54 protein-coding genes and 1 pseudogene (2 of these 55 cut by a window edge) are annotated in these 55,710 nt (G+C 67.9%); 26 read left to right on the top strand and 29 right to left on the bottom strand.

Going from position 1 to position 55,710, the window contains the following annotated elements:
* Positions 1 to 1,135: the 3' portion of a glycosyltransferase family 39 protein gene (locus GDI_RS14940; protein ID WP_012227516.1), read on the top strand. It extends 332 nt beyond the left edge of the window; the window shows 1,135 of its 1,467 coding nt (coding positions 333-1,467); the start codon falls outside the window, past its left edge; its stop codon occupies positions 1,133 to 1,135.
* Between the two features lie 6 nt (positions 1,136 to 1,141).
* Here GDI_RS14940 and GDI_RS14935 read toward each other — a convergent pair whose 3' ends face one another.
* From GDI_RS14935 to GDI_RS14920, 4 genes are all read right to left on the bottom strand, one after another.
* Positions 1,142 to 1,495, bottom strand: a complete 354-nt coding sequence (locus GDI_RS14935) for a response regulator (RefSeq protein WP_012227515.1) — start codon at positions 1,493 to 1,495, stop codon at positions 1,142 to 1,144.
* Entirely contained in the window at positions 1,492 to 1,998 is a 507-nt protein-coding gene (locus GDI_RS14930; protein WP_012227514.1) for an NUDIX hydrolase, read from the bottom strand. Before GDI_RS14930 ends, GDI_RS14935 begins: the two co-directional genes overlap by 4 nt.
* Before the next feature lie 64 nt (positions 1,999 to 2,062).
* On the bottom strand, positions 2,063 to 4,075 hold the full coding sequence (locus GDI_RS14925) for a CocE/NonD family hydrolase (RefSeq protein ID WP_012227513.1): 2,013 nt from the start codon (positions 4,073 to 4,075) through the stop codon (positions 2,063 to 2,065).
* Positions 4,076 to 4,200: 125 nt separating this feature from the next.
* Positions 4,201 to 4,662, bottom strand: coding sequence for a hypothetical protein (locus GDI_RS14920; protein ID WP_157871063.1), 462 nt, complete (start codon positions 4,660 to 4,662; stop codon positions 4,201 to 4,203).
* A gap of 178 nt (positions 4,663 to 4,840) precedes the next feature.
* Between GDI_RS14920 and guaA the strand changes: the two genes are divergently transcribed.
* Both guaA and GDI_RS14910 read left to right on the top strand, forming a co-directional pair.
* On the top strand, positions 4,841 to 6,463 hold the full coding sequence (gene guaA, locus GDI_RS14915; RefSeq protein WP_408735218.1) for a glutamine-hydrolyzing GMP synthase: 1,623 nt from the start codon (positions 4,841 to 4,843) through the stop codon (positions 6,461 to 6,463).
* Between the two features lie 220 nt (positions 6,464 to 6,683).
* Positions 6,684 to 7,139 (top strand): Arm DNA-binding domain-containing protein, encoded by a 456-nt coding sequence (locus GDI_RS14910; protein WP_012227508.1) that lies wholly within the window; start codon positions 6,684 to 6,686, stop codon positions 7,137 to 7,139.
* 80 nt (positions 7,140 to 7,219) lie between these two features.
* Here the strand turns inward: GDI_RS14910 and istB are convergent, their stop codons facing one another.
* The 5 genes from istB to GDI_RS14885 all read right to left on the bottom strand — a co-directional run bounded on the left by istB (position 7,220) and on the right by GDI_RS14885 (position 12,953).
* Entirely contained in the window at positions 7,220 to 7,999 is a 780-nt protein-coding gene (gene istB, locus GDI_RS14905) for an IS21-like element ISGdi17 family helper ATPase IstB (protein WP_012227506.1), read from the bottom strand.
* Positions 7,989 to 9,512 carry an IS21-like element ISGdi17 family transposase gene (gene istA / locus GDI_RS14900; RefSeq protein WP_012227504.1) on the bottom strand — a complete coding sequence of 508 codons (1,524 nt, stop codon included), beginning with the start codon at positions 9,510 to 9,512 and terminating at the stop codon, positions 7,989 to 7,991. Before istA ends, istB begins: the two co-directional genes overlap by 11 nt.
* Before the next feature lie 81 nt (positions 9,513 to 9,593).
* On the bottom strand, positions 9,594 to 10,229 hold the full coding sequence (locus GDI_RS14895) for a cupin domain-containing protein (RefSeq protein WP_012227502.1): 636 nt from the start codon (positions 10,227 to 10,229) through the stop codon (positions 9,594 to 9,596).
* Between the two features lie 47 nt (positions 10,230 to 10,276).
* Entirely contained in the window at positions 10,277 to 11,317 is a 1,041-nt protein-coding gene (locus tag GDI_RS14890; RefSeq protein WP_012227500.1) for an NAD(P)-dependent alcohol dehydrogenase, read from the bottom strand.
* A 181-nt stretch (positions 11,318 to 11,498) separates the two neighbouring features.
* Positions 11,499 to 12,953 (bottom strand): phosphomannomutase, encoded by a 1,455-nt coding sequence (locus tag GDI_RS14885; RefSeq protein WP_173363420.1) that lies wholly within the window; start codon positions 12,951 to 12,953, stop codon positions 11,499 to 11,501.
* A 218-nt stretch (positions 12,954 to 13,171) separates the two neighbouring features.
* On the opposite strand from GDI_RS14885, the gene GDI_RS14880 reads away from it, so the two are divergent.
* Together GDI_RS14880 and GDI_RS14875 are read left to right on the top strand one after the other, a co-directional pair.
* Entirely contained in the window at positions 13,172 to 13,843 is a 672-nt protein-coding gene (locus tag GDI_RS14880) for a dienelactone hydrolase family protein (protein ID WP_012227496.1), read from the top strand.
* A gap of 90 nt (positions 13,844 to 13,933) precedes the next feature.
* Positions 13,934 to 14,935: an isoaspartyl peptidase/L-asparaginase family protein gene (locus tag GDI_RS14875; protein WP_197535939.1), complete on the top strand. Its 1,002-nt coding sequence runs from the start codon at positions 13,934 to 13,936 to the stop codon at positions 14,933 to 14,935.
* Between the two features lie 102 nt (positions 14,936 to 15,037).
* On the opposite strand, the gene pgm is transcribed toward GDI_RS14875, so the two are convergent.
* Together pgm and GDI_RS14865 are read right to left on the bottom strand one after the other, a co-directional pair.
* Positions 15,038 to 16,699, bottom strand: a complete 1,662-nt coding sequence (pgm, locus tag GDI_RS14870) for a phosphoglucomutase (alpha-D-glucose-1,6-bisphosphate-dependent) (RefSeq protein ID WP_012227494.1) — start codon at positions 16,697 to 16,699, stop codon at positions 15,038 to 15,040.
* A 40-nt stretch (positions 16,700 to 16,739) separates the two neighbouring features.
* Positions 16,740 to 17,402, bottom strand: a complete 663-nt coding sequence (locus GDI_RS14865) for a hypothetical protein (RefSeq protein ID WP_012554840.1) — start codon at positions 17,400 to 17,402, stop codon at positions 16,740 to 16,742.
* Between the two features lie 141 nt (positions 17,403 to 17,543).
* On the opposite strand from GDI_RS14865, the gene GDI_RS14860 reads away from it, so the two are divergent.
* Positions 17,544 to 17,897, top strand: coding sequence for an ArsC family reductase (locus tag GDI_RS14860; protein WP_012554841.1), 354 nt, complete (start codon positions 17,544 to 17,546; stop codon positions 17,895 to 17,897).
* Positions 17,898 to 17,931: 34 nt separating this feature from the next.
* Here the strand turns inward: GDI_RS14860 and GDI_RS14855 are convergent, their stop codons facing one another.
* From GDI_RS14855 to hpnR, 3 genes are all read right to left on the bottom strand, one after another.
* A complete protein-coding gene (locus GDI_RS14855; RefSeq protein WP_012554842.1) occupies positions 17,932 to 18,144 on the bottom strand; it encodes a heavy-metal-associated domain-containing protein in 213 nt (70 codons plus the stop codon).
* 93 nt (positions 18,145 to 18,237) lie between these two features.
* A complete protein-coding gene (locus GDI_RS14850; protein ID WP_012554843.1) occupies positions 18,238 to 20,733 on the bottom strand; it encodes a heavy metal translocating P-type ATPase in 2,496 nt (831 codons plus the stop codon).
* Positions 20,734 to 20,838: 105 nt separating this feature from the next.
* On the bottom strand, positions 20,839 to 22,380 hold the full coding sequence (gene hpnR, locus GDI_RS14845) for a hopanoid C-3 methylase HpnR (RefSeq protein WP_041249858.1): 1,542 nt from the start codon (positions 22,378 to 22,380) through the stop codon (positions 20,839 to 20,841).
* 495 nt (positions 22,381 to 22,875) lie between these two features.
* Here hpnR and GDI_RS14840 point away from each other — a divergent pair, with 495 nt between their 5' ends.
* Positions 22,876 to 23,172: a hypothetical protein gene (locus tag GDI_RS14840; protein ID WP_012554845.1), complete on the top strand. Its 297-nt coding sequence runs from the start codon at positions 22,876 to 22,878 to the stop codon at positions 23,170 to 23,172.
* Positions 23,173 to 23,208: 36 nt separating this feature from the next.
* Here the strand turns inward: GDI_RS14840 and GDI_RS14835 are convergent, their stop codons facing one another.
* The gene (locus GDI_RS14835; protein ID WP_041249857.1) at positions 23,209 to 23,778 is read right to left on the bottom strand and encodes an HNH endonuclease; all 570 of its coding nucleotides are present in this window, start codon (positions 23,776 to 23,778) and stop codon (positions 23,209 to 23,211) included.
* Between the two features lie 118 nt (positions 23,779 to 23,896).
* Here GDI_RS14835 and gluQRS point away from each other — a divergent pair, with 118 nt between their 5' ends.
* The 3 genes from gluQRS to GDI_RS14820 all read left to right on the top strand — a co-directional run bounded on the left by gluQRS (position 23,897) and on the right by GDI_RS14820 (position 27,420).
* On the top strand, positions 23,897 to 24,847 hold the full coding sequence (gene gluQRS, locus GDI_RS14830) for a tRNA glutamyl-Q(34) synthetase GluQRS (protein WP_012227484.1): 951 nt from the start codon (positions 23,897 to 23,899) through the stop codon (positions 24,845 to 24,847).
* Between the two features lie 129 nt (positions 24,848 to 24,976).
* Complete coding sequence (locus tag GDI_RS14825; RefSeq protein WP_012227483.1) at positions 24,977 to 26,179, top strand: pyridoxal phosphate-dependent aminotransferase; 1,203 nt, start codon at positions 24,977 to 24,979, stop codon at positions 26,177 to 26,179.
* Positions 26,180 to 26,271: 92 nt separating this feature from the next.
* Complete coding sequence (locus GDI_RS14820; protein WP_157871098.1) at positions 26,272 to 27,420, top strand: pyridoxal phosphate-dependent aminotransferase; 1,149 nt, start codon at positions 26,272 to 26,274, stop codon at positions 27,418 to 27,420.
* A 17-nt stretch (positions 27,421 to 27,437) separates the two neighbouring features.
* Here the strand turns inward: GDI_RS14820 and GDI_RS14815 are convergent, their stop codons facing one another.
* The 6 genes from GDI_RS14815 to GDI_RS14790 all read right to left on the bottom strand — a co-directional run bounded on the left by GDI_RS14815 (position 27,438) and on the right by GDI_RS14790 (position 33,822).
* Entirely contained in the window at positions 27,438 to 28,835 is a 1,398-nt protein-coding gene (locus GDI_RS14815) for a hypothetical protein (RefSeq protein WP_041249517.1), read from the bottom strand.
* 13 nt (positions 28,836 to 28,848) lie between these two features.
* The gene (locus GDI_RS14810) at positions 28,849 to 29,748 is read right to left on the bottom strand and encodes an ABC transporter ATP-binding protein (RefSeq protein ID WP_012227480.1); all 900 of its coding nucleotides are present in this window, start codon (positions 29,746 to 29,748) and stop codon (positions 28,849 to 28,851) included.
* Positions 29,749 to 29,818: 70 nt separating this feature from the next.
* Positions 29,819 to 31,096 carry an S-methyl-5-thioribose kinase gene (mtnK, locus tag GDI_RS14805; RefSeq protein ID WP_041249516.1) on the bottom strand — a complete coding sequence of 426 codons (1,278 nt, stop codon included), beginning with the start codon at positions 31,094 to 31,096 and terminating at the stop codon, positions 29,819 to 29,821.
* A gap of 47 nt (positions 31,097 to 31,143) precedes the next feature.
* The gene (locus tag GDI_RS14800) at positions 31,144 to 32,637 is read right to left on the bottom strand and encodes an MFS transporter (protein WP_012554851.1); all 1,494 of its coding nucleotides are present in this window, start codon (positions 32,635 to 32,637) and stop codon (positions 31,144 to 31,146) included.
* Between the two features lie 82 nt (positions 32,638 to 32,719).
* Positions 32,720 to 33,172, bottom strand: coding sequence for a hypothetical protein (locus GDI_RS14795; RefSeq protein WP_012554852.1), 453 nt, complete (start codon positions 33,170 to 33,172; stop codon positions 32,720 to 32,722).
* Positions 33,151 to 33,822 (bottom strand): coiled-coil domain-containing protein, encoded by a 672-nt coding sequence (locus GDI_RS14790; RefSeq protein WP_012227475.1) that lies wholly within the window; start codon positions 33,820 to 33,822, stop codon positions 33,151 to 33,153. Before GDI_RS14790 ends, GDI_RS14795 begins: the two co-directional genes overlap by 22 nt.
* 887 nt (positions 33,823 to 34,709) lie before the next feature.
* Between GDI_RS14790 and GDI_RS14785 the strand changes: the two genes are divergently transcribed.
* Positions 34,710 to 35,318 (top strand): gluconokinase, encoded by a 609-nt coding sequence (locus GDI_RS14785; protein ID WP_231854135.1) that lies wholly within the window; start codon positions 34,710 to 34,712, stop codon positions 35,316 to 35,318.
* A gap of 12 nt (positions 35,319 to 35,330) precedes the next feature.
* Here GDI_RS14785 and GDI_RS14780 read toward each other — a convergent pair whose 3' ends face one another.
* The 3 genes from GDI_RS14780 to pip all read right to left on the bottom strand — a co-directional run bounded on the left by GDI_RS14780 (position 35,331) and on the right by pip (position 37,523).
* On the bottom strand, positions 35,331 to 35,915 hold the full coding sequence (locus tag GDI_RS14780; protein ID WP_012227471.1) for a cob(I)yrinic acid a,c-diamide adenosyltransferase: 585 nt from the start codon (positions 35,913 to 35,915) through the stop codon (positions 35,331 to 35,333).
* A gap of 29 nt (positions 35,916 to 35,944) precedes the next feature.
* Positions 35,945 to 36,502, bottom strand: a complete 558-nt coding sequence (locus GDI_RS14775) for a DUF4142 domain-containing protein (RefSeq protein WP_012227470.1) — start codon at positions 36,500 to 36,502, stop codon at positions 35,945 to 35,947.
* A gap of 73 nt (positions 36,503 to 36,575) precedes the next feature.
* Positions 36,576 to 37,523, bottom strand: a complete 948-nt coding sequence (gene pip, locus GDI_RS14770; RefSeq protein WP_012554854.1) for a prolyl aminopeptidase — start codon at positions 37,521 to 37,523, stop codon at positions 36,576 to 36,578.
* Between the two features lie 47 nt (positions 37,524 to 37,570).
* Here pip and GDI_RS14765 point away from each other — a divergent pair, with 47 nt between their 5' ends.
* Genes GDI_RS14765 through GDI_RS14755 form a run of 3 tightly spaced genes read left to right on the top strand, consistent with a single transcriptional unit; the run spans position 37,571 to position 40,019 of the window.
* Entirely contained in the window at positions 37,571 to 37,993 is a 423-nt protein-coding gene (locus GDI_RS14765) for a DUF423 domain-containing protein (RefSeq protein ID WP_012227468.1), read from the top strand.
* A 10-nt stretch (positions 37,994 to 38,003) separates the two neighbouring features.
* On the top strand, positions 38,004 to 39,011 hold the full coding sequence (locus tag GDI_RS14760; protein ID WP_012227467.1) for an SAM-dependent methyltransferase: 1,008 nt from the start codon (positions 38,004 to 38,006) through the stop codon (positions 39,009 to 39,011).
* Positions 39,012 to 39,026: 15 nt separating this feature from the next.
* Positions 39,027 to 40,019 (top strand): IS481-like element ISGdi9 family transposase, encoded by a 993-nt coding sequence (locus GDI_RS14755; RefSeq protein WP_012224956.1) that lies wholly within the window; start codon positions 39,027 to 39,029, stop codon positions 40,017 to 40,019.
* Positions 40,020 to 40,026: 7 nt separating this feature from the next.
* Here the strand turns inward: GDI_RS14755 and GDI_RS14750 are convergent, their stop codons facing one another.
* On the bottom strand, positions 40,027 to 40,323 hold the full coding sequence (locus GDI_RS14750; protein WP_012227466.1) for a hypothetical protein: 297 nt from the start codon (positions 40,321 to 40,323) through the stop codon (positions 40,027 to 40,029).
* 102 nt (positions 40,324 to 40,425) lie between these two features.
* Between GDI_RS14750 and GDI_RS14745 the strand changes: the two genes are divergently transcribed.
* Entirely contained in the window at positions 40,426 to 40,962 is a 537-nt protein-coding gene (locus GDI_RS14745; RefSeq protein ID WP_012227465.1) for a thioredoxin family protein, read from the top strand.
* Positions 40,963 to 40,998: 36 nt separating this feature from the next.
* Here the strand turns inward: GDI_RS14745 and GDI_RS14740 are convergent, their stop codons facing one another.
* Genes GDI_RS14740 through GDI_RS14725 form a run of 4 tightly spaced genes read right to left on the bottom strand, consistent with a single transcriptional unit; the run spans position 40,999 to position 46,321 of the window.
* Entirely contained in the window at positions 40,999 to 42,675 is a 1,677-nt protein-coding gene (locus GDI_RS14740) for a M3 family oligoendopeptidase (RefSeq protein WP_012227464.1), read from the bottom strand.
* 44 nt (positions 42,676 to 42,719) lie between these two features.
* On the bottom strand, positions 42,720 to 43,715 hold the full coding sequence (locus GDI_RS14735; RefSeq protein ID WP_012227463.1) for an LLM class flavin-dependent oxidoreductase: 996 nt from the start codon (positions 43,713 to 43,715) through the stop codon (positions 42,720 to 42,722).
* A 19-nt stretch (positions 43,716 to 43,734) separates the two neighbouring features.
* Entirely contained in the window at positions 43,735 to 45,714 is a 1,980-nt protein-coding gene (locus tag GDI_RS14730; protein ID WP_012227462.1) for an OPT family oligopeptide transporter, read from the bottom strand.
* Positions 45,715 to 45,730: 16 nt separating this feature from the next.
* Complete coding sequence (locus GDI_RS14725) at positions 45,731 to 46,321, bottom strand: hypothetical protein (RefSeq protein ID WP_231854134.1); 591 nt, start codon at positions 46,319 to 46,321, stop codon at positions 45,731 to 45,733.
* 242 nt (positions 46,322 to 46,563) lie between these two features.
* On the opposite strand from GDI_RS14725, the gene ispH reads away from it, so the two are divergent.
* From ispH to ffh, 11 genes and pseudogenes are all read left to right on the top strand, one after another.
* Positions 46,564 to 47,562, top strand: coding sequence for a 4-hydroxy-3-methylbut-2-enyl diphosphate reductase (gene ispH, locus GDI_RS14720; protein ID WP_012554858.1), 999 nt, complete (start codon positions 46,564 to 46,566; stop codon positions 47,560 to 47,562).
* Positions 47,563 to 47,577: 15 nt separating this feature from the next.
* A complete protein-coding gene (locus tag GDI_RS14715; protein ID WP_012227459.1) occupies positions 47,578 to 48,543 on the top strand; it encodes a homoserine kinase in 966 nt (321 codons plus the stop codon).
* On the top strand, positions 48,533 to 49,042 hold the full coding sequence (gene rnhA / locus GDI_RS14710; RefSeq protein ID WP_012227458.1) for a ribonuclease HI: 510 nt from the start codon (positions 48,533 to 48,535) through the stop codon (positions 49,040 to 49,042). Before GDI_RS14715 ends, rnhA begins: the two co-directional genes overlap by 11 nt.
* Before the next feature lie 7 nt (positions 49,043 to 49,049).
* Entirely contained in the window at positions 49,050 to 49,781 is a 732-nt protein-coding gene (locus GDI_RS14705) for an ABC transporter ATP-binding protein (RefSeq protein WP_012227457.1), read from the top strand.
* A gap of 7 nt (positions 49,782 to 49,788) precedes the next feature.
* Positions 49,789 to 50,552, top strand: a pseudogene (locus GDI_RS14700) (ABC transporter permease).
* A gap of 360 nt (positions 50,553 to 50,912) precedes the next feature.
* On the top strand, positions 50,913 to 51,914 hold the full coding sequence (gene pstC, locus GDI_RS14695) for a phosphate ABC transporter permease subunit PstC (protein WP_012227456.1): 1,002 nt from the start codon (positions 50,913 to 50,915) through the stop codon (positions 51,912 to 51,914).
* A 1-nt stretch (position 51,915) separates the two neighbouring features.
* Entirely contained in the window at positions 51,916 to 52,824 is a 909-nt protein-coding gene (pstA, locus tag GDI_RS14690) for a phosphate ABC transporter permease PstA (protein ID WP_012227455.1), read from the top strand.
* Positions 52,825 to 52,858: 34 nt separating this feature from the next.
* Positions 52,859 to 53,656, top strand: a complete 798-nt coding sequence (gene pstB, locus GDI_RS14685) for a phosphate ABC transporter ATP-binding protein PstB (RefSeq protein ID WP_012554499.1) — start codon at positions 52,859 to 52,861, stop codon at positions 53,654 to 53,656.
* Positions 53,657 to 53,681: 25 nt separating this feature from the next.
* Positions 53,682 to 54,383: a phosphate signaling complex protein PhoU gene (gene phoU, locus GDI_RS14680; protein WP_012227453.1), complete on the top strand. Its 702-nt coding sequence runs from the start codon at positions 53,682 to 53,684 to the stop codon at positions 54,381 to 54,383.
* Positions 54,384 to 54,508: 125 nt separating this feature from the next.
* Positions 54,509 to 55,036, top strand: coding sequence for a Spy/CpxP family protein refolding chaperone (locus GDI_RS14675; RefSeq protein WP_012227452.1), 528 nt, complete (start codon positions 54,509 to 54,511; stop codon positions 55,034 to 55,036).
* A gap of 149 nt (positions 55,037 to 55,185) precedes the next feature.
* Positions 55,186 to 55,710, top strand: partial view of a signal recognition particle protein gene (gene ffh, locus GDI_RS14670; RefSeq protein ID WP_012227450.1) — the beginning only. It continues 861 nt past the right edge of the window; 525 of the gene's 1,386 nt are visible here — the first part of the coding sequence; it begins with the start codon at positions 55,186 to 55,188; its stop codon lies beyond the right edge, outside the window.

Raw genomic sequence — 55,710 nt, 5'->3', positions numbered from 1 at the left:
TCGGGCCGGAATCCTGCTGAATGCCACGCTGGCGCTGGGCATCGGCGCGGTGACGATGACGCCGGACACGCCCCTGCTGTTCTTCATCACCACGGCGCTGTGGGCGCTGGGGCGGCTGCACGTCACCGGTCGGGGTGGCTGGTGGCTGGTGCTGGGGCTGGCGCTGGGCCTGGCGTGCGACAGCAAATACACGGCGGTGCTGCCGGGGGCGGGGCTGGCGTTCTGGCTGCTGGGCAGCCGGTCCGGGCGGGTGTGGCTGCGCACGCCCTGGCCCTGGTGTGCCGCCATGCTGGCCCTGCTGCTGTTCCTGCCCGTCATCGGGTGGAACGCGGCGCATCACTGGGCCAGCTTTGTCCGACAGGGTGGCCGGGCGGGCGACTGGCGGCCGGCGCGGGCGGTGCAGTTCCTGGGGGAACTGGCGGGGGGGCAGGTCGGCCTGGCAACGCCGCTGGTGGCCCTGTTCTTCGCGGGCGGGTTGTGGCAGGCCCTGCGCCGCGCGTGGCGGGACGATGCGGCGGCGCTGCTGGCCTGCTGGACCGTGCCCGCCATCGTGGTGTTCGTGCAGCATGCGCTGGGCGACCGGGTGCAGGCCAACTGGCCGGTGCTGCTCTATCCCGGTCTTGCGATCGCGGCGGCTTCCCTGACCTGGCGCTTCTGGGGGCCGGCATCGGCGCTGGGCTTCGTGCTGACGCTGCTGGTCTATGTGCAGTCCACGCTGTCGCCCGTCGCGCTGTCGCCGCATCTGGACATCACCCTGCGCCAGATGGCTGGCTGGCAGGACCTGGCCCGTGCGGCGGACGGCATGGCCCCTTCCGGCGGCTTCATCGCCGCCGATGAATACGGACTGGCATCGGAACTGGCCCTGGCGCTGCCGCGCCGGCCGGTGATCGGGATCGAGCCGCGCTGGGCCCTGTTCGACCTGCCGCGTGCGGCCGGCGGCCAGCAGGGGATCTTCCTGTGCAGCGAACGACGCCTGCGCACCGTCGATCCCACCCCGTTCAGCCGGATGACGCGGATCGGCACGCTGGCGCGCGGGCGGGGCGCCCAAGTGGCCGAACGCTATGCGGTCTTTCGCGTGACGCTGGCGCCCGAAGCGCCGGCCTGGACGGCGCGCCTGCCCTCCGGGGCTGTATAAGGCCTGTCACCGCGACGCGGGCAGGGTATCCTTGATCCGGTCCAGCAGGGCGCGAATCCGGAACGGTTTTTCCAGGCCCTGGCCATATGCGAATGTCGCCAGGCGTGCCGGGTCGCCGCTGATGGCGATGATCGGCACCCCTGCATCCGCCAGGCGCCTGGCCAGGGGATCGGGCGACCCGTCGGGCAGGGTCAGGTCCAGGATGGCCAGGTCGAACGCGCCCCGGTCCAGTTCCCGCAGGGCGGATTGCACGTCGGCGCATGGGGTGACGCGCAGGCCGGACGCCTCCAGCGCCGTGCGGACCAGGTCGGCGATGGCGGATTCGTCCTCGACCAGCAGGACGTGGCGGGGGGACGTCATGGCGTGGAGCCCTGTGCGGGGACGGGCGGACGCCGCCGCAGGGGGGCGGCGGTGGGAACGGGCCACGGGGCGATGCCCCGGTCCGACAGGGCCAGCGTGCCCAGTTCCAGCAGGCCGGGGCTCATGCGTTCGGGGGCGTCGCGCACCTGGTCCAGCGTGAACCAGTCGACATCCAGCGCATCGTCGGCCGCGCGCACCGTATCCTGTCCCGAATCGGCGCAGCGCACGACGACGATGACGTAATGGAACCGCAGGGCACCGTCCGGGGCGTGGTCCAGCACGTCGAATGCCGTCAGCACGCCCTGCGCCCGGGCGATGAAGCCGGTTTCCTCGCGCAGTTCGCGCTCGGCGGCCTGCATGACGGTCTCGCCATGCTCGATGCGGCCGCCGGGAAAACCCCACAGGCCCTGGTCCGGCGGGTTGGCCCGCCGGATCAGCAGCAGGCGCCTGTCGCGTACGACGACCGCGAGGATCGCGGCCGAAACGGGGGAGGGGGAGTTCATGCGGCCATCATAGACGCATGACTCCCCCTCCGGCCACTCCGTGACGCCGTTGTGCGCCGGGCGGTTACGGGACGACCGGCAGCCAGATCGCCGTGGACTGGTCGCCGCCGCGATGGACCGACTGCGTCGCGGCGACGAAGTCATGCGGCGTGGCGCGCAGCACGTTGGGCACGAAGGTCTGCGGGTTGCGGTCATAGAGTGGGAACAGCGAGGACTGGATCTGCACCATGATCCGGTGCCCCGGCTGGAACACGTGGTTGACCGCCGGCAGCGTGAAGCGATAGCGCGCCACCTGGTTCGGCACCGTGGCCACCGAATGATCGAAGCCCTCGCGATAGCGGCCGCGGAAGATGTCCATCGACACCGCCAGCTCGTATCCGCCCATCTCCGGCCGGTCGCCGTTGGTGGCCGGCTGCACGTCGATCAGCTTCACCACCCAGTCCGAATCGGTGCCGCTGGTCGCCGCGAACAGATCCGCCACCGGCACGCCGCTGACGCGGACCGACTGCGTCAGGACCGGGGTTTCATAGGTCAGGACGTCCGGGCGGCTTTCCGCCTGGCGCTGGTCCTGCACCAGCCACGTCTTCCAGCGTGCGCCGTCGGTCGCGAAATTGAACGGGCGCTGCAGGAAGGGCACCGGATGCGCGGGATCGGACACATAGGAATCCTGCCCGTCCGCCGCCGGATGATCGAACGACAGGCCGTATCCCGCCTGCAGGAACAGCGGCTTCATCGGATGGGCGCAGCCCTTGCCATCGCAGGCCAGGGGCCAGCGCGGGAAGCGGTCCCAGTGGTTCTCGCCGGAATTGTAGATGATGGCTTCCGGCAGGTTCGCCGCCGGCGCGCCGGGGCGCAGGTACTGGTTGAAGAACGGCAGCAGCACGTCGCGCCGGAACTGGTGCGCGGTGTCGCCGTCCCAATGCAGCGGGCCCAGTTCCGATCCGTCATAATTGACCTGGCTGTGCCGCCACGGGCCCATGACCAGGATGTTCGGCACGCTGGGGCTGGTCTTCTTCAGCGCCTGCCAGGAATGGATCGCGCCCCACATGTCTTCCTGGTCCCACAGGCCCTGTTCCCACAGGGTGGGCACCGTCAGCGGGTGGCGGGTGATCAGCTTGTCCAGGGCCTGGTTCTGCCAGAAGGCATCGTAGTCCGGGTGGGCCAGCATGCGCTGCCACCACGGGAACTGGTCCAGACCGGCGGCGGTGGCGAACTGCCCGGCCGATCCGGCCCGCAGGAAGTTCGTGTAATCGTCGCGGTCCACGCGGGGAATCGGGTTGCCCTCGCCACGGACGGTCATCTGCTCGGTGAAATAATCCAGCCCGCCCTGGCGGAAGGCGCCGTAATGGTACCAGTCATCGCCCATCCAGCCGTCGACCATCGGGCTTTCCGGGGCCGCGACCTTCAGCGCCGGATGCGGGTTCAGCAGCGCCATGACCACGGTGAACCCCTCATAGGACGAGCCCAGCATGCCCACGCGGCCGTTCGATTCCGGCAGGTTCTTGACCAGCCAGTCGATCGTGTCCCACGCGTCGGTGACCTCGTCGGTGCGGGTGGGGTTCAGCGGCCCGCGCACCGGGCGCGTCATCACGTAATCGCCTTCCGACCCGTACTTGCCCCGAATGTCCTGGAAGACGCGGATATAGCCCGATTCGACGAACACATCGTCGCCCTGCGGCAGCAGCGCGCGCATGGACGGCGAATCCTCGACCCGGTTCAGCCGCTGCGACGCGTGATAGGGCGTGCGCGTCAGCAGGATCGGCGCGTCATGCGCGTTGCGGGGCACCACGATGACGGTGTGCAGCTTCACCCCGTCGCGCATCGGGATCATGACGTCGCGCTTGACGTAGTCGCGCCCGTCGGTCGGAAAGGTGACATGGGCGGGGATGTCGCTCCCGGTCTGGACGGTCAGCACCGAGGCACCCTGCTGCGTGGACGCGGGGGTGGCGGTCCGGGACGGCTTGGGGGCGGCGTGGCCCGGGTTGCCCAGGCCGATGGCACCGATGCTGCTGGCCAGGGTCAGGGCGGTCAGGAAGGTGATCGTCCCGCCCGGGCGACGACGTGTAGAAAGTGTCAAACCATACGCTCCTGCTGATCTCCGCCACAGCGGAGGACAAGGTGTTTCGTTGGCATGACCATGTCGCAACCGAACGGATCAGGCAACCGGGCCTCGCCGGACATGTCCGTGGTTTTAAGGGTGGCTCAGTGGCCCAGGAAATGGGCCATCCCATTGCTCTTGGGACGTGTCAGGGTCACGTGGGCGCGGCAGCGCGGGGTGCCGTACGTGCCGCTGATGGCGCTGCCGTCGGGCTTGCCCTCGAACACCAGGGGATAGGGTTTGCGGTTCATGTCGCTCAGGACCAGTTGGGCATGGAAACGCCCGGGAGTCGCGTCGCGCGTGCCGTGCAGGACCAGCGCGCCGTCACCGGGCGTGAAGGCGATGCGCTTCGTGCCGACCTGCAGGGTCGAGGGTGCGTTGGTTTCCGGACAGACGCCGCGATCGGCGACCAGCGTACCCGTCCAGATCCCGATCGGGTCCCTGGCCGCGTCGTCGGCCGCCCGCGCCGGGGCCACGGCCAGCAGCCCGGCCCCCGGCAGCATGGCCAGCAGCATGGCGCGGGCGAGGGGGGAGTGCAGGGCCGGTCGGAAGAGGGTCACATTCATGCTCCGTAACGCGGGGAACGGCCCCCAATATGGGCCCGGGCGGCGCGGCGGGCCATAGGGTCCCGGCCGGCGCGGTCTTGCGCTATACTCGGCATCGACGCATATCCCGCGCTTGCATGGCCCGCCCGGCCCGTGCAGCACGCCCCGTGACCGTAATGCCGCGACCGAAAGAACGATGATGAGCGATAAAGTGAAGAGTGCCGGACCCGCCCAGACCGCCCCCCAGGACGTCGCCGCCCTGGAAGGTGCCCTGCATCAGGACCGGGTCCTGATCCTGGATTTCGGCAGCCAGGTCACGCAGCTGATCGCCCGTCGCGTGCGCGAAAGCGGCGTGTATTGCGAAATCTGGCCGTTTTCGACGGACGAGGCCAAAATTCGCGCCTTCGCCCCGCGCGGCATCATCCTGTCCGGCGGTCCGGCCAGCGTGCTGGACGAGAAGGCGCCGCGCATCCCCGACGTGGTGTTCGCGCTCGGCGTGCCGGTGCTGGGCATCTGCTACGGGCAGCAGGCGCTGTGTCATCAGTTGGGCGGCGCGGTGGAAACGCATGAACATCGCGAATTCGGGCGGGCGCATATCGACATCATCGAGGATTGCGCCCTGTTCCGCGGCACCTGGGCGCGTGGCGGGCGTGAACAGGTGTGGATGAGCCACGGCGACCGGGTCACGAAGCTGCCGCCCGGATTTCGCTCGGTCGCGGTCAGCGAGGGCGCGCCCTTCGCCATCATCGCGGACGAGGGGCGGCGCCTGTACGGCGTGCAGTTCCATCCCGAGGTGGTGCATACGCCCCATGGGGCGGCGCTGCTGCGCAACTTCACCCATGACGTGGTGGGCTGCCGGGGCATCTGGACCATGGCCGGCTTCCGCGACATGGAAATCGCCCGCATCCGCGAACAGGTCGGTTCGGGCCACGTGATCTGCGGCCTGTCGGGCGGTGTCGATTCCTCGGTCGCCGCAGTGCTGATTCACGAGGCGATCGGCGACCAGTTGACCTGCATCTTCGTCGATCCGGGCATCCTGCGTGCCGGAGAGGCCGAGGAGGTGGTCAAGACCTTCCGCGGCCGCTTCAACATCAAGCTGGTCCATCGCGATGCGTCGGACCTGTTCCTGTCGGCCCTGGAGGGCGTCACGGACCCGGAAATCAAGCGCAAGACGATCGGCCGCCTGTTCGTCGAGGTGTTCGAGGAACAGGCCGCGAAGCTGGGCGGCGCGGACTTCCTGGCCCAGGGCACGCTGTATCCGGACGTGATCGAAAGCGTCAGCTTCACCGGCGGCCCGTCGGTGACGATCAAGTCGCATCACAATGTCGGCGGCCTGCCCGATCGGATGAAGATGCAGTTGGTCGAGCCGCTGCGCGAACTGTTCAAGGACGAGGTCCGCGAACTGGGGCGTGAACTGGGCATCCCCGAGGCCATAGTCGGCCGCCACCCGTTCCCCGGCCCGGGCCTGGCCATCCGCATCCCGGGCGCGGTGGATCGCGACAAGCTGGCGCTGCTGCGCCGGGTGGACACGATCTTCCTGGAGGAAATCCGCGGTGCCGGCCTGTATGACGCGATCTGGCAGGCCTTCGCGGTGCTGCTGCCGGTCCGCACCGTCGGCGTGATGGGCGATGGCCGCACCTACGACTATGCCTGCGCGCTGCGCGCCGTCACCAGCACCGACGGCATGACGGCCGACGTCTTTCCCTTCGACATCGGCTTCCTGAACCGCGTCGCCAGCCGCATCGTCAACGAGGTCCAGGGCGTGAACCGCGTGACCTACGACATCACCTCGAAGCCGCCTGGCACGATCGAGTGGGAGTGAACTAGGGTGGTTTCAGACCATCCCGCGCCGTGTCTGACATCGCGCGAACTCTCTGACTGACAAGGATTATTTTTCCCACCCCGTATCACTGCATGTCACCTCAACCCGGTCACTTTGTTGGTACCGATGTTGGTATGGCGCATGATGGTCGAGAAACGGGCTTCCGGTACCACCAACCCTTCTGATGGTATCCGGCGCCCCCTTGATCGGATGCGGATTTATGGGCGATCTCACTGATAAAGAGCTGAAAAATCTGAAGCCGAGGGCCAAGCTCTACAAGATTACCGATCGCGATGGGATGTACGCGGCCGTCACGCCGACCGGCGTCGTATCGTTCCGGTATCAGTACCGAGTGAGCGGACGGCAGGAAGTGTTGACCATCGGCCGCTACAGCGCCGAGGCGGCACGCAGGTTGTCGCGGGCGCCCGACGCTTTGGAATACGGAATGGAGGTGTCGCTTGCGGAGGCCAGGGCATTGCTAGTGCGCGCCCGGCGTCAGGTCGAGCGAGGCGAGTCGCCGTCTAAAGCCAAGGTGGAGAAGCGCACGGCATTAGCCGAGGCGGTGACGTTCGGCGGGTGGGTGGAAGCTTACTTCAAGCACAAAGGCGATCCCAAGTCCGGGGCTGAAAGGCTCGCCGACAGCACCCTGGCGATGCGCCGATCCGTCTATTGTTAATTTCTGCTGAGATTTGACCCTGGGTTTTCATCGAGAACTGACCCGGCCTTTGGTTATCTCTGCTATGTTTTATGGGCTGGTCAAGCGGTTGCCTTTTCCTTCCGGTTCCTGGGGGCGGCGGAGCTTGCGCGGAACCGGTAGCTGTCATTTCCGGTTTCGAGGATATGACAGTGGTGGGTAAGGCGATCGAGCAGGGCTGTCGTCATTTTGGGATCACCGAAGACTTCGCCCCATTCGCTGAAGCTCAGATTGGTGGTGATGATGACGCTGGTGCGCTCGTAGAGACGGCTGAGGAGATGGAACAGCAGGGCACCGCCTGATGCGCTGAACGGCAAATAGCCAAGTTCGTCCAGGATCACGAGATCGAGGCGCAGGAGACGTTCCGCGATCTGTCCTGCGCGATTGGCGGTTTTTTCCTGTTCGAGGGCGTTGACGAGGTCGACCGTGGACCAGAACCGTATCTTCTTGCGGTGATGTTCGATCGCCTGCACGGCAAGTGCGGTGGCCAGATGGGTCTTGCCGGTTCCTGGTCCACCAATGAGGACGACGTTGTCGGCACGGTCGATGAAATCCCCGGCATGGAGTTGACGGACCATGGCCTCGTTGACCTCGGCGGCCGAGAAATCGAACCCTGCCAAATCTTTGTAGGCCGGGAACCTGGCAGTCTTGGTTTGATAGGCGATGGAGCGCACCTTTCGCTCGGCGAGTTCCGCCTTCAAAAGCTGGGAGAGGACGGGGATGGCGGCCTCGAATGCCGGCGCACCCTGTTCGGTCAGTTCGGCCGTGGCCTGGGCCATGCCATACATCCGCAGGCCGCGCAGCATGACGACGAGGGCACCGGCCGCGGGATCATGACGCATGACGGGCCTCCCCGCGCAGGGCGTCATACCGTCCGGTATCGGCCTGAGGCTCGCGTTCGAGCACCAATGCCTGCGGCGCGTCGAGCCTGGGTGCTCCTGTTTTCTTGGCGTCCGTCAGACGATGCAACGTATTGAGGACGTGTGTCTTGGTGGCTACTCCCTCCTCGAGCGCGAGTTCAACCGCGCAAAGCACGGCCTGCTCATCATGCTGCAGCACCAGGGCGAGGATCTCGACCATTTCCCGGTCGCCGCCCGTGCGCCGGAGGAGGTGCGTCTGCAGCGTCCGGAACGCCTCGGGCAATTCAGAGAAGGGTGCGCCATTGCGCAAGGCCCCGGGTTTGCGCTGGAGCACCGCCAAGTAATGCCGCCAGTCATAGATCGTGCGACCGGGCACGCCGTGGGACCGCTCGACGATCCGGGGATGTTCGCATAGGATCCGCCCCTCGGCCGCGATCACCAACCGGTCGGGATAGACGCGCAGGCTGACCGGCCGATTGGCAAAAGAGGCGGGCACACTGTAGCGGTTGCTTTCGAACTGCACGAGGCAAGTCGGCGAAACCCGTTTGGTATGTTCGACGAACCCGTCGAACGGGCGCCCTGGAACCATCAGGTGAGGCACTTCCGCCGCATGGGCCTCGGCGAGGCTGCCGGGCAATTCGACATGCCTCAAGATAGTCCAACGTTCCCGGCAACGCGCCTCGAGCCAGACGTTCAGGGAGGCCAGATCAGGAAAATGCGGCATCTCCTGCCAGATCTGCCGCCGGGCGTCCTGGACGGTCTTCTCGATTTGACCTTTCTCCCAACCCGCTGCCGGATTGCAGAACTCCGCCTCGAACAGATAATGGCTCACCAGGGCCGAAAAACGCAGATTGATCTGGCGGACCTTGCCGGGCCCAACCCGGTCCACGGCGGTTTCCATATTGTCAAAAATACCTCGACGCGCAACCCCGCCCAAAACGCGAAAGGCTTCCGTCAGCGCGTCGAACAGCATCTCGTGTGTCTGGAGCGGATACGCCCGCAGAATGAAGGCCCGGCTGTAGGACAGCTTGGTGTGGGCGACCTGCAGCTTGACGCGCCGCCCTCCGATCACCGCCCAGTCCTCTCCCCAGTCGAACTGGAAGGCCTCTCCGGGTTGAAAGCGCAGCGGAACGAACACGCCGCGTCCCGTCGTCTGCCGCGCCCTTTGCTGTTCCGCCTTCCAGTTCCGGATAAAGGCCGCAACCCGTCCATACGATCCGTCATAACCCAGCGCTACAAGGTCCGCATGCAGGCGCCGCCCCGTGCGGCGCTGCTTGCGCGACTTTGACGTCTCCAGAGCAAGCCAGGTCGCCAGTTTCTCCGCAAACGGGTCCAGCCGGCTCGGGCGCCCGGCAACCTTGAACTGCGGCTCAACCGTCTCCGCCCGGAGATACTTGCGGATCGTGTTGCGCGACAATCGCGTCCGACGCTCAATCTCGCGGATCGGTACATGATCCCGGTAATGCCACCGCCGGATCACACTCAACAATTCCATGCTGATCACTCCTTTAACCCCCGGACAGTTGCTCCGGGGAAGTGTCAGACACGGGTCAATTCTCAATGAAAATTTCCGCCCCTACAGGGTCAGTTCTCGCTGGAAATCAACAATATTCCTGATGATGGAATCTATTTTCTCCAGTTCCCTGTCATCCGGGGACAGGGTCAGGCCCGCGCTGCATAACGTCCGGTAAGAGCACTGGGCCAGGTCGAGCAACAGGCCGATGATGGCGGGAATGCGCGCGGCATCGTCCATCGTGCCGAGCCCGGCCAGGCGCGCGCCAAGGGCAGCGACCCCCGGGCCGAGGAATTCGACCCCACGTCCTGACGCCGCGAGAAGCCCGTGCAGAACGTCAAGTTCCGGACAAAGCGTCATCAGGCCCGTGAACCAGGACTTGTTGACCTGAAGAACGATATTGCGGTCCGGTACGCTTTCGCCGGGTGTTACGTCGCTGAACCAGCCGTGCGGCACGTTCGGCCCGATCAGCACGAGGTTTCCCGGCGCGAAAAAGCCGAAATAATCGCCAACCATATACTGGCCGCACCCCTTGGTGATCAGGTGCAGTTCATATTCGGGGTGATAGTTCCACCGCGCGCAGGGCGCCGGATAATCATGCGTATGCCAGACGAAGCTGTTGCGCGGTTCGGGACGCACGACTTCAAAGACGGGTGTCGCGGCGCGCGCCTTCCGGGCGGAATGAGTGCCGTGGACCATTCTTCCGTTCTTCTCCCTGGAGCGGGGGACGTGTTTCGTTGGCGGCCCTACGCCATGCGGATCTGCAACTTGACGTCCCCGGGCCGGGCGGACGCCGCCCGTTCGAATGCCTCGACCGCATCCGCGAAGTTGTAGGTTCCCGAGATCAGCGGCTTGAGATCGACCTTGCCGGAAGCAATCAGCGCGATCGCCCGGTCGTAGACATTGGCGTAGCGGAATACGGTCTCGATCGTAATTTCCTTGGCCTGGGCGGCAACGATATCGAACGACACCTTGTCGACCGGCATGCCCACCAGCACCAGCGTGCCGCCGGGCCGCACGACGGCCAGCGCATCGTCATAGACGCGCGGGCTGCCGCTGGCCTCGAACACCACGTCCGCGCCCCAGCCCTCGCCGCATTCCGCCCGCACGGCGTCGCGCAGCGAATCCCGCGCGACATCGACCGGGATGATGCCGGCATACCGGCCCGCGATGTCCAGCTTCGGCGCGGCGATGTCCGACACGATGACCTTGCCCGCGCCCGCGCCGAGGGCCGCCAGCGCCACCATGATTCCGATCGGCCCGCATCCGGTCACCACACAGGTATCGCCAGGCTTGATCTTCGCCTTCACGGCCGCCTGCACGCCGATCGCAAACGGTTCGACCATGGCGCCTTCGGCAAAGCTGACGGTGTCCGGCAGGCGATAGGTGAAGGCGGCGGGATGCACCACCAGAGGGGTGAGGCAGCCATGCACCGGCGGCGTCGCCCAGAACGAGACGGCGGGATCGACATTGTAGATGCCGAGCTTCGATGCGCGCGAGGTGGGATCGGGGATACCCGGTTCCATGCAGACCCGGTCGCCGACTTTCAGGTTCGTGACGGCCGTGCCGAGCTCGACCACGGTGCCCGATGCCTCGTGGCCCAGCACCATCGGTTTCTCGACCACGAAGTGGCCGATCCGGCCATGGGTATAATAATGCACGTCGCTGCCGCAGATGCCGACAGTGTCGATTTTCACTCTGACGTCGCGGGGACCCAGCGTCTGGGGAATGTCGATGTCGCGCAAGGACAGGACGTCCTTGCGTTCGAGGACGAGGGCAACGGGCATTTTTTCCTCCCGCGGCCTCTCGATGGATCTATCGGGGCCGCTTGTCGTTCGTTGCCCGGATTCTATGACGGGCCCCCGCGGGGGCGTCTAGGTCGTTTTCCTCTGGCCGCTGATACTCTTTTGCGCGCTCCTGAAGTCGTGATCCGGACCGGATATGCCGTCCGGATCGCTGGTGGGGGCTTCAGCCTTGCCGCCACGTGCTGACGGCGGCCAGTCCGGTCTTCAGCAGTTCATCGGCCCGTTCGGGGCTGTCGGCTTCGACGTAGACGCGCAGTTCCGGTGCATTGCCAGAAGGGCGGAGGTGGATGATCTCGCCATTGGCGAAAATCATCCGCAGGCCGTCGGTCTTGTCCACGTGATGGAGGGGGCCGCATGCTTCGGTGAAGCCCAGCGCCGCCGCGCCGCCTTCGGGGTCCTCGCCGAGTTTCGCTATCTGCGCCTGGCTCTGCGCCGTCGGCATTTCGACCAGGCGGTCGCTGAGGGTGAAGCGCGGGGGCAGGGTGGCGACCAGGGCATCGAGATCGCGGCCCTGCTCGCGGGCGGCGACCAGCGCGCAGATCATGGGCAGGACGGAATCGCGCGTCGGCAGGGCGGCAAGCGTACGGCCGTAGCGCGTCACGTCGCTGGCCAGCAGGAACCCGCCATTGGCTTCGTAGCCCACCGAGGGCACGAGCCCGGCCTCGGCGGCCTCGGTCATCGCGGCCACGACGAAGGGGGAACCGATACGGGTGCGGCGGACCTCTTTCGCGAAGCCGGACAGTTCCAGCGCCGTGTTGCTGCTGACGGGCGTGGTCACGGCGGCCGCGTTCAGGAAGCGTGCGGCCAGGATGCCCAGCACGTCGCCGCGCAGCCAGTTCCCGGCGCGGTCGGCCAGCAGCGGCCGGTCGGAATCGCCATCGGTGGTCAGGATGGCGTCCAGCGTGCCGGCGGCGGCCCAGTCGCGGGCCAGGGCGGCATCCTCGGGGCGCACGGCCTCGGTATCGACGGGGATGAAACTGTCCATCCGCCCCAGCGGCACGGCCTTGCCGCCCAGCGCCTCGACGATGTCCACCAGCACGTCGCGGCCGACGGCGGAATGCTGGTACACGCCCAGCGTCAGGCCCGACAGGGCGTCCGGGCCGAAGAAATCGCGGTAGCGGGCGACGAAGGGGGGAACCACGTCGGTGATCGCGGGCAGGTCGGCGGCAATCGCGAGCGCGCCGTCGGCATCGAACCAGCCTTCGGGCAGTTCGACATCCTGTTCCCGCATCGCGGCCTCGTCGGTCTTGAGGAATTCGCCATGCGCGCGGTTGAACTTGATGCCGTTGCGGTCGGCCGGGATATGGCTGCCCGTGACCATCAGCGAGGGAATGCCGCGCGCAAAGGCATGCACGCACAGCGCGGGCGTGGGAACGAAGCCGCAGAATACCGGCTCGCCCCGCATGGAGCGGATCGCGGCGACGCAGGCGCGGACGATGCGGGGCGTGCTGGGACGCAGGTCGCCCGCGACGGCGACCGGGGTGCCGGGGGAAAATTCGCCCAGGGTCGCCAGATGCTTCAGATAACCCACGGTGTAGGCGAAGCAGACCGCATCCGTCATGGCGGTGACGAGGCCGCGCGCGCCGCTGGTGCCGAACGCGACGCCCGACTGCGTCATCCACTGGGCTATTTTCATGAGGTCTTTCCCGCCGTTGCGACGCCGTTCGAACGGGCGTCCGTTCCGTTTTTCGTGCGCTAAATCAGCAGGACTTCCATCCCGGGCGCAAGCGTGAACTGACCGGCGACCGAGACTTTTCCACAGCCAGGACGGCAGGAGAACCAAGGTGGGGTTGGGTCGTTTAGGGGGATCCGCACAGGGGATGGGGCAGGTGGGTCATGAATGCCAGCCGAAACGCCGCCGGACCGTTCGAGGCGGTCGATGCCGTCACGGTGGAAGCGGGCTATGCGACCGGGCTGCTTGGCATCCCGCCGGAGGCGCATGGCCTGGTCCTGTTCGCCCATGGCAGCGGCAGCGGGCGGTTCAGCCCGCGCAACACCATGGTGGCCCAGGCCCTGCAGCGCGTGGGCCTGGCGACGCTGCTGCTGGACCTTTTGCGGGACGGCGAGGCACGGGACCGTAGGAACGTCTTCGACATCACCCTGCTGGCCAAGCGGCTGCGCGGGGCGACGCACTGGGTCCAGCGGGCGCCCCATCTGGCGGCGTTGCCGGTCTGCTATTTCGGGGCCATTACCGGGGCCGGGGCCGCGTTGCTGGCGGCATCGGCCGACGATGCGCGCATTACCGCCATCGTCTCGCGCGGTGGCCGGCCCGACCTGGCGGGGGCCACGGCGCTGGCGCGGGTCCGTGCCCCGACATTGCTGGTCGTCGGCAGCCGGGATACGGCCGTCATCGCCCTGAACCGGGCGGCGATGCGGGCGATGACCTGCGAATGCGACATGGTGATCGTCCCGGGCGCGACCCATCTGTTCGAGGAGGAGGTAACGCTGGAGCAGGTCGCGAACCATGCGGTGGGGTGGTTCCTGTCCCATCTGCGCGCGCCCCTCTAGCCAGTGGCCTGTCCCGCCGTCCCGCACATAATCCCCCCTTGTTCGTTTCGATTCCGATGTTACCGTCACGGCGCAACGGGAGGGGCGGGAATGCGCGGATCGAGGGTTCTGTCGGGCGGGATAGCGGCGGCCATGGTGATGACGGCGGCGTCGGTGGTCATGCGGCCGGTGACGGCGCGCGCCGATACCGTGCCCGTGATGGTCATTCACGGGGGCGCGGGCGTCATCAAGGCCGACATGTCGCCCGAGCGGCGGAAGATCGTCCTGGCGGCGCTGGCCCACGCCCTGGACGCGGGATATGCCGCCCTGAAGGCGGGCAAGCCGGCCCCGGATGCGGTGGTGGCGGCCATTCACGTGCTGGAGGACGATCCGAACTTCAATGCCGGCAAGGGGGCGGTCTTCACCCATGACGGCCATAACGAAATGGATGCGGCCATCATGGACGGCGCGACCCTGCGGGCCGGCGCGATCGCGGGCGTACAGCACGTGCGCAACCCGATTTCCCTGGCGCGGGCGGTCATGGACCATTCGCCGCACGTCCTGCTGATCGGCGCGGGGGCCGAGGCGTTTGCCAGGACGCAGGGGATCGCATTGGTGGATACGTCCTATTTCTGGACCCAGCGCCGCTGGGACCAGCTTCAGCGCGCGTTGAAGGAGGATGCGGCCCATGCCCAGCACGCGGACGAAACCACGGACCGTCATTTCGGCACGGTGGGCGCCGTTGCGCTGGACAAGGCGGGGCATCTGGCCGCCGGGACGTCGACGGGCGGCATGACCGACAAATTATGGGGCCGGGTCGGGGATTCGCCGCTGATCGGCGCGGGCACATACGCGAATGCGGGCTGTGCCATGTCCGGGACCGGGTGGGGAGAATTCTATATCCGCACCGTGGCGGCGCACGAGATCTGCATGCGCGTGACGGCGATGCATGATTCGCTGGCCCATGCGGCCGACGACGTCATCAACCACGAAATTCCGGCGCTGGGTGGAAACGGCGGCGCCATCCTGGTCGATTCGGCCGGCGATACCGACGGGATGTATCGCGCCTGGGTCGGTCGCGACGGCGTGCCGCACGCCGCGATCTTCCAGTAGGGCAGACTTCCAGTAGGGCAGATCGTGATCGGATGGCGTCACGCAACCGCAAGGCGCTCCAGGCCCGAAGGGTCCACGACCCCTCGGGCCTTCCTCGTGCTGTCAGCCTGAACCTTCCTGGGTCGCGAACAGGGACGAGATGGCGTCCGCCGCCTCGTGCTGGATGCGGTGCAGATGGTCCTCGCTGACGAAGCTCTCGGCATAGATCTTGTAGACGTCCTCGGTGCCCGAGGGGCGGGCGGCGAACCAGCCATTGTCCGTGACGATCTTCAGGCCGCCGATGTCCGCGTCATTGCCGGGGGCGCGGGTCAGCGTCGCCCGGATGGGCTCGCCCGCCAGGTCCTGCAGGCCGACCTGTTCCGCCGACAGCGACTTCAGCAGCGATTTCTGCTCGGCTGTGGCGGGCGCGTCGATCCGGGCATAATAGGGCGTGCCCAGTTCGGCCGTCAGGTCGCGATAGGCCACGCCGGGATTGTGCCCGGTGCGCGCCGTCATTTCGGCGGCCAGCAGTCCCAGGATGATGCCGTCCTTGTCCGTCGTCCAGGCGGTGCCGTCCGTGCGCAGGAACGAGGCGCCGGCGCTTTCCTCGCCCGCGAAGCCGAACGAGCCGTCGATCAGCCCGTCGACGAACCATTTGAAGCCGACCGGCACCTCGACCAGACGGCGCCCGAGCTTGCCCGCCACCCGGTCGATCATGCTGCTGCTGACCACCGTCTTGCCCACCGCCGCCTGGGGGCTCCAGCCCGGCCGGTTGGCGAACAGGTAGGCGATGGCGGTGGCGAGGTAATGGTTCGGGTTCATCAGCCCGTCGCTGCCCGCGACGATGCCGTGCCGGTCGGCATCGGTATCGTTGGCGAAAGCCACGTCGAACGTCCGTCCGGCCTCGATCAGCCGGCCCATCGCGTAGGGCGAGGAACAGTCCATGCGGATCTGCCCGTCCCAGTCGGCCGTCATGAACGAGAAGGTCGGGTCCACGACGTCGCTGACCACGGTGGCGTCGATGCCGTACCGTTCGATGATCGGCTGCCAGTAGGCGACGGCGGCCCCCCCCAGCGGATCGATGCCGATCTTGACCCCCGAGGCGCGGATCGCCGCCATGTCGAGGACCGAACCGAGGTCCGCGACGTAGGGCGTGATGTAATCGTGCCGATGCACGCAGGCGGCGCGCAGTGCCTGTTCGTACGGAATGCGCCGCACCCCCGCCAGGCCGGAGGCGAGGAAGTCGTTGGCCGCGCGTTCGATGGTGCGGGTGATGCCCGTGTCCGCCGGTCCGCCATGGGGCGGGTTGTATTTATAGCCGCCATCTTCCGGCGGGTTGTGCGAGGGCGTCAGGACGACGCCATCCGCCAGGCCGCTGGTGCGTCCCTTGTTGTAGGTCAGGATGGCGTGCGAAATCACCGGCGTGGGGGTGTAGCCGTCCTGGGCGTCGATGAAGACGTCCACCCCGTTGGCCGCGAACACTTCCAGCGCCGAGGCCAGGGCCGGCTTCGAGACCGCATGGGTGTCGATGCCGATATAGAGCGGCCCGTCGATGCCCGCCGCCGCGCGGTAATCGCAGACCGCCTGGCTGATCGCCAGGATATGGGCCTCGTTGAAGCCGGTCTGGAGCGGCGAGCCACGATGGCCCGACGTTCCGAAGGTAACCCGCTGGGCCGTGATCCGGGGATCGGGCTTCAGGTCGTAATAGGCGGTAGTCAGCTTCGCGACGTCGATCAGGCGTGACGGCGCAACGGGCTTGCCCGCCAGTGGGCTGATGGTGGCCATCCTGTGTTCCTTCCCGGTAGTAGCGGTTCGCGGTGCCAGTTCAGGGGTGGGCGGGCGGCGCCGTGCCGGCGGTCTGACCCGCCCCTTCGGTCACGGTGGTGGACGGCGTGACCACGCGGTTCATGACCTCGAATGATACGGCGTCCGCGGTGGTCACGTCGACAGAATCACCCACCTTCAACGTCGCCAGCAGCGCCTGGATCGGCTTTTCCTTTACGGTGACGGTCCGGGTGATCCCGCCCGGATCGACGAAGGTCACGACATTGTGCGGCGCATCGACGGCCAGTACGCGCACGCGCTCCCGCTGGTAGGAAACCATCATGCCGTGGGGGTGGCGGTTCGCCAGCCCGTGGGCGGACGTCACGGTCGATTGCGGGGGCGGGCTGCCGGGGGCCGCGATGTCGGCGGCGATGGTCTGGAAGAAGCGGATATGGATCTGGTCCCCCGGCTGCACGTGGGGCAGGTTATGCACGTCCTTGGGCACGCGCACCGTGATGAAGCCGCCGGTGCGATCGCGCAGCAGCACCTCGCCCGAACCGGAATCGATCGTCTCGACGGTGGCGGTGGTGACCTGGCTGCCGGTGATGGCGGATGCCTGCGCATGGGCATGCCGGGGCAGGGCGGCACCGGTCGCGGCCAGCGACAGCGCCAGCATCATCTGGGGCATGCGGCCTGAAATGGGATGCGTTTTTCTGGATGCCATCGTGTTCCCTGCCATGTTTCGTCCAGTTTCCTGGGATCTTCATCCGATTGCTACGGCTTCGGAATTGATATTAAAGCATGTTTATCGTCATGGCGAATAGTCGCGCCGCCGCGCGTCTGGGCAGGGGTGGAAAACGGAAATATGGCGCGTTCGGTTACGATCTACGGCATCAAGGCCTGCGACACGATGAAGAAGGCCCGCGCCTGGCTGGAGACGCACGGCGTGGCCTGCGTCTTTCACGACTACAAGAGCCAGGGCATCACGCGTGAGGTGCTGGAGGGGTGGGTGCGACAGGTGGGATGGGAAATCCTGCTGAACCGGTCGGGCACCACCTTCCGCAATCTGCCCGACGCGGACAAGGCCGACCTGGATGCCGCGCGGGCCATCGACCTGATGCTGGCGCAACCGTCGATGATCAAGCGGCCGGTGCTGGACGTGGACGGCGCGCTGACGGTCGGGTTCAAGCCCGAGCTTTACGCCGTGCGACTGAACTGAACCGCGTTTAAATCAGCCCCTGAAAAAATGATTTCTAGACCGTGACGTCGTAGCCTGCGTCCTGCACCGCCGTGCACAGGGTCGCGGGCGTCGCGAGGTTCGGATCATAGGTAACTGCGGCGCGCGGGGCGGGGGTCATGGACACGCTGGCCGTGCTCACGCCGTTGGTGCGTTCCAGCGCTTTCTGGACCGCCGAGGCGCATCCGTCGCACGTCATGCCCCCGATTTTCAGCGTAATCGCGTCCATTGCCCCATCCTTCCGGTGCCGCAGGCCATTCCGGATGGCGCGGGCGCGGCTGTTCATGTTCCCGGCAGACCTTGTCAATATTCGGGACAATATTCAAGTATTCGATGTTCGGGGCCGGCTCCGCAAGGCATCGGACCCCGGCTTCCACCGATTGAGCCGCAGCGCGTTCGAGACGACCGAGACCGAACTCATGGCCATCGCGCCGCCGGCAAGGGCGGGATTCAGCCATCCCGCCGCCGCCAGCGGAATGCCCAGCACGTTATAGATGAATGCGAAGAACAGGTTCTGCCTTACCTTGGCCAGGGTGGCGCGCGACAGGTCCATCGCATCCACCAGCCCGCGCAGTTCGCTGCGCATCAACACGACGTCGGCAGTATCCAGCGCAATGTCCGACCCGCTGCCCATGGCGATGCCGATATCGGCCGCCGCCAGGGCCGGGGCGTCGTTGATGCCGTCGCCCACCATGCCGACGATCCGGCCCGCACCTCGGCGGCGTTCGACCTCGTGCGCCTTGTCCTCGGGCAGTACGCCGGCGATGGTCTCGTCCAGTCCCAGGCGGGATGCGACGGCGGCGGCGGTGCGGGGGTTGTCGCCGGTCAGCATCACAAGCCTGATCCCGCGCGCGCGCAGCGCGGCCAGGCCGGCGGCGGCGTCGGGGCGGATCTGGTCGGCCAGCGCGATATGGCCCAGCAGGGTGCTGCCGCGCGCCACCCCGATCACCGTCCTGCCGTCCTGTTCCAGGCGCTGGACCGTGGGCTCGTCCCCGCCGCAGCCGGATTCGGCCAGGAAGCGGGGCGAGCCCAGGCGCAGCGTGGCGCCCGAATCATCCGCGTCCTGGGCCTGGACGCCGCGCCCCGGTATGGCCCGGACATCGCGGACCGGGGCGGCCTCGATGTCGCGCGATACCGCATGATCGACGATGGCGCGGGCCAGCGGATGTTCGGAATTGCGCTCCAGCGCCAGGGCGGCCGACAGCAGCGTGTCGGCCGCGACGCCCGGGGCGGGCACGATGTCGGTTACGCCCGGCCGGCCCAGGGTCAGCGTGCCGGTCTTGTCCATGATCAGGGTGGTGACGGTATGCAGGCGCTCCAGCGCCTCGGCGTTGCGGAACAGCAGGCCGGCCCGTGCCCCCAGGCCGGTACCCACCATGATCGCGGTCGGCGTGGCCAGCCCCAGCGCGCAGGGGCAGGCGATCACCAGCACCGCGATCGTGCCGCCCAGCGCCCCCGCCGGATGCCCGCTGACGGCCCAGCCGATGGCGAACGTCACGGCGGCGACGGCCAGGACCGCCGGCACGAAGACGGCCGAGACCCGGTCCACCAGATGCTGCACCGGGTCCTTGGTGCCTTGGGCCTGCTGCACCATGCGGACGATCCGCGACAGCGTGGTGTCGGCGCCCACGCGCCGGGCACGGACGCGCAGCACGCCGTCGCGGTTGATCGTGGCGCCGGAAACCGGATCGCCCGGTCCCTTGCCGACGGGAACGGATTCGCCGGTCAGCATGGATTCGTCGATGTCGGACCGCCCGTCCAGGATCGTGCCGTCCACCGGGATGCTCTCGCCCGGGCGGATGGCGAAGATGTCGCCGACCCGCAGGCTGGTCACCGGCCGGTCCTGGATCGCGCCGTCGATCTCGACATGCGCGACCTGCGGTTGCAGGCGGATCAGGCTTTCCACGCCTTCACGCGTGCGGTTGCGGGCCCGGGCCTCCATCAGGCGGCCCAGCAGCACCAGGGTGATGACCGTGGCGCCGGATTCGAAATAGAGAGGCCCGGGCAGGCCCAGCGCGACCGTGGCCGTGCTGGCCAGCCACGCGACGCTGGTGCCCATGACCACCAGCACGTCCATGTTCGCGCCGCCGCCACGCACGGCGTTCCAGGCATGGCGATAGAAGGACCGGCCGCAGACGAACTGCACCAGCGTCGCCAGCACCCATTGCAGCCCGACCGGCAGCATGTCGTGCAGGCCGGCCAGCATCGCCACCATGCCGGCCAGCAGCGGCAGGGTCAGCACCACCGACAGCGCGAACAGCCGCACCTGCCGCTGCCAGGCCGCCCGATGGCGCGCGGCGTCGTCCGCCGCCTCGCTCCCCGTCGCGCCGGAAGCGACGTCATGGGGCAGGGCGGCGCCATAGCCCGCCTTTTCGACCTGCCGCACCAGGGCATCGGGGTCCGACAGGCCCGGCACGTAGTCGATATCGGCGCGGCCGCTGGCAAAATTCACATGCGCGTCCACCCCCGGCAGACGGTTCAGCACCGTTTCGATCCGGGTGGCGCAGGCGACGCAGGTCATGCCGTCGATCGCCAGGACGACATGGCGGGCCGGCACGTCGAACCCCGCCTTGCGGATGGCCCCCACGATCTCGCCCAGCCCGGGGGCGTCCGGCGGGGGGGCGCCCTGCCGTTCCACCGTCGCGGTCGCGGTGGCGAAATTGACCGAAGCCGTCACCCCCGGCAGGCGGCCCAGCACCTTCTCGATCCGGGCGGCGCAGGCGGCGCAGCTCATGCCCTCGATGGGCACGGTGATGGGGGCCAGGGCGCCCGGGGGCGATGTGCTGGGGGGCAGGGTGATGGTTTGACCGGATGTCATGTTCCGACGCCGCCTTCCGTTCCGCGATCCCGCTGGCACGCAGGACCCCGTGCGGAAGGTGGGGTCGGGGCAGGCTGCCGTCAACCGAGCGGCGGCGGCTGCCTTCTATTCGGCCGCCGTCATGCGCGTTTCCTCGACGAACTTCTCGGTCGCGTCGTCGATCGTGCGGCTGCGCCGGCCGGCGGGGTTATGGACGTACAGCGTCCGGCGATCGACCTTCTCCGCCGCCTCGGGCTGGGGCGGCATTTCATAGCGCGGCGTGCGGCGATGGTCCGCCAGCTGCAGCTTGGGATTGAAGACCGAATTGAATTTCCAGATCATCCGCAGGAAATTGGTCTGTCCATGCAGGGCCAGGCGCAGGGCGATGCCCATCGTGTCCTTGATCGCGCTCCAGCCCAGATGCTTCTGGTTCAGCACCTGCTGGGTCTTGACCAGTTCCTCGTAGAATTCCTCCAGCGGCAGGGTGGTCGGCAGCACCGCATGCTGGATGTCGAACAGGCGGTAATCGCGCGTCGTCAGGCGTCGGGCCTCGCTCTGCCAGATCTCGGTGCCCGGATAGGGGGTCATGACCGAGATGTTCACGATATCGGGGATTTCCAGGCACCATTGCCGGATGACCTCGAAGCGCTTCCGGTCCCAGGCCGGATCGGCGATGATGTTGATCGCGACGATCAGGCCCAGCGAACGCGCGAATTCCAGCGCCTCGAAATTCCGGTCCAGCGACACGCGCTTGCGGAACTGCTTCAGCCCTTCCTCGTCCACCGCCTCCATGCCGATGAAGATGTAGCTGAGCCCGAGTTCCTTCCAGAAGCGGAAGACCTCCTTGTTGCGCAGCAGCACGTCGGCGCGGGTTTCCAGGTAATATTCCTTGCGGATGCCGCGCCGCTTGATTTCCTCGCCGATCGCCATCCCATGCTCGGCATGGACGAAGGCCACGTCGTCGACGATGAAGATGCCGGGTTCGCGGATCGCTTCCAGTTCGTCCGCGATGACGGTCGGGCTGGCAGTGCGGTAGGACCGTCCGTAGAAGGTCCAGGCGCTGCAGAACGTGCAGTCCCACGGACAGCCGCGCGCGAATTCGATCGAGGCCGCCGGGTCCAGCGTGCCGATGAAGTATTTCCCCCGGTGGCGCAGCAGGTCCCGCGCCGGGCGGATCATGTCCAGCGATTTCACGAAGGTCGGCGGCGGCCCCTCGGCCGTCAGGGTCACGACGCCGGGCACCGTGGTGATGTCCCCGCCCGCCTGGCGCGTGTCGAGCAACTGACCCACCGTGGCGTCGCCTTCACCCCGCAGGACGCAGTCGATCGCGCCATCGGCCAGGGCCAGCACGTCGCGGGCGATGAACGACACCGAATGGCCGCCGACGAACAGGAAGACCCCCGGCATCCGGGCCCGGGTCTCGCGGCACAGATCGACGATTTCCGGGATGTTGGCCAGGTAACTGCCGGAAAAACAGACGGCGTGGGGGCGGAATTCCTGGATCATCCGCCAGTAATCCTGATGGGTTTCCACCTGCAGGTCGATAATCTGCACCGTGTGTCCGGCATCGCGCGCGGCGCCCGCGATCAGTTCCAGCCCCAGTGGTTCCAGGCGAAGGAAGATCTTCGTATACATCAGGGCGCTGGGATGGACGGCAAGTACTCTCAATGCTGTCACCTTGATCTTTCTGGCCGCAATGCGGCGGAGCGATATGGGGCGGTCATGCATTCGGTGGACGAAACGCCACCGTTGGTCGTGAATGCAGGATCAGTCTGCATAATTGTTTCAGACGGGCGGGGTGGGTGTCATCCGGACCTGACGTAATGCCACCTATGCATGCCCGGGCACCGCCGTCATCGGCGCGCGCGCCATCGGATTCCGGGGTGATAACCGACCGGTCAGGATGACGAGATGCCCAGATACTGTCACGCAACCCCCGAATTGCCATCGATCTTCAGCAAAAAGTGACCGTGCCGCCATGCGTGGCGGCTGCCGCCGTCATGCGCGGGGCGGGACGGCGCCCCCGGTCGGGGCGCCCTATCGCGGATGGCCGATCCATGGCAGGTTGGCGCGAACGATATGCGCGGGCACGTCCGGTTCGGGCGGCACCGCGCGGGATCATGTGATGGACGGCCCCTCGGCGGGCCGCCGGCGGCGGTCGAGATGAAGCGGAAGAACTGGACGGGTCTGGGGTGGGTTGCGTGCGGCGCGATCCTGTTGGCGGGATGCTCGTCGGAAATCGGGCGTCGCCCGCTGGATACCGACGTGTCCTGCCTGCGTGCCCAGATGGGGGCGGAACTGAAGCTGAGCTTTCCCCTGGCGGCCAATACCTGCCAGCGCATGACCGACGGCAACTTCGCCATCGGGACAAAGAACCCGCAGCCGATTCCGCTGAACCTGCGCGGCGCGCCGGACCTGCAGCGGCTGGCGGATGAATACGGCTACAGCTACCACCGATAGGCACTGCCGCCGGCGAAGCAACCGCTGACCTGCCGGTCAGGTATCCAGTTCGCTGTCCCAGTACAGATAGTCCCGCCAGCTTTCATGCAGATAGTTGGGAGGGAACGAGCGGCCGTTTTCCTGCAATTCCCAGGTGGAAGGCTGCGAGGGCGTGCGGCGGGGATACATCTTCAACTCGTGCGGCATGCGCGAGCCCTTCATCAGGTTGCAGGGGCTGCACGCGGTGACGACATTTTCCCAGGTCGTCCGGCCCCCCTTGCAGCGTGGGATGACGTGATCGAACGTCAGGTCGTGGGTCGGCAGGCGGTCCAGGCAATATTGGCAGGAAAAATTGTCGCGGAGGAAAACGTTGAACCGGGTAAAGGCGGGGCGGCGGGCGGTCGGGATATAATCCTTCAGGGCGATGACGCTGGGTAATCGGAGAGACCGGCTGGGGGACCGTACTTCCTCGTCATATTCGCTCAGGACCGAAACGCGGTCCAGGAACACCGCCTTGATCGCGTCCTGCCAGGACCACAGCGACAGTGGAAAGTAGGAAAGCGGCCTGAAATCGGCATTCAGAACCAGGGCCGGATAATGTGGACTGCCAGCAAGCAAGGGGCGCATCCTTTCGCGATGCCGCCACACCATCATCAGGCGTTGTACTCAATAACCGAACGCCGAATGATATGCGCCGTTGAGAACCTGCCATCTATATCGCAAACATTCCCCGATATCGCAAGGGATGCCCGCGTCCGGCACAGCGGGCCCGGGCGGGGAGGGCATTCATGACGGCATCATCCTGTTTTCGTGGGGAAAGACCGTCACGACACGCTTCGCCCCCAGCCCCACCGGGTACCTGCATTTGGGTCACGCGGCGTCGGCGCTGACGGCCTGGCGCCATGCGCGCGAATCGGATGGCCGTTTCCTGCTGCGGATCGAGGATATCGACCCCGGCCGCTGCCGCCCGGACTACACGGATGCGATCGTCGAGGACCTGGCCTGGCTGGGCATCCTCCCGGACGGCGCCATCCGGCTTCAGTCCGACCATATGGCCGATTATCGTCGCGTGCTGGACGCGCTGGGGCAGCGCGGGCTGCTCTATCCGTGTTTCTGCACCCGCGCCGACATCCGGCGCGAGGCCGCCGAGGCCGCGCACGCGCCCCATCGCGCCCCGGACGGCACGCTGGCCTATGGCGGGACCTGCCGGGCGCTGTTGGCGGCGGAGCGGGCCGACCGGATCGCGGCAGGGCAGGCGCATGTGCTGCGCCTGGACATGGCCCGGGCGGTGCACCAGGCGGGCAGCGGGATCATGACGTGGCACGAGCGGGGGCACGCGCGCGGGCAGGGCGTGCTGTCCGCGCCCGTCGCGCCGTTCGGCGACGTCGTCCTGGCACGCAAGGACTGCCCGGCCTCCTATCATCTGTGCGTCACGCATGACGACGCGCTGCAGGGCGTCAGCCTGGTGACCCGGGGCGAGGATCTGCGCCCCGCGACGGCCGTGCATCGCCTGCTGCAGATCCTTATGGGCTGGCCCGCGCCGGAATACGCCCATCATCCGCTGCTGCTGGACGCCGACGGCCGCCGCCTGGCCAAGCGCGACCGGGCGCAGACCCTGCGTGCGCTGCGCGAGGCCGGACAGAGCGCCGCCGCCGTGCGCGCTGCGGCCATGGGGGGCGCCCCCCTTCCCATCTGAGAACGGCATCGGTGGCGTGCGCGCGGCGCGGATCAGCGGTTTACCTCGCGCTGCGCTTCGCATTACGGTGGCTTCCGCGTCGGGCCCGACAGGGGCGCGCGTTTCCCGTTCCTCTGGATCTTCGGTGTCATGGATCTTATCGCCGCCCGTCTAAACAAGGTCAGCCCCAGCCAGACCATCGCCATCTCCACCAAGGCGCGCGCCTTGAAGGAAGCCGGACAGGACGTCATCAGCCTGTCGGCCGGCGAGCCCGATTTCGACACCCCCCGGAACATCAAGGACGCGGCGATCCGCGCCATCGAAGCGGGCCAGACGAAATATACCGACGTCGCCGGCACGCTGCCGCTGCGCCGGGCCGTGGCCGAGCGGTTCCGCATCGATTCCGGCCTGGATTACACACCGGACGAGATCATCGTTTCCACCGGCGGCAAGCAGGTGATCTACAACGCCATGGTCGCGACGCTGAATGCGGGGGACGAGGCGATCATCCCCGCGCCGTGCTGGGTGTCCTATCCCGATATCGTGGCGCTGGCCGATGGCGTGCCCGTCATCGTCCCGTGCGCGGCGGAGACCGGGTTCAAGCTGCGGGCGGCCGACCTGGAGGCCGCCATCACGCCCCGGACCAAGTGGTTCTTCCTGAACTCGCCCTGCAACCCGACCGGCGCCGCCTATTCGGCCGAGGACCTGCGGCCGATCTGCGACGTGCTGCTGCGGCACCCGGATGTCTGGATCTTCACCGACGATATCTATGACAAGCTGGTCTATGATGGGTTCACGCCCGCCACCATCGTGCAGGTCGAACCCCGGCTGCGCGACCGGACGGTGACGATGAACGGTGTGTCCAAGGCCTATGCCATGACCGGCTGGCGCATCGGCTTTTCCGGCGCGCCGGCCGTGCTGACGCGCGCGATGAACAAGCTGCAGAGCCAGTCGACCTCGGGCACCTGCTCGATCAGCCAGGCGGCGGCGCTGGAGGCCCTGTCCGGCCCGCAGGACTTCATCGGCGACATGGTGCGCGCCTACCAGGACCGCCGCGACCTGGTGGTGGGCATGATGAACCAGGCGCGCGGCCTGACCTGTTCCCGGCCCGAGGGCGCGTTCTACGTCTTCCCGTCGATCGAGGGATGCCTGGGCAAGGTCAGCGCCGGCGGGACGGCCATCGTCGATGACGAGGCCTTCGTCACCGCCCTGCTGGAGGAAGAGGGCGTGGCGGCGGTGCATGGCGCGGCCTTCATGTTCGCCGGCCATTTCCGCATTTCCTACGCGACCGATACCGAAAGCCTGCGCGAAGCCTGCACCCGCATCCAGCGCTTCTGCGCCGGGTTGCGCTGAACGTGACGGGCACGGGTCCGGCGGGCGTCGGGGTGGCCGAACCGGGCTTTGCCGCGCGCACCGCGCGCCTGGACTCGCCCGCCACCATCGCCATGGCGGTCCGGGCCCGCGCCCTGCGGGCCGAAGGGCACCAGGTCCTGTCCCTGGCGCTGGGCGAGCCCGATTTCGCGACGCCGCACGCGGTGATCGAGGCCGCCCATCGCGCCGCGCTGGACGGGCAGACGAAATACCCGCCCGTCGACGGCACGCCGGCGCTGAAGGCGGCGATCGCACGGAAGTTCGAGCGCGAGAATGGCCTGGCCTACACGCCTGCGGAACTGATGGTGTCCAACGGCGGCAAGCAGGTGATCTTCAACGCCTTCATGGCGACGATCGATGCGGGGGACGAAATCGTCATTCCCTCGCCCTACTGGGTCAGCTACCCGCTGGCGGCGCGGCTGTTCGGCGGCGTGCCGGTCTTCGCCGCATGCCGCGAGGAAGACGGATTCCGCCTGACCGCCCCGGCGCTGGAGGCCGCGCTGTCGCCGCGCACGCGCTGGGTGGTGCTGAATTTTCCCAACAACCCGACCGGCGCGGTGGTCACGCTCGCGGACCTGGAAGCGATCTCCGAGGTACTGCGCCGCTATCCGCAGGCCTGGATCCTGTCCGACGAAATCTACGAACATCTGGTCTTCGACGGGGCGCGGCACCATTCCCTCGCCGCCGTGGCGCCCGACCTGAAATCCCGCATCCTGACGCTGAACGGCGTGTCGAAATCCTATGCCATGACCGGCTGGCGCATCGGCTATGGCGGCGGCCCGGCGCGGCTGATCCGCATGATGACGCGGGTGCAGGGGAATGCGACCTCCGGCGTGTGTTCCATCGCCCAGGCCGCCGCCGCGGCCGCCCTGGACGGACCGGCCGGGCTGGTGGCCGAAATGCGCGACACCTATGCCCGGCGCCGCGCCATGGTGGTCGAGTCCCTGCGCGCCATCCCCGGGGTGACATGCGCCATGCCGCAGGGCGCGTTCTATGCCTATCCGGGGATTGCCGGATGCCTGGGCAAGACCAGCCAGGGCGGCCGCATGCTGCGAACGGACGAGGATTTCGCCATCGCCCTGCTGGATGAACAGCACGTGGCCTGCGTCCAAGGCAGCGCCTTCGGCAAGGGACCCTATCTGCGCCTGTCCTGCGCCACGGATGACGAGACGCTGCGCGAAGCCTGCGCGCGCATCGCGACGTTCGTCGCCGGCCTGGGCTGAGGAACCGCACGCCGGCTCTATTCCCCGTCGAACGGCCAGTCCATGCGGGTCAGTTGCCGGGGGGCCACTTGCGAGACTGCCATCCCGGCCACGAAGATCGCCAGCGACGCGGCGATGGCCAGGTCGGCATGGTGGGCGCGGTACAGGACGACCGGATTGGCCAGGATCATCGCCATGTATGCGGCCATGCCGGCCGCGATCGTGACGCCCTTGCCCCCCAGTTCCCGCCAGATCAGGGGGACCGAGGACCCGTAGCATGCGCCCGTGAACATCAGGACCAGCAGCACGCCCAGCCACCCGGCGGCGGCGCCCGGGACGCTGCCCAGCAGGACCAGCACCAGCATCACCGGCACGATGACCCCGACGCCCCACAGGAGGACGTTGAGCCGGTAGGCCCGGAACATCGTCCGGGCGAAGGCCACGCGGCTGCCATATCGCCCGGCCATGAAGAAGAACGGCCAGTCCTTGCGATTCAGCAGCCAGTTGCTCAGCACCATGAGCGTCACGCCCGGCAGCGTGACCAGGCCCCCCCGCGCGGTATCGCGGAAGATCGGGGCGAACGCGCCTTCATGCATCAGGACCATGATGGACGCGGTCATGGCGCTGATGGCCAGCATGCCCGTAACCGATGCCAGTGCCATCAGCAGGATTCCCGCCGGCCCCAGGGGGCGTGCCAGGGTGGGCGGCAGCGGCGCCTGCCGCAGCATGGGCGGCTGCCAGAGCATCAGGTGTCCGAGCGTCCGGCCCACGACGCCCGGCTGCATGACGGACGTCCGCCGGCTGTCGGCCCGGTTTTCGGCCTGCTCCTGCTCCGCCTGGGTGCGTCCGGCATGATAGGTCATGCCCAGGACCACCAGCGTGCCGCACACGGCCACGATGCCGGCCGCCAGCGGCCACGGCAGGAACAGCAGCCAGATCTGCCATTGCGGAATGAACGAAAAGAGCGCGCCGCCTGTCATGATTCCGACGCGCAGCCATTTCAGCGAGCGCTTTTCGCCCCGCACTGGTCGGCCGCCCGCCGCGAAGGTAAAGCTGAAGGCGACGAACGCGGCCGCACCCGCGACCGGCAGGCCGCACCACAGAAGCGGGATCGTCAGCGCCACGAACAGCAGGGCCACGACCGTAAGTCCCGCCCGCAATTCCGCCGCCAGAAACCCCGGAATGGTCGTGGCGAGCGATTCACCGACCTGGCGCCAGTAATAGGTGCTGATGCTGGTCATGCCCATGAACGCGGTCATGGACAACGGATTGGCGCCGGCATGGTCCATCGCGGCGGTTGTGCCGTGCCGCAATCCGGGCCCTACCTTCGCGACCCAGGAAGGCGTGATCGCCAGGAACAGGAGGGCGGAATAAAGGGTTGGATTCCCGACGACGAACGCGCGCGAGGCATAGTTGCGCAGGGCCGCGCGTAGCACGTCCAGGCACGGGTCATCGGGTGATTTCCAGGAACGCGGCCTCGAGGTCGGGCGTGCGGATCTCCGCCACCTCCGCCACATGCCCGCGCATGCTGTCGCACCAGCCATCCACCAGGACGGCACCCGTCGCCTCGTTTCCTCCAAGCATTTTCAGGGCCGGACAACCCCGCAGCAGGTCCGCCGGCAGGGCCGGGGCGCCCTCGGCCGGCACGATCCAGCGGATCGAATCGCGGAAGCGGGCCATCGGCGTGTCATGGACGATCCTGCCCCGCGCGACGAACAGGGCGCGGGTGGCGACCTTTTCCAGGTCCGACAGGATGTGCGACGAAATCAGCACGCTGCGTTGCGACGCGGCACAGTAATCGGCCAGCAGCGTCATGAAATCGCGCCGGGCCTGCGGGTCCAGGCTGGCCACCGGTTCGTCCAGCACCAGGAAATCCGGCCGATGGCGAAAGGCCAGCACGATGGACAGCCGCTGCTTCTGCCCGCCCGACAGCCCCTTGACCCGGGCTGTCATATCCAGGTTCGCCCAGGCCAGCAGCGCCGGGTCGGGCGGCGGGGGCGGCACGGCGTAGAACGTGCCCAGATAGTCGATCAACTGCCCCACGCGGAACGAGGAAAAGGCGTTCATGCTCTGGGGCACGTACCCCGTGCGGGCGCGAATGTCCGGCGGCAACTCGCCGGCCTCGTGCCCGAAGATCCGGACGCTGCCCGAACTGGGCAGGAGAAAGCCGAGCAGGCAGCCGATCAGGGTGGATTTCCCCGCCCCGTTCGGCCCCAGCAGCGCCACGATCTCGCCGGGGGCGACGGAAGCCGAAATGCCGTCCAGCGCACGACGATTGCCGAATGTCTTGACCAGATCGGCCATTTCGACGACCGATGGCGCGGTCGCGGCAGATGTTGCGTGCGTCATCGGGCTCCTTGCCTGCAATGTTATGTCACATTATGGGCACATTGCGCGGAACTCAACCAGAGCGTGAACGTTACGCGCGATCGCACGCGCGGGCATGTGCCAGGTCGATCAGTGCCGCGATGGACGGGGCGGACTTCGGATCGGCCAGCAGGTCGCACGCCAGCGACAGGGCTGCGCCCTGGCGGCCGGCGCGCGTGGCGATGTCCGGGATCGTGTCGAAATCGGGCACGTGCGCATATCCGACGATGCGCCGAATGACCTCCATCGCGGCGAAGGCGATCGTGTCGGCCTCGACCTCGCGCATCATATCGTCCTGCGCCTGAAGCAGGCCGGTCGCGTCGTCGCGAAACAGGCTGGCGGCATAGGCGTCCCCGGTGCCGCCCCGCAGGGTGGCGACGCGCCACAGGTCCACGAATTCGTCCCGGAAAGCCGTCCAGAACCGCCCGATATCGCGCAGCGCGCGGTCGCGGCCGGCCGCGTTGCCCATGGCGAACAGGTGCAGCAGCAGATTGCCCACGAACAGCCCGCAATCGAATCCGATCGGCCCGGGTGTTGCGAATTCCCCGTCGATGATGCGCGTGTCGGTGCCCGACACCATGACCGACCCGGTATGAAGGTCGCCATGCAGCAGCGCCTGGCGGCAGGTCAGGAAGCGCGCCTGCATCCGGCCGATGCTGCGGCGCACGCCGGGATCGGTGCGAATGCGCGCCGCGATGCCGTCCAGTGCGGGACTGAGCCAGTGATTGCGCGGATGAACGCGATACGGGTCGGTCAGGACCAGGTCGACGGTGATGCGCGTCAACGTATGGTTGCGCGAAAACGGCTCCAGCAGGCGGGACACGTCCTCGAACGGCAGGGCCAGCGTCGTGGTGGGGAACGTGGCGCGTGCCACGAAGGTGCCGACGGCGCGCGCGGCATCCGGCCAGTCGCCGCCCCGCATCAGCCCGTGGCGCAGTACGACATGCCGGTCCAGGCTTTCCACCACCAGCACATACAGATCCGGGTCGAAATGCAGGATGTCGGGGGTCAGGTCCCCGACATGGGGCCGGACCGCGTGCAGGTACGCGGCCTCGAACCCCGTGCGGTCCAGCGGCATCTTCCAGTTCGGATCGACCCGGACATGGGGCAGGGACTGCTTGAAGCAGACACCGCCCCCGGTGCCATCGACCTGGGCGCCATCGACCAGGAAGACGTTATTGAGGTTGCCGTCGCTGACCTCGCGAATCCGCCATGTCCCCGGTGTGCCGCCCAGCCGCGCGGCCAGGGCGGGCCGGCTCGCCAGGAACGCGCGGATGCCGGCTTCATCCAGCGTGCGATATCCGGCCGGGGATTCGGGCGTGTCGGTCATGACCGAATCCTTACCGCCGGACCGCCCCCGCGTCACGTGGCGCGGGGTTACAGCATGCTGGACAGGGGCGGGGCGATCCGTTCCAGCGACTGGCATTCCGCATCGACCCCCCAGCGCATGGCGACGCCGGCCGCGATGATCATCAGGATCGCCGCCGCGGCATATCCCGCCGCGAGCGCCAGCAGGCTGCCCTGGCCGATCAGCCATCCGAACAGGAACGGCGACGCCACGCCGCCGAACAGCGTGCCCAGGGCATAGAACAGCGCGATGGTCAGCGAACGGATTTCCAGCGGGAAGATCTCGCTGGCCGTCAGGTAGGCCGCGCTGGCGGCGGCCGAGGCGAAGAAGAAGATCGCGACCCACGCCGCCGTCTGCAGCCACGCATCCAGCATGCCCTTGGCGAACAGCACCGCCACGCCGGCCATCATCAGCCCGGAGATAAGGTAGGTCAGGCCGATCATGCGCCGTCGCCCCACCGTGTCGAACCAGCGCCCCAGGACCAGCGGGCCCAGCAGGTTGCCGATCGCCAGCGGCAGGATATACATCCCCACCGTGCTGTCGGGCACATGGTCGTACTGGGTCAGGACCAGCCCGTAGGTGAAGAAGACGGCATTGTACAGGAAGGCCTGCGCCACCATCAGCACCAGCACGTAGGCGGCCCGCCCGCGATAGGGCCCGATGATGACCTGCAAAGCCTGCGGCAGGCCGAACGTGCCGGCGGGATAGATCTGGATGGTGTCCAGCACTTCCGAACCCCGCTGCACGCCGCAATGCCGGGTTTCGATCATGGTGACGATGCGGGTCGCTTCGTCGATCCGGCGGTGGGTCATCAGCCAGCGCGGGCTTTCCGGAATCCAGCGGCGCAGGGCGATGACCGTCAGGCCCAGCAGGGCGCCGATGGCGAAGACGGCCCGCCACCCTATGGTGACCGGCATGATGCTGCCGCGCAGCAGCAGCATCGACGCCCCGGCGCCCAGCGCGGCCCCGGCCCAGAACGTGCCGTTGACGATCAGGTCCACCCGGCCGCGCAGCCGGGCGGGCATCAGTTCGTCGATGGCGGAATTGATGGCGGAATACTCGCCGCCGATGCCCATGCCGGTCACGAAGCGGAACAGCGCGAAGCTGGTCAGGTTCCACGACAGCGCGGTCATGCCCACGCCCAGGATGTACAGGCCCAGCGTGACGGTGAAGATCTGCCGCCGGCCCAGCCGGTCGCTCGCCCAGCCGAACAGCAGCGCGCCGATGACGGCGCCCGCGACATAGGCCGAGGCCGCGCCGCCGATACCTGCGGGCGAGAGGCCCAGCGTGTCCCCCCGCTGCAGGACCGGGGCCACCGAGCCGACGACCGTGACCTCCAGCCCGTCCAGAACCCAGGTGATGCCCAGCGCCACGACCACCAGCATGTGGAAGCGCGACCAGGGCAGCCGGTCCAGACGCGCGGGGATATCGGTGACGATGGGCGCGGCATGGGGGGAAAAGCGGGAGGAGGGATGGGGAGCCGCCCGGTCTGGTACCGGCCGGCGGGACGTCATTCCTGCCATGGGGGAATCCTGTCGAGGTGACGGTTGCTTTTTGCTTATTTCGTCATCCAGACCATTACCGGGTCGATGTCCGACCCTGCCATCATGTTCGCGTGATCGGGCGCAGCAGGCACAGGCATTCGACCGACAGGCCGGGCAGCAGGACCAGATAGATCGCAGGGCCGCCCAGCCATCCGGCCAGGATCGCGGCCAGGGCCGCACCGCCCAGCATCATCCGTGCCCCGCCCCCCCGGGCCAGCAGGAACAGCCCGGTGCTGAGGGCGCACAGCAGGGCGGCCGCCAGCGCGCGGACGGGGTGATTCAGCAGGTCCGACCCCATGCCGCCCACGACCTGGCCGAGGGGCGCGGCGTGTTCCGTGCGCCCCGCCATTCCGAACAGGAAGGAAAAGGGCAGGATCAGCGCCCCGAACACGTCGCGCAGCAGCAGGAACAATCCACTGATCAGCGGCGCCATCATCAGGATGGCGACCGCGCCGCCCATGCTGGCGACGACGGTGACGATCGCGACGCGTCCTATTTTTTCTTGATCCACCATTTGACGGGCTCGGGCTCGTCTTCCACCACCGGCGGGGCGGCGGTCCGGCGCGGACGACGCGGCGCCGTGGCGCGGACGGGCGCGGGCGGCCGGGGCGCCGAGGCCTCGCGCATGCTGCGGGCCAGGTCCTGTTCCAGGCGGGCGATATCGGCCCGGGCGGCTGCCAGGCTGGATCTCAGCGCCAGGATCTCCTCGTCGCGGCTTGCGAGCCCGGCCTGGGCCTCGGCCAGTTCGATATCGGCATGCCCGATCCGGGTTTCCATCGAACGCAGGCTGGACTGGGCGTCGTGACAGGCGCGCTCGGCGTCTTCGCGCAGCTTCTGCTCGTGCCGCATCTGGTGGCGCAGGCGCTCGACCTCGCCCCCGTCATCCTGCGGGGCATGCAGCGTGCGGGCAGAGGCCGGGCGGGCGAGGGCATGATGTTCGACCCGGACGTCGCCGTCCTGGACGAACTTGCGCCGCCGCTGCGCGGGGTCGAAGGCACGGGCATTGCGCGGTGCGGACGGGCTCGGCGCCGATGACCCGGCGGGTTTCGACCCCAGGCGGGCAAGGGCCTGACGCAGCGCGTCCTCGCTGACTTCATCACGATTTTCAATATCGGCGTGTTCCGTTTCGCCGGAAAACGGAAACGATTCATTATATGCGGACACAGCAGGGACTCTCGAAATGAAAAGAAAAGATGGACGATCCAAAGTCGATTTTTTGTGAATTATTTTGTTTTGTGTCGTTTGTTTCGATCAGGCTTTTCATGGGGACATAAAGTAGAAATTTTGATGCCGAAGCCGGTCTGGTAACCTGGTTGCTTCGCGACCGCCGGCCTGGAGATGGTGGTTTTGACGAGCGTTCCGACACTTGCAGGATCTGCGACGATCTGCGGCGCGAAAGCAATTTGCTCTAATGAGGGTTACTTAACACGTTTCGCCAAGAAAATTCAAGGGTCTCGTGTCTGGAGTTCTTGGGATGCCATTTCTTCCAGCGAAGGTAGATGTGCAAACTGTCATCTGGCATTAATTTATTTCATGGCACGACATGATGTGCTGGCTTTTCATTGCCGTCGGGTCCGTCAACCGGCCCGTCAAATCTGCATCGCTGTTGGGATTCTATATTCAATACGATAAACGGATCGAACATCTGCGGATTTTAGATGAAATGGAAAAAATATGGGAATCGATCAGGGGTGATCTTCGTCGTTCTGTCTCTCTATTTACCTTAAAAGTCAGGACGATGTCATGTTTTGATTTTAATGGTAACGATGTTTTTTGTCGATTAACGCGCTGGTCAGCGTTTTATACTGCCCCACGGTGGCGATGGTTTCGACCGTGTTCACTTTTATGTGACTTCCGAATCTAAACGCTTGCCCTGACCGATGGGTAGAGACACCACTATGCGGGTTGGTTCGGTGTCGGCTGGCAACGTAGCCGCGGACAATGGTGGCTTCCCGGGTTGACTGGCCCCTGGCGTGAAGGGTTCGGGTGGGGCAGCCGCAAAGCAAGAATACCAAAAAGGGAATAACGTTCATATGTCACAGCATGCTCCCATGACCATGTCCGCGGCCGGTCCGCTTGCGGCGCCGCCTGTTCCCCTGGCCCGCGCCTCGGCGCGCCTGAAGCAGGCCGGGGCGCCGCGTGTCCTGGTGGTGATGGGGGTGTCGGGGTCCGGCAAGTCCACCCTGGCGCAGTTGCTGGCCCGGCGCATGGGATGGCCGATCGTCGAAGGCGACGAACTGCATCCCGAGGCGAACATCGCCAAGATGAGCGCCGGCATTCCCCTGACGGACGAGGATCGCGCCCCCTGGCTGGAAAAGATCGCCGAGGTCGCACGGAACTGGCTGTCGTCCGGCGGATGCGGAATCGTCACCTGTTCGTCGCTGAAGCGTCGCTATCGCGATGTCATCACCGGCGGCAATCCGCAGGTCTGTTTCGTCTACCTGAAGGGACGCCCGGAAGATATCGCGCCGCGCCTGGGGCAGCGGACGGGCCATTTCATGCCGTCCACGATGCTGACCAGCCAGTTCGACGCGCTGGAGGAACCGGACGATTCCGAGGTCCTGCTGGAACTGGACGTCACGGCCAGCCGCTCCCGCCTGGTCGAGGCCGCCTATGAAACGCTGTCCGACCTGGCAGTGCCCGGTCAGCCGCTGAAGTAGACCACAAGCAGGTCACGGGCCCTTGTTCGGCTGCCACAGCACGTCGCCGCGCCCGTCATCGTTCAGATGGCGGGCGAGCACGAACAGATAGTCCGACAGCCGGCTCAGGCAGCGCAGGAGCGACGGGCTGACCGTATCCTCCTGCCGCAGGGCGACGACCCGCCGTTCCGCCCGGCGCACCACCGTGCGGGCCAGGTGGGCGTGGGCGGCGCCGGCGCTGCCGGCGGGCAGCACGAAACTGCGCAGCGGCTCCTGCCGCACGCGCAGCCGTTCGGTCGCCTCCTCGATGAACGCGACGGCTTCGTCACCCCCCTGGAAGCCGTCGATCAGTGCCTCGGTGTCCGGCGTGCCGTTTTCCGGCACGCACAGCATGCCGCCGATATCGAACAGCAGCGACTGCATCCGCGCCAGGCACGCCTCGTCCGGCGATGTGGGGGAAAGATGCAGGCGCAGCACGCCGATCGTCGCATTGGCTTCATCGACCGCGCCCAGGGCCTCGATCCGCGCGCTGGACTTGTCCACCCGCGTGCCGTCCCCCAGCGATGTCTGCCCCCCGTCGCCGCCGCGAGTGACGATTCGATCGATCCTGATGCTCATGCAGTCGTCTCTATCTTCAGGCCGCCGGTTCAGTGGTGATGGCGGCGGCGATGATGATCGTGTTGCTCCAGGGTCTGCGCCATGTCCAGATGCGACTGGACCGTGGGCACCGTCTCGGCGGCATACGCTTTCAGCGCGGGGTCCGACCCGCCCTGTGCCTCGGCCTGGAACAGGGCCAGCGCGTCGCGGTGCCCGGCGACCTGCAATTGTGCGTAATCATGGTCGAAGGCGCGGCCTTTCTCGGCCTTCAGGGTATCGAGCACATGCTCTTCGTCCGTGTTCAGGTCCGTGGACAGGGTCTGCCCATGCTGGGACGCGATGCCGCTCAGCTTGTCCTGGTTGGATGTATGGTCGGACACCATCTGCGCGGCGAAGGATTTGATCTTCGGATTATGCGACTGGGCGGTGGCGAGGTTCGCGGTCGCGATCTCGAACGCATTCGTCTGCGCCGCCTTTTCGATGAACGTCATGTCGGCGTCCGTGAAGGCCGGCGGTGACGGGGGCGCCGGCGGGGGCTTCGGATGCTCCGCACAGGCGGCCAGCGGCAGCAGCGCGGCGGCGAATGCCCAGCGTACATATGTCTTCATGGATGCGATCCGTTCCTGAAAGAGGTAAACGGATACCGAACGCATCCGGTCGCGGCGGGTTTGGTACGGGCTGTCATGCGTCGCGCATCTCCTCGACGCACGCGACCAGCCGGCGGCGGATGCCCGGTTCCAGGGCCGAGTGCCCGGCATCCGGCACCATGACCAGGGTGGCGCGCGGCCAGTGCCGGGACAGGTCCCAGGCGGACTCGCTGGGGCAGATCATGTCATACCGGCCCTGGACGATGGTGCAGGGAATATGCGCGATCCGCTCCATCGCGCCCAGCAGGCCCTCGGGCGGCAGGAACAGGCCGTGCCGGAAATAATGGGCCTCGATCCGCGCCAGGCCGATGACGGCGCGGTCCTGCGCGAAGCCGGCGACGGCGGCGGGGGCGGGAATCAGCGTCGAGCACGTTCCCTCGTAGGCCGACCAGGCCCGCGCCGCCGGCAGGTGGATCGCGGGGTCGGGATCGAACAGCAGCCGGCCATAGGCGCCCAGCGGATCATCCCGTTCCGCTTCGGGCAGGTGCGACAGGAAGGCCGCGTGCGCGTCGGGGAAGACATGGGCCAGGCCGTGGAAGAACCAGTCCAGTTCGCGCGGCCGGCCCAGGAAGATCCCGCGCAGGATCATCGCGCGCACCCGTTCGGGGTGCGCCTGGGCGTAGGCCAGCGCCAGCGTCGATCCCCACGACCCGCCGAACAGCAGCCAGTCCCCGATGCCCAGCGCCTGGCGCAGCGTTTCGATATCGCGCACCAGGTGCGGTGTCGTGTTGGCCGCGATCGACGCATGCGGCCGCGACCGCCCGGCCCCCCGCTGGTCGAACAGGACGACGCGCCAATGTTCCGGGTCGAAGAAGCGGCGATGGACCGCGCCCGCGCCCGCGCCCGGACCGCCATGCAGGAACAGCACCGTCCGCCCTGCGGGGTTGCCCGCCTGTTCCCAATAGAGTTCGTGCCCGTCGCCGACAGGCAGGTAGCCGCTGTCGTAGGGCGCGATGTCCGGGAACAGGTCGTGGCGTGGCATGGGGCGACTATACGTCAAGCGGGCGGCGCGGCTAGACTGATGCCATCATGACCGTCTTGCCTGTTTCGTCTTCCGTTCCTCCCGCTGCCCCGTCCCCGGCGGACGGGCGGCCGTTCCTGGCCGCCGGGGGCCTGATCGGCATGCTCTCGGTCATCGGCGGCGCGCTGGCGGCGCACCTGCCCGATGCGATGTTCGCCCCCGCCGGCCGCTCCCTCGCGCACCAGGCCGTGGAGATGGGCATATGGCACGCGCCGGTCCTGCTGGCGGTTGGCATCCTGCTGGCCGTGCGCGGCCGGCGTATCCTGCTGCTGCTGGCGGGGGCGGGATTCGTGCTGGGAACGGTCCTGTTCTGCGGCGCCGTCGCCTGGACGGGCGTCACCGGCCTGCATCCCGGCCCGGTGGCGCCGACAGGGGGCAGCCTGCTGATCCTGGCGTGGCTGCTGCTGGCCGTGGATGGAATGCGGCGTTGAGGGCGGACGAATGACTGAAGACGTGGCCGGCGTGCCGGTGGAGCTGCCGCATGCCGTGGGCGCGGCCTATCTGGCCGCCGAGGGGTTCGAGGACGCCCTGTCCGAGGAACTGCGGCGCAAGGGCGTGGGCATCATGGCCTGGCACGGGCGGCTGGCGCTGTCCGCCGAACCGCCGGTCGCGGCGGCCTGGTCGCTGGACACCTGGCTCGAGCCCGAACGCCATCCCGTGGCCTCGATCGGTGCCGCGGCGGCGTTGCTGCGCGCGCGGCAGCGCAACTGGGCGTGCCATGCCGTGCGGCATCACCGCCGGGCGACGCTGATCACCGACCGGCTGCCTCCGGTCGCCGCCCGACCGCTGACCTTCCCGGCCGCCGCGCCGGGCGGGCATCTGGGGGCATGGACGCTGCTGGCGGCGGACAGCATGCTGCTGTCCACGCGCAAATCCTCGCCCTTCGTGAACGGCATCGTCCAGTTCGTCGAGGACCGGGTCGGGCCGCCGTCGCGGGCCTACCTGAAATTATGGGAGGCCTGTGCCCGCCTGGGCGTCTGGCCAGTACCGGGCGAGCGCTGCGTCGACCTGGGGGCATCGCCGGGCGGATGGACGTGGGCGATCGCGCAATGCGGGGCGGACGTGGTGGCCGTGGACCGCGCCGACCTGGACCCGGCCGTGGCCGCGATGCCAGGAGTGACGCTGCGCCGGGAGAGCGCGTTTGGGATCGACCCCGCCGATATCGGCCCGGTGGATTGGCTGTTTTCGGACATCATCGCCTATCCGCCGCGCCTGCTGGCGCTGGCCCGGCGATGGATCGCGGAGGGCGCCGCGCGCCGGATCGTGATGACCATCAAGTTCCAGGGCGAAACCGATCACGAGACCGCCGAGGCCTTCGCCGCCATCCCGGGCGGCCGCGTGCTGCACCTGTGGCACAACAAGCATGAACTGACCTTCTTCTGGAATCGCGAGGCGGTCGAGGCCTATGTGTTTGGTCCCGGGATTTGGTGGTGCATTATTTTCACATGAGTGGAAGGATGCGCTATGGGCCAGGTTCACCACGGAAGCGCCACGACGACAGCGGCAGTCCGTCGAGCGATACAACATAGTCAAGAGAGCCTGAGGGTTCTGGCGAAACGCTACGGGATCAACCCGAAGACGGTCGCCAAATGGAAGGGGCGGACCGATACGTCGGATCGACGCACCGGTCCGAAGGTCGCATCCTCAACCATCCTGTCGACCGAAGAAGAAGCGATCGTTGTGGCCTTCCGTCGCCATACCCTGCTGCCTCTTGATGATTGCCTTTATGCGCTTCAGGCGACGATCCCGCATCTGACGCGATCTTCCCTGCACCGTTGTTTTCAGCGCCATGGGATCAGCCGCCTGCCCGAGACCGAAGGCGACAAACCAAAACGGTCGAAGTTCAAGAGTTATCCGATCGGCTATTTTCACATCGACATTGCTGAAGTCCGCACTGAAATGGGGCGCCTTTATCTTCTGGTGGCGATCGACCGGACCTCGAAATTCGCTTTTGTCCAATTGCACGAGAAAGCGACACGTCGCGTTGCCGGTGACTTCCTGCGTGCTCTGGCCGCTGCGGTTCCCTACCGCATCCATACCGTGCTGACCGATAACGGCACGCATTTTACCGATCCGGCCGGCAATGGATGGACACCCGAAGACATCAAGGCCATGCGGGCGGATGGTGTCCTGTTCCGGTGCCACTCTTTTGAACTGGCCTGTGCTGATCTCGATATCGAGCATCGACTGACAAAGCCGCGACATCCCTGGACGAATGGCCAGGTCGAGAGGATGAACCGCACGATCAAGGACGCCACCGTCAAGCGCTTCTACTACGAAACACATGACCAGTTGCGTCAACACCTCGCCGACTTCGTTACCGCCTACAATTTCGCCCGCAGGCTCAAGACCCTGCGCGGCCTCACTCCATATGAATTCATTTGTCAGCAGTGGGAAAAAGAACCATCACGGTTCATACATAATCCGCACCACCAAATCCCGGGACAAAACACCTAGGCAGCCTCTAACGGCGGGCGCGAAACCGGTCCACCGCCCACTCGCCGGCCTGCACGATCGGCAGCGCCAGCAGGAAGCAGGCGACGGCCACCCCGATGACGATCAACCGTTCGCGCTGCGTGGCGTCCGACGCGCCCGCGATGCTGTACAGGCTGCTCCACAGCCGCGTCCCGGCAATGTGATCGACCCCGTTCGCGATCGTGGTGCTGAAACGCAGGCTGGTCATCAGGGCCGCCGTCAGTCCCACCAGGGCGACGGTCTTGATCAGGGTGCGGGCGATGCTGGGCGGCGGGGCCTCTGTCATCCGGGGAATCCTTCCATGGCGGGCTTGTATAACGGACGCTGACTGTGGTTCATGTTAATATGTCATCATGCTTCGTTCATCAAAATCTGACGGATTGATATCATGCCCTTTCATCGCGTTCTTCCGCGTATTCTTCCGCTGGCCGCCCTGCTGGGGCTGATCGCCACGCCGGCCCTCGTGACGCCCGCCCTGGCCGACATGCCCCCGGTGCCGAAGGTCGGGCAGGAAACGCCGCGCCCGGTCGCCGCCCCCTATGGCGCGCCGGAAGGCGCGCAGGCGCAGGTCGATGCCGCCTTCCGGACCGCGCAGGCCAGCGGCCGGAACGTGCTGATCGATTTCGGCGGCAACTGGTGCCCCGATTGCCGCATGCTGGCCGGGGTGCTGGCCCTGCCGTCGGTCGCACCCTGGGTGGCGCAGCGTTTCGTCACGGTGACGGTCAATGTCGGGCGGATCAACACCAACCTCGACATCGCCCAGCATTACGGCGTGACGATCCACGCGGTGCCTACGGTGCTGATCGTCACCCCGCAGGGCAGGCTGCTCAACCCCGACGGCGCGCTGGCGCTGGGCGACGCGCGCCGCATGTCCGCCCAGGCGGTCGTCGACCTGCTGGCCGGCTGGGACGCGCGCGACCACTGAGGCCGCCGCAGCTACCTTTAAAAACAGCCTCTTACCTCACCGCATTTGCAGGACGCGTTCGGCCTCCTGCACGATGTCGGCCAGGGTTCCGGGTTCGAACGGACTGGCCAGGCCGGCGGCGGCGACCAGGCCGGTGAAGGGCTGGGACCCGCCCAGCGTGCACAGGTCGGTATAGACCGCCATCGCGCCGTCCTGGTCGGTCCGGCTGCGCAGCCAGAACTGCATCGCGCAGCACAGGGCCAGCGTGTAGTCGATGTAATAGAAGGGCGAGCGGTAGATGTGGCCCTGGGCCTGCCACCGCCCGCCCATGGCCGGGCGCGCCAGGTCGCCATAGTCCCGCCAGGGCATGTAAAGCTGTTCCAGCCGCCGCCAGGTCGCATGGCGCTGCTCGGCCGTCATGTCGGGCCGGGCATAGACCTCATGCTGGAAATGATCGACGCAGACGCCATAGGGCAGGAAGCTGAGCGAGCCGATCAGGTGCACGCGGCGGAACCGGTCCGCCAGCCCGTCCTCGACCATCAGGTCGATCTGCGGCCAGGTCAGGAATTCCAGCGCCATCGAATTGATCTCGGCGGCTTCCATGGTCGGCCACAGCAGGTCGATCCCGGGCAGGTCGCGGCTCTTCCAGTTCTGGTAGGCGTGGCCCATCTCGTGGGTGAAGACGTTGATGTCGTGCTGCGTGCCGTTGAAATTGGCGAAGATGAACGGCATGCCCATGCTGGGAAACGCGGTGCAGAACCCGCCTCCGGCCTTGGTCGGGCGATTGCGCACGTCCAGGAACCCGCCCTCGGTCATCTTGCGATAGAAGGCGCCCAGGTCGCCGCCCATCCGGTCGAACATGGTCTGCGCCCGTTCGACCAGCACGTCGTGGTCGCCCGCCGGCCGGGGGTTGCCCAGTGGGTCGATCAGCGCCTCGTCCCAGGACCGCAGCCGGTCCCAGTTCATGGTCAGCCGGCGGTTTTCCATGATCGCGCGCACCAGCGGCACCACATGGGTCAGCACGTCGTCCCGAAAGCGCGCGACCTCGGCCGGTCCGTAATCGACGCGCCGCATCCGGCGGTAGCCCAGGGGGGTATAGGTGTCGTAGCCCAGGGTCCGCGCCATGCCGTGACGGACCTGGACCAGCCGGTCGTACAGCGCATCCAGTTCCGTGCCGTGGGTGGCGAAGAAATCCCACCGCGCCTGTTCCGCCGCGTGGCGCACGTCACGGTCCAGGCTTTCGGCGAACGGCGCCAGTCCGGACAGATTGACGGTCTGCCCGTCCACGGTCAGGCGCGCCGACGCCAGCAGCGCCGTGTATTCGGCGCCCAGCCGCGCCTCTTCCTCCAGCGCGTCGCGGATGCGCGGGTCGAAGGTGGTGATGTCGGTCTCCCATAGCCGGACGGTATGGGTGCCCACGGCGGCGACCAGCCCGGGGCGATCGGGGTCGTCCAGCAGCCGGCGCTTGATCGCGATCTCGTGCTCGGTCACGCGCGGGGTCAGGCTGTCGGCCAGGTCGCGGTCGGCACGGGCCTGCGGGTCGGTGGTGTCCTGGGCGAAGCGCAGCGCGACCAGCGACGCCCAACTGTCATAGGCCCGGCGTTCGGTATCGAACAGCGCCAGGGCCTGGTCGCGCTGGCCGGCATCCAGCAACGCCGTCACGCGGCCGAACGCGGCGGCCAGGCCGTCGGCCGTAGGGGTGGGGAAGGCGAGGTCTTTGAACAAAATCGACATGCTCCGATCATCGCATCGACGACACGGCCCCGTCCATCGTCGTGTTAGGCGTGGGCAAGGTCCCGCCATGCCTCGGCGGCGAGGCTGAAGGATCGCAGCCGTGCCGCATGGTCGTGGATCGCGCCGACGATGATCAGTTCGTCGGGCTGGTGCCGGTCGATGAAGGCGCGCAGCCCCGCGCGCAGCGTCGCCGGCCCGCCGACGACGGCGCAGGCCAGGGCGCGGTCGATGCCGGCCTGCTCCATCGGCGTCCACAGCCCCTCGGTCGAGGCGACGGGGGGCGGGAACTGCCCCGGCATGCCGCGCCGCAGCGCCACGAACTGCTGCTGGTGCGACGTGAACAGGACCCGTGCCTCGGCGTCGGTGTCGGCCGCCACCACGTTCAGCCCCAGCATGACATAGGGCCGCGCCAGCCGCGCCGAGGGCGTGAATCGCTGGCGGTACAGCATCACGGCGTCGTCCATCTGGTCGGGCGCGAAATGCGAGGCGAAGGCGAACGGCAGGCCCAGCTGCGCCGCCAGATGGGCCGAGAACAGGGACGAGCCGAGCAGCCAGACCGGAATGTCCAGCCCCGCGCCCGGCACGGCCCGCACCCTCTGGCCCGGTGCGGGCGGGTCGAAATAATGCAGCAGTTCCACCACGTCCTGGGGGAAGCGGTCTGCGCTGGCGGGGTCGCGGCGCAGGGCGCGCATGGTTTCCTGGTCCGACCCCGGGGCGCGGCCCAGCCCCAGGTCGATGCGTCCGGGAAACAGGCTTTCCAGGGTGCCGAACTGCTCGGCGATGGTCAGCGGGGCATGGTTGGGCAGCATGATTCCGCCGGCGCCGACGCGAATCCGGCTGGTGCCCGCGGCCAGATGACCGATCAATACCGATGTCGCGGCGGACGCGATGGCCGGCATGGCATGATGTTCCGCCACCCAGTAGCGATGAAAATCCAGGGATTCGGCGTGGCGGGCCAGGTCGAGGCTGTTGCGGAACGCCACGGCCGCGTCGCTGCCCCGGACGATCAGCGACAGGTCGAGTATCGAAAGCGGAATCACGGGCTGGTTCCCTCCATCGTCACACGCGGCGGATGCTGCGTCCGAACCATGTGCATATGGCGACGAAGACCAGGAATCCCAGAACCATGGGCATCGCGTCGGCTCCGGCGGGCAGCACGGACAGCGTATCGTCGCGGCCGGTGGCCCCGGCCACGGCGGCCAGCAGCACGCCGGTCAGGCTCTCGCCCACGATGAAGCCCGACGCCAGCATGGTGCCGATTCCGGTTTCCGCCCGCAGGCTGGGGCGCCGCCGGGTGCAGGCCCAGCCCAGCACGGCCCCGATCGCCAGGGTCACGCTGACCGCAGGCGGCAGGTACAGGCCGATCCCCACTGCCAGCGGCGGCAGCGCGCGCGCCCAGCGGCGCAGCAGCAGGTCGGCCGCGATCAGCACGCCCCCCAGGCCAGCGCCCAGCACGATCATGTTCCAGTCCAGCTGGTGCTGGAAAATGCCGGTCGCGATCGTGACCAGCAGGGCGGGCTGCGGCGCCGCCAGGGCATGGTCCGGATTCATGCCCGCGCGCGGCATCGCGCCCACGAAGCCATAGGCCTGGTACAGCAGTTCCAGCACCGGCGGGATGACGACCGCGCCGCTGATGCAGCCCACCAGCAGCGCGGCCTGCTGCCGCCAGGGCGACGCCCCGACCAGTTGCCCGGTCTTGAGGTCCTGCAGGTTGTCGTTGGAAATGGCCGACGACGCCACGATCGCGGACAGGATGAACAGGGCGAAGGCGATGGCCAGGTGATGCCCGTTCGCCGACATCTGGGCCGGCAGCAGGCCCACCTGCTCCAGCCCCAGCAGGAACAGGGCGATCATGACGACCGCGATGATGGCGATCCCCGACAGGGGGGAGGATGACGACCCCACGATCCCGGCCATGTAGCCGCAGGCGGCGGCTATCAGGAAGCCGAACAGCGCGCAGAACAGCACCGCCGCCAGCGCCGCGCCGATGATCGCATGCTCGGCCGCGCCCGGCGCCCCCATGATCGGCGCCTGGAAGGCGACGAACAGGCCGAACAGGATGGCCAGCGACACGCCGGTCAGCAGCACCATGGTCCGGGGCGACAGGTCGCGGGACTGGCTGTCCTCGCCGACCGACCGGCCGGCGCGCAGCATGTCGCGGATGCCCGCCGCCACCGGCTGCGCCAGCATGGCCAGCGTCCAGATGGCCGCGACGCCGATCGTGCCCGCCCCCATGAAGCGGACCTTCTGCGCCCAGACCTGGGTGGCGAAGGCGGCGGGCGCCAGGTGCGCGGTGTTGGGCAGCATGGTGCTCAGCACCGGCACCGCGATGCCCCAGGCGATGATCGCGCCGACCAGCATGGCCAGCCCGCCGGCGATTCCGACCAGGTAGCCCGCGCCCAGCAGGGCCAGGGAAAAGCCGGTCGAGGCCCGGAAGACCGCGCCGCCCCATACCGCCGTCGCCGACGCGCCGTCCGACAGCAGCCGCAGCCCGCCGGTCGCGAACGTCACGACCGCCGAGACCAGGCCGCCGGTCATCAGCGCCTTCAGGCTGTCGGGATTGCCGCCTTCCGATCCCGCCTTCAGGATTTCCGCCGCCGCGACCCCTTCGGGATAGGGCAGGCTGCTGTGCGTCACCATGGCGCGGCGCAGCGGAACGGTGAACAGCACCCCCGTCATGCCCCCGGCCAGCGACAGCAGCGTCGTCTCCAGGTACGGGAAATGCTGCCAGTGGCCGATCATGACCAGGCAGGGGAACGAGATGAAGACGCATGACAGCGTTCCCGCCGCCGAGGCCTGGGTCTGGACCAGGTTGTTCTCCAGGATCGTCGCGCCGCCCATGGTCCGCAGCACGGACATCGAGATCACCGCCGCCGGGATCGAGGAGGCGACGGTCAGGCCGATCTTCAGTCCCAGATAGATGTTCGAGGCCGTGAAGACGATGGTGATCAGGGCGCCGAGGACGAGGCCGCGAATCGTCATCTCCCGCTCGGCGGACGGTGCCGCGGGGCGGGAAAGGGGGACTGTCGTATCTGTCATGATGGAGTCGGGCCGGTCACATCGGATGGAACGACGGGGCGACCAGATGGGTGCGATTATATTCCAGCTGGTCGTGCGTCAGCTGGAATCCGACCTCGATATGGTAGCCGTCGATCGTGACATGGCGTGACAGCGGCAGCGTGATCGGCACGACCGGGGCGTGGGTCAGCATCTGCGTCACGTTGGACGGGAACTCCACCGTCTCGACGAACTGCTTCTTGTTCCGAATCGTGCCGTCGTACACGACGGCGATGAAATACGGGATCTTGACCGTGCGGCCGGCCGTCGGGCCGCGGGTGACGGTCATGCCCAGGCTGATATCGGTGACCACGGCATTGGTACGGCCGCCGGCATTGCGGCAGCTGCCGGTGACGCGCGTCACGCCGGCCCGGGCGATCAGGTGGCCGATATCGCGCGTATCGCCGTCATAGGACACCAGGTCGGCGGCCGCTCCGGGCACCTCGACCACCGGGCAGGAGGGCGCGAAGGCGTCCGGATTGTCCAGGCCGCATGCCGACAGCAGGATCGCCAGGGGCAGGATCGCCAGCCCCGGGAAGAGAGCCGGACGGCGGGGACGGCGCGGGCCGGTCGGAATGACTGTGGTCATGCGGGGGGTCATGCGGGGTTCCGGGGTCTCGTTCTCGGTCGTGGTTGCGGGGCCGCCGGATCGACGGTCCGCTTGTGTGGCACCGGCTGGACGGTTATGTCCAAATGCACCGGGGTCGCAGGAAAATGGCTTGCGCCATGGCCCCGCTTTGCGTAGGGCCGGACAGCACCGGGATGCGCGGCCGGCCGGTCGCTGCCCCCGGCCTGTATCCTATACCGCTCGCCGGCCGTTTGGGGAACACCATGCCCGACCAGATGATTCAGACTTCCGACACCGCTCCCTCCCAGGTCCCGATGCGGTCGCTGAAGGTGCTGCTGGCCGGCCCGCGCGGCTTCTGCGCCGGCGTCGACCGTGCGATCCGCGTGGTCGAGGAAGCGATCCGCCGTTATGGCGCGCCGGTCTATGTCCGGCACGAAATCGTCCATAACCGTACCGTCGTCGAGGAACTGGAGGCCCAGGGCGCCATCTTCGTCGAGGAACTGGACGAGGTCCCGGCCGACGGCCATGTCGTCTTCTCGGCCCATGGCGTGCCCAAGACCGTCCCGGCCGAGGCCGAGCGGCGCAACCTGCTGTACCTGGATGCGACCTGCCCGCTGGTATCCAAGGTCCATCGCGAGGCCGAGCGTCATTTCGCCGACGGCGGTCCGGAAAGCCGGCATATCCTGATGATCGGCCATGCCGGCCACCCCGAGGTCGTGGGTACGATGGGCCAGTTGCCGCCCGGCGCCGTGACCCTGATCAACGATTCCGAGGAAGCGCGCACCGTCCAGCCGGCCGACCCCGCGCGCCTGGCCTTCATCACCCAGACCACGCTGTCGGTCGACGACACGGCCGAGATCGTGGACATCCTGCGCAGCCGCTTTCCGCTGATCGAAGGGCCGAAGCGCGAGGACATCTGCTACGCCACCACCAACCGGCAGGAAGCGGTCAAGGCCATCGCGCCGGGCTGCGACCTGGTGATCGTGATCGGCTCGCCGAACTCCTCCAATTCCCAGCGCCTGCGCGAGGTCGCGGAACGCTCCGGCGCGCCGCGCGCCCTGCTGGTGCCGCGCCTCAGCGACCTGGACTGGTCGGTGCTGGACGGGGTGAACACGCTGGGCATCACCGCCGGCGCCTCGGCGCCCGAGGCGCTGGTGCAGGAAATGGTGACGGCGCTGGCCAAGCGCTTCACCCTGGAAATCGAGGAACGGACGGTCAAGGAAGAGAACGTGACCTTCCGCCTGCCGGCCCCGCTGGGCTAGGCCGGGCCCTTCCACGTGGCGGTCTACACGGATGTGTCGGACGGGGCGCTGCGCGCGTTCCTGTCCCTGTACGATATCGGCGACCTGACGGCCTATCGCGGCATTGCCGAGGGCGTCGAGAACAGCAATTTCGTCCTGCGGACCACCGGCGGCGATTTCATCCTCACCTTGTACGAACGGCGGGTGGACCCGGCCGACCTGCCCTGGTTCCTGGGGCTGATGGGCTGCCTGTCCGACCACGGCCTGTCCTGCCCGCGTCCCGTCGTGGCGCGGGACGGGCAGGCGCTGCGCACGCTGGCCGGCCGCCCGGCGGCGATTACGACCTTCCTGCCCGGCGTGTGGCCGCGCGAGGTGCGGGTGGCGCATTGCGCCCCGGTGGGCGCCGCCCTGGCAGCGCTGCACATGGCGGGGCAGGGATTCGGGGCCGAGCGCGCCAACGCGCTGGGGCCGGATGCCTGGCCCGGCCTGGTCGCGGCATGCCGGGCCGATGGCGATTCGGTCCAGCCCGGCCTGATGGCGGAACTGGACGCGGCCCTGGCCGAGATCCTGCCCGCCTGGCCCGCCCGCGACGACCTGCCGCGCGGGCAGATCCATGCCGACCTGTTCCCGGACAACGTGTTCTTCCTGGACGGCGCGGTGTCGGGAATCATCGACTTCTACTTCGCCTGCACCGACCTGCTGGCCTACGACATCGCGATCTGCCTCAATGCCTGGTGTTTCGATGCGGACGGAACGTTCGACGCCGCCCGGGGGCGGGCGCTGATCGCGGGGTACGAATCCGTGCGGCCCCTGACCGATGCCGAACGGCGGGCCCTGCCGGTCCTGGCAGCCGGCGCCGCGACCCGTTTCCTGCTGACCCGGCTGTATGACTGGGTGAACACCCCGGCGGGGGCCATGGTCACGCGCAAGGACCCGCTGGATTACCTGAAGCGCCTGCGGTTCCACCGCGCGGCACGGAACATGGCGTCCTATGGCCTCTGACCCCCACCACCCGCCCGAGGCGGATGCCGAAACCGACCTCGCCCTGGTCGAGATCTGGACCGATGGCGGCTGCAAGCCCAATCCCGGCCCCGGCGGCTGGGCGGTGCTGCTGAAATGCCGCGGCACCGAGCGCGAGTTGTCGGGCGGCGAGGCCGAAACCACCAACAACCGCATGGAACTGACGGCGGCGGCCGAGGCGCTGGAGGCCCTGAAGCGGCCCTGCCGCGTGGTGCTGCATACCGACAGCGAATATGTCCGCAATGGCATCACGCGCTGGCATACCGGCTGGGTGCGCCGGAACTGGCGCAACGCCTCGGGCGATCCGGTGGCCAACATGGATCTGTGGCGCCGGCTGCTGGACATCTCCGCCCGCCATGACGTGACCTGGCGCTGGGTGCGCGGCCATTCGGGCGACGAAAACAACGAACGCGTGGATCGGCTGGCCACCGCCGCCCGCGACGCGCTGGGACTCGCCTATCCGGTCCGTGGCCGCCGCTGACGGCGTGATGCGCGCCCCGGCGATCCGGCTTCAGGATCTCGGTGTCTCGCATGGCGGCCGGGCCGTCTTCTCCGGCCTGGACGCGACCCTGCCGGCCGGCGCGTTCTCCGTGCTGCTGGGTCCCAGCGGGGTGGGCAAGACCAGCCTGCTGCGCGCGATCGCCCTGCTGGATGCACCCGCTACCGGGCAGATCACGGCCGATGACGGCGCCCCCCTGGCGGGACGCGTGGCCTGGATGGGCCAGCAGGACCTGCTGATGCCCTGGGCCCGGGCCGTCGACAACGTGACGCTGGGGGACCGGCTGCGCGGCCGGCGCCCCGATCGCGACCGGGCGGCGGACCTGTTGCGCCGGATGGGTCTGGGCGACAGGCTGGCCGCGCTGCCTGCCGAACTGTCGGGCGGCATGCGCCAGCGCGTGGCGCTGGCCCGCACCCTGTATGAAGACCGTCCCGTCGTATTGATGGACGAACCGTTTTCCGCCCTGGACAGCGTGACGCGCGCACGGATGCAGGATCTGGCGGCCGGGATGCTGCAGGGCCGCACGGTGGTGCTGATCACGCATGATCCGCTGGAAGCCTGCCGGCTGGGCCAGGCGATCCTGCTGCTGACGGGCCGGCCCGCGCGCCTTGCCCTGGTCGCGGCGCCCCCTGGCGCGATTCCCCGCCCGGCCGACGATGACGGCGTGCTGCATGCCCAGGGTGTCCTGATGCGGCGCCTGCTGGACGCGGCCCCCGCATGAGCCCCGCATGAGCATCGTCACGAGGGTGGGCCGTCCGCTGGGCACGCTGTGCGGGCTGGTCCTGCTGTGGTGGGGTGTCGTGCGCCTGGGCGGGGTGCCGCCCTATCTGCTGCCGCCGCCGGCCGAGGTGGCGCGCGCCCTGTGGACGCAGCGCGGCCTGCTGGTCGCGGCAGCGGGGACGACGCTGCTGGAAACCGTGCTGGGCCTGGCGCTGGGCACCGCCGGCGGCGCGGTCCTGGCGGTGCTGATGACGGCGTCCGGTCCGGTCCGGCGCTGGATGATGCCGCTGGTTGCTGCTCAGCCAGGCGGTGCCGGTCTTCGCCCTGGCCCCCGCTGCTGGTGCTGTGGTTCGGCTTCGGCATCGCCTCGAAGGTGGTGATGGCGGTGCTGGTGATCTTCTTTCCCGTCACCTCGTCCTTCTTCGACGGGCTGCGGCGCACGCCGCCCGGATGGCTGGACCTGGCCCGGACGATGGGCGCGCATCCATGGCGGATTCTGCTGCATGTGCGGCTGTCGGCGGCACTGCCGGCCTTTGCCTCCGGGCTGCGGGTGGCCACGGCCATCGCGCCCCTGGGCGCGGTGGTGGGGGAATGGGTGGGCGCGTCGTCGGGGCTGGGGTTCCTGATGCAGACGGCCAATACGCGGTTCGAGACGGACCTGATGTTCGCGGCGCTGCTGGTCCTGGCGACGATGACCATCCTGTTGTGGTGGGGGGTGGACCGGGCGCTGGCGCGGATGGTGTACTGGATTTCGGACGATCCCGCCGCCTGAGAGCCTGTTTGAAAATGCGCGCTGGTGGCGATCCGACGCGCGTTTCCTGCGCTCCGATGCTCATGGCCCATAAGGCCACTCCGCTTCGGTGCTCGAAAACACACGACGGGCGCGACCCTTCGGGCCGCTCTCGCTCGCCAGCCCACATTTTCAAACAGGTTCTGAGCGGCTTTGGTAATCAATTGCCTGTCGCGTTTGGGCATCGCCCGACCGGAAAGCGGCCGCCGTTCGGCGATGGACGGTTGCGGGATCGGGGGGTGGTCCAGTAATGGTCGCGCGACCGCGCCGGTTGGGCGCGAACGACCCTGACGATGCGTCCGACCCGGGCGCCCTGGACCTTTTGTTTCGGCCGGAGCCCGCATGGACAATTCCGCGACGCCCCCTTCCTCGATTCTGGCCCCTTCGCCCCCGGCGGCGGAGCGCGGCGTGTGGGGCGGGGCATCGGGTGTGGCGGGTGACCGCCTGTTTGCGGGTGTGGTGCGGGCGTGCGCGCTGTCGATTCTGGTTCTGATGGGCGGCCTGGTGGCGGTTCTGGCGTGGGGCGGCGTTGCGGCGTGGTCGGCGTTTGGCCCGGGGTTTGTGTGGAGCACGGTGTGGAACCCGGTGACGGAGCATTTCGGGGCGGCGGCGCCGGTGTTCGGTTCGGTGGTGACGACGGTGCTGGCGCTGCTGTTTGCGGTGCCGCTGGCGTTCGGGATTGCGTTCTGGCTGGTGGAGATGGCGCCGGCGGTGGTGGCGGCGCCGATCGGGATGGCGGTGCAGCTTCTGGCGGCGGTGCCGTCGATCATCTTCGGCATGTGGGGCTTCTTCGTGATCGTGATCGTGCCGGTGATGGCGCGGTATGTGCAGCCGTGGGTGAACCACCACCTGGGTCCTGTTCCGGTGCTGGGGGCGGTGCTGCGCAGCGCGCCGTATGGCACCGGGCTGCTGACGGGCGGGCTGGTGCTGGCGGTGATGGTGACGCCGTTCGTGTGCGCGGTGATGCGCGACGTGTTCATGGCGATGCCGGCGCAGGTGCGCGAGAGCGCGTATGGGCTGGGGGCGACGCGGTGGGAGGTGATGCGCAGCGTGACGCTGCCGTGGTCGCGCCCGGCGCTGATCGGCGGGATCATGCTGGGGATGGGCCGCGCGCTGGGCGAGACGATGGCGGTGACGTTCGTGATCGGCAACACCAACCGGATCGGCTGGTCGCTGTTCGCGCCGGGGAACACGATCGCGTCGCTGATCGCGCTGGAATTTCCCGAGAGCCCGGCGGGCAGCCTGAAGCTGTCGTCGCTGCTGGCGCTGGGGTTCATCCTGATGGTGATCTCGTTCCTGACGCTGGCGTGCTCGCGGCTGCTGCTGCGCCGGGGCGGGGTCTAGGATGGCGGGCGTGACGACGGGCATGACGGGGACGGCGGCGGCGGCCGGGCATGGCTGGGCGCGCGGCGGGCCGCTGGCGGTGCGGCGGCGGCTGGTGGACCGGGTGGCGACGGGGCTGAGCCTGGCGGCGACGGGGATCGTGCTGGCGGCGCTGGGCTCGATCCTGCTGACGCTGCTGGTGCGGGGGCTGCCCGGGCTGTCGCCCGCGACCTTCCTGCGGGCGACGCTGCCGCCGGGTGCGGGGGGCGGGCTGGCCAACGCGATCGTGGGCAGCCTGCTGCAGACCGGGCTGGCGGCGGCGATCGGCACGCCGGTGGGGCTGCTGACCGGGGTCTACCTGTCGGAATACAGCCAGGACGGGCGGGTGGTGAACGTGGTGCGCTTCGTGTCGGACATGATGCTGTCGGCGCCGTCGATCCTGGTCGGGCTGTTCGTGTATCTGGCGCTGGTGGCGCCGGTGGGGCATTTCTCGGGGCTGTCGGGGGCGGTGGCGCTGGCGGTGCTGTTCGTGCCGGTGGTGGTGCGCACCACCGAGGACATGCTGCGGCTGGTGCCGCTGACGATGCGCGAGGCGGCGTATGCGCTGGGGGCGCCGAAATGGCGGGTGGTGCTGCAGATCTGCCTGCGGGCGGCGCGGGGCGGGGTGCTGACGGGCATCCTGCTGGCGGTGGCGCGGGTGTCGGGCGAGACGGCGCCGCTGCTGTTCACGTCGCTGGGCAACATGAACTGGTCGCTGGACCTGAACGCGCCGATGGCCAGCCTGCCGGTGGCGATCTACCAGTATGCCGGGTCGGCCTATGACGACTGGGTGCAACTGGCGTGGACGGGGGCGCTGCTGGTGACGACGGGGGTGCTGGTGCTGAACGTGCTGGTGCGGGTATGGAGCCGGCGCGCGGGCCTGGCGCGGTAGGATGGCCCAAAGGGATATCCACGAGGATGATGGCATGAGGGATACGGTGATGCAGGATGTGCCGGCGGCGGCCGCGTCGACGGCGGCGCTGGCGGTGCGGAACCTGGATTTCTGGTATGGGTCGAACCACGCGCTGAAGGACATCACGCTGGATTTCCCGGCGCGGCGGGTGACCGGGATGATCGGCCCGTCGGGCTGCGGCAAGTCGACGCTGCTGCGGGTGCTGAACCGGATGTATGATTTGTATCCGGGGCAGCGGGCGACGGGCGAGGTGATGTTCGACGGGCGGAACATCCTGTCGTCGGACCTGGACCTGAACGTGCTGCGGGCGCGGGTGGGGATGGTGTTCCAGAAGCCGACGCCGTTTCCGATGTCGATCTACGAGAACATCGCCTTCGGGGTGCGGCTGCACGACCGGCTGACGCGGGTGGAGATGGACGAGCGGGTGGAGGACGTGCTGCGGCGGGTGGCGCTGTGGGGCGAGGTGAAGGACCGGCTGGGGGCGTCGGCGCTGGCGCTGTCGGGCGGGCAGCAGCAGCGGCTGTGCATCGCGCGGACCATCGCGACCCGGCCGGAGGTGATCCTGCTGGACGAGCCGACCAGCGCGCTGGACCCGATTTCCACCGCGCGGATCGAGGAGCTGCTGGACGAGCTGAAGGGCGAGTTCACGATCGCGATCGTGACGCACAACATGCAGCAGGCGGCGCGCTGCGCCGACCGGGTGGCGTTCTTCTACATGGGCGAACTGGTCGAGGTGGACAACGCCGACCGCATGTTCACCGCCCCGCGCGAACGCCGCACCCAGGATTACATCACCGGCCGCTTCGGCTGACACGGACTGACAGACAGGGGGCAGCATGGGCAAGGAACAGGCGCATACCGTCAAGAGCTACGAGCAGGAGCTGACCCAACTGCGTGGGATGACGACCGCCATGGGCCGTCTCGTCGAGCGGCAGACCGGGCTTGCGATCGACGCGATCGTCGAGGCCGACATCCACGCGGCGCACGAGGCCCAGGCCCTCGACCCGCAGGTCGATGCGCTGGAGCGCGATGTCGAGGCGCTGGCGATCCGGCTGCTGGCGCTGCGCGCGCCGATGGCGGGCGACCTGCGCGAGATCGTGTCGGCCCTGAAGATCACCGGCGACCTGGAGCGCATCGGCGATTCCGCCGCCAGCATCGCCAAGCGGTCGCTGAAGGTGGAGGCCGCCCCGGTCGACGTGCCGACCGGCGGCCTGCGCGGCATGGGGCGGCTGGTGCAGGAGAACCTGCGCCGCGCCATCGACGCGATGAGCGGCCAGGACAGCGCGGGCGCGGTCGAGGTCTGGCAGTCCGACGCGGCGGTGGACGAGCTGTACACCGCCATGTTCCGCGAACTGGTGACCTACATGATGGAGGACCCGCGTACCATCCGGTCCTGTACCCACCTGCTGTTCATCGCCAAGAACCTGGAGCGGATCGGTGACCACGCGACCAATATCGCCGAGCGCGTCTATTACGCCGCGACCGGCGAAATGCTGCCGGCGGAGCGTCCGCGCGGCGGTGGAACTGTATCGCGATAGATTTGCCATGCTGTAACATGGGGGCGGCCATGCTTACATTTCGTAGCATATTCGCCCGATTTCGGAACGCGCGTCCGTGGTTACATTCCCGAGGTCAGTCCGGAATCGCGATTCCGGATCGGGGAATGAAAGAGGCTCAGATAATGTTCAAGAAGACGATCATGGCCGTGACGGTGCTGGCGGGCCTGTCCGGTACCGCCGCGATGGCACAGGATGCGCCGCCGCCGGATGGCGGCATGCACGGGGAATGGGGCCATCATGGTCCCCATGGCGGCATGCACGGCGATATGGGGTTCCTGGCCGGGCTGAATCTGACGCCGGCGCAGCACAAGCAGTTGCATGCGATCTTCGCGGCCGCGCACAAGGACCACAAGGGCGACTGGCAGCAGTTTCACGGCCTGCACCAGCAGATCGAGGAGCTTCTGCTGACGCCCGGCCCGGTCGACCGCGCGAAGCTGACGGCGCTGACGCAGCAGATCGACGCCGCGCATCAGGCGGAAGCCGCCGAGCGGCTGGATATCGCGGTGAAGATTCATGACATCCTGACGCCCGCGCAGCTTGCCCAGGCCAAGGAGCGTGCGGACAAGATCCACGCCCTGCACGAGCAGATGCGCGCGCTGATGAAGCCGGACCAGGGCCCGGACGGGAAGTAGTAAGCCCGTCCCGGTCCTGGTCGCTCCGGCCCGGGGCCGGCGAAATCGTTGACAGGTGATGGGGAGGCGCGTAAAGCCTCCCCCGAATCAGGAACGCCACTCCGCGAAGACTCGCGCAGTGGCGCGACTTCTTTTGGGGTGAATGTCTTTTGTTCGAGACGCTGTCAGGCAAGCTCTCCGGTGTGTTCGATGGCCTCGCCAAGCGCGGCGCGCTGTCCGAGGCCGATGTGGCCGAGGCGATGCGCGAAGTGCGCCTGGCGATGCTGGACGCCGACGTGGCGCTGCCCGTCGTCAAGGATTTCGTCGCCAAGGTCCGCGAACGTGCCGTGGGGCACGAGGTGCTGGGCAGCATCTCGCCCGGCCAGGCTGTCGCCAAGATCGTCAATGACGCGCTGATCGACGCGCTGGGCGGGGCGGGTGCCGTTCCGCTGAACCTGAACGCCGTCCCGCCCGTGCCGATCCTGATGGTCGGCCTGCAGGGATCGGGCAAGACCACGACGTCGGGCAAGATCGCCCTGCGCCTGGCGACGCGCGAGCGCAAGCGGGTGCTGCTGGCCAGCCTGGACACCCAGCGCCCGGCCGCGCAGCTTCAGTTGCAGCAACTGGCCGAACGCGCGGGCGTCGCGTCCCTGCCGATCGTGCCGGGCCAGACCCCGGTCGAGATCGCGCGGCGG

Source organism: Gluconacetobacter diazotrophicus PA1 5 (assembly GCF_000067045.1).
Classification (GTDB): Bacteria; Pseudomonadota; Alphaproteobacteria; order Acetobacterales; family Acetobacteraceae; genus Gluconacetobacter; species Gluconacetobacter diazotrophicus.
The sequence above is the reverse complement of the archived record's forward strand: the minus strand, read 5'-3'. Positions and strand labels throughout refer to the sequence as shown.

What these genes read in the sequence shown, in the direction of transcription:
- GDI_RS14935 (WP_012227515.1), bottom strand. Translation starts at nt 1,495, where the DNA reads ATGACGTCCCCCCGCCACGTCCTGCTGGTCGAGGACGAATCCGCCATC.
- GDI_RS14930 (WP_012227514.1), bottom strand. Translation starts at nt 1,998, where the DNA reads ATGAACTCCCCCTCCCCCGTTTCGGCCGCGATCCTCGCGGTCGTCGTA.
- GDI_RS14920 (WP_157871063.1), bottom strand. Translation starts at nt 4,662, where the DNA reads ATGAATGTGACCCTCTTCCGACCGGCCCTGCACTCCCCCCTCGCCCGC.
- guaA (WP_408735218.1), top strand. Translation starts at nt 4,841, where the DNA reads ATGAGCGATAAAGTGAAGAGTGCCGGACCCGCCCAGACCGCCCCCCAG.
- GDI_RS14910 (WP_012227508.1), top strand. Translation starts at nt 6,684, where the DNA reads ATGGGCGATCTCACTGATAAAGAGCTGAAAAATCTGAAGCCGAGGGCC.
- istB (WP_012227506.1), bottom strand. Translation starts at nt 7,999, where the DNA reads ATGCGTCATGATCCCGCGGCCGGTGCCCTCGTCGTCATGCTGCGCGGC.
- istA (WP_012227504.1), bottom strand. Translation starts at nt 9,512, where the DNA reads ATGGAATTGTTGAGTGTGATCCGGCGGTGGCATTACCGGGATCATGTA.
- GDI_RS14895 (WP_012227502.1), bottom strand. Translation starts at nt 10,229, where the DNA reads ATGGTCCACGGCACTCATTCCGCCCGGAAGGCGCGCGCCGCGACACCC.
- GDI_RS14890 (WP_012227500.1), bottom strand. Translation starts at nt 11,317, where the DNA reads ATGCCCGTTGCCCTCGTCCTCGAACGCAAGGACGTCCTGTCCTTGCGC.
- GDI_RS14885 (WP_173363420.1), bottom strand. Translation starts at nt 12,953, where the DNA reads ATGACGCAGTCGGGCGTCGCGTTCGGCACCAGCGGCGCGCGCGGCCTC.
- GDI_RS14880 (WP_012227496.1), top strand. Translation starts at nt 13,172, where the DNA reads ATGAATGCCAGCCGAAACGCCGCCGGACCGTTCGAGGCGGTCGATGCC.
- GDI_RS14875 (WP_197535939.1), top strand. Translation starts at nt 13,934, where the DNA reads ATGCGCGGATCGAGGGTTCTGTCGGGCGGGATAGCGGCGGCCATGGTG.
- pgm (WP_012227494.1), bottom strand. Translation starts at nt 16,699, where the DNA reads ATGGCCACCATCAGCCCACTGGCGGGCAAGCCCGTTGCGCCGTCACGC.
- GDI_RS14865 (WP_012554840.1), bottom strand. Translation starts at nt 17,402, where the DNA reads ATGGCATCCAGAAAAACGCATCCCATTTCAGGCCGCATGCCCCAGATG.
- GDI_RS14860 (WP_012554841.1), top strand. Translation starts at nt 17,544, where the DNA reads ATGGCGCGTTCGGTTACGATCTACGGCATCAAGGCCTGCGACACGATG.
- GDI_RS14855 (WP_012554842.1), bottom strand. Translation starts at nt 18,144, where the DNA reads ATGGACGCGATTACGCTGAAAATCGGGGGCATGACGTGCGACGGATGC.
- GDI_RS14850 (WP_012554843.1), bottom strand. Translation starts at nt 20,733, where the DNA reads ATGACATCCGGTCAAACCATCACCCTGCCCCCCAGCACATCGCCCCCG.
- GDI_RS14840 (WP_012554845.1), top strand. Translation starts at nt 22,876, where the DNA reads ATGAAGCGGAAGAACTGGACGGGTCTGGGGTGGGTTGCGTGCGGCGCG.
- GDI_RS14835 (WP_041249857.1), bottom strand. Translation starts at nt 23,778, where the DNA reads ATGCGCCCCTTGCTTGCTGGCAGTCCACATTATCCGGCCCTGGTTCTG.
- gluQRS (WP_012227484.1), top strand. Translation starts at nt 23,897, where the DNA reads ATGCCCGCGTCCGGCACAGCGGGCCCGGGCGGGGAGGGCATTCATGAC.
- GDI_RS14825 (WP_012227483.1), top strand. Translation starts at nt 24,977, where the DNA reads ATGGATCTTATCGCCGCCCGTCTAAACAAGGTCAGCCCCAGCCAGACC.
- GDI_RS14820 (WP_157871098.1), top strand. Translation starts at nt 26,272, where the DNA reads ATGGCGGTCCGGGCCCGCGCCCTGCGGGCCGAAGGGCACCAGGTCCTG.
- GDI_RS14810 (WP_012227480.1), bottom strand. Translation starts at nt 29,748, where the DNA reads ATGACGCACGCAACATCTGCCGCGACCGCGCCATCGGTCGTCGAAATG.
- mtnK (WP_041249516.1), bottom strand. Translation starts at nt 31,096, where the DNA reads ATGACCGACACGCCCGAATCCCCGGCCGGATATCGCACGCTGGATGAA.
- GDI_RS14800 (WP_012554851.1), bottom strand. Translation starts at nt 32,637, where the DNA reads ATGGCAGGAATGACGTCCCGCCGGCCGGTACCAGACCGGGCGGCTCCC.
- GDI_RS14795 (WP_012554852.1), bottom strand. Translation starts at nt 33,172, where the DNA reads ATGGTGGATCAAGAAAAAATAGGACGCGTCGCGATCGTCACCGTCGTC.
- GDI_RS14785 (WP_231854135.1), top strand. Translation starts at nt 34,710, where the DNA reads ATGACCATGTCCGCGGCCGGTCCGCTTGCGGCGCCGCCTGTTCCCCTG.
- GDI_RS14780 (WP_012227471.1), bottom strand. Translation starts at nt 35,915, where the DNA reads ATGAGCATCAGGATCGATCGAATCGTCACTCGCGGCGGCGACGGGGGG.
- GDI_RS14775 (WP_012227470.1), bottom strand. Translation starts at nt 36,502, where the DNA reads ATGAAGACATATGTACGCTGGGCATTCGCCGCCGCGCTGCTGCCGCTG.
- pip (WP_012554854.1), bottom strand. Translation starts at nt 37,523, where the DNA reads ATGCCACGCCACGACCTGTTCCCGGACATCGCGCCCTACGACAGCGGC.
- GDI_RS14765 (WP_012227468.1), top strand. Translation starts at nt 37,571, where the DNA reads ATGACCGTCTTGCCTGTTTCGTCTTCCGTTCCTCCCGCTGCCCCGTCC.
- GDI_RS14760 (WP_012227467.1), top strand. Translation starts at nt 38,004, where the DNA reads ATGACTGAAGACGTGGCCGGCGTGCCGGTGGAGCTGCCGCATGCCGTG.
- GDI_RS14755 (WP_012224956.1), top strand. Translation starts at nt 39,027, where the DNA reads ATGGGCCAGGTTCACCACGGAAGCGCCACGACGACAGCGGCAGTCCGT.
- GDI_RS14750 (WP_012227466.1), bottom strand. Translation starts at nt 40,323, where the DNA reads ATGACAGAGGCCCCGCCGCCCAGCATCGCCCGCACCCTGATCAAGACC.
- GDI_RS14745 (WP_012227465.1), top strand. Translation starts at nt 40,426, where the DNA reads ATGCCCTTTCATCGCGTTCTTCCGCGTATTCTTCCGCTGGCCGCCCTG.
- GDI_RS14740 (WP_012227464.1), bottom strand. Translation starts at nt 42,675, where the DNA reads ATGTCGATTTTGTTCAAAGACCTCGCCTTCCCCACCCCTACGGCCGAC.
- GDI_RS14730 (WP_012227462.1), bottom strand. Translation starts at nt 45,714, where the DNA reads ATGACAGATACGACAGTCCCCCTTTCCCGCCCCGCGGCACCGTCCGCC.
- GDI_RS14725 (WP_231854134.1), bottom strand. Translation starts at nt 46,321, where the DNA reads ATGACCACAGTCATTCCGACCGGCCCGCGCCGTCCCCGCCGTCCGGCT.
- ispH (WP_012554858.1), top strand. Translation starts at nt 46,564, where the DNA reads ATGCCCGACCAGATGATTCAGACTTCCGACACCGCTCCCTCCCAGGTC.
- rnhA (WP_012227458.1), top strand. Translation starts at nt 48,533, where the DNA reads ATGGCCTCTGACCCCCACCACCCGCCCGAGGCGGATGCCGAAACCGAC.
- GDI_RS14705 (WP_012227457.1), top strand. Translation starts at nt 49,050, where the DNA reads ATGCGCGCCCCGGCGATCCGGCTTCAGGATCTCGGTGTCTCGCATGGC.
- pstC (WP_012227456.1), top strand. Translation starts at nt 50,913, where the DNA reads ATGGACAATTCCGCGACGCCCCCTTCCTCGATTCTGGCCCCTTCGCCC.
- pstA (WP_012227455.1), top strand. Translation starts at nt 51,916, where the DNA reads ATGGCGGGCGTGACGACGGGCATGACGGGGACGGCGGCGGCGGCCGGG.
- pstB (WP_012554499.1), top strand. Translation starts at nt 52,859, where the DNA reads ATGAGGGATACGGTGATGCAGGATGTGCCGGCGGCGGCCGCGTCGACG.
- phoU (WP_012227453.1), top strand. Translation starts at nt 53,682, where the DNA reads ATGGGCAAGGAACAGGCGCATACCGTCAAGAGCTACGAGCAGGAGCTG.
- GDI_RS14675 (WP_012227452.1), top strand. Translation starts at nt 54,509, where the DNA reads ATGAAAGAGGCTCAGATAATGTTCAAGAAGACGATCATGGCCGTGACG.